Raw genomic sequence first — 57,671 nt, 5'->3', positions numbered from 1 at the left:
AAGAATACACAGATTGGAAAGGCGACGCCGAAGAAAGAAGCCCAGGCAGCACTGGCATCCTCATCTGCTACACCGAAGACATTGCCCAAGTTTGAAGCGATGTCTACGACAGCCGCGCAATTGCGGGCGAAGCAGGACGGTTTGACGGTTACGGTAGCTGGGACAGGCACGAAAATCGTCAAACAGTACCCGGAAGCCTATGATCAGGTTATTCCGGGTGAACAGATCATCCTTGTAACGGACAGGGTCAAAGGAACAAAAATGCCTGACTTCAAAGGAAAATCATTGCGGGACGTCATGGAGTTCAGCTCCTTGATCAATCTCGAAATGAAATCGACTGGAACTGGCTTCGTCACGCAACAAAGTATTCCTCCGGGAACGGTGCTCCAGGGTACAGAGCTGCTTCAGGTGACGCTACAATCCGTATCGGAACCACCTGTGCCGGCACCACCACCACCAGGTCAGGAGGGCGGTATAGTGCCTGCTACAACGAACGCAAACAATGTGACGCCGAATACTACCACAAATCCAACAGGTGGAAATAATCCGGCTCCGCCATCTTCCGGTCAGCAAACTGGGCAAGGTGGAGCAGCACAGCCGCCAGCATCTGGACAGGCACCTCCTGCTGACAAACCAACGGATCAAACAACGTAAACACCAACAACTCCATAGTTCTAACTAGTCCCCCCTGCGAATAAGGTTAAGAAGAGACAACCTATTTGAGGGGGGACTCGCTTTGCGGGTATCCAATGCTACTGTACGCCGTCGGATTTTTATCATCTTGATTGTAGGAGTGGTTCTGTATTCGGCGCTTGTCACCCGATTGGGTTATGTTCAATTGATAGAAGGCCCGAAACTCTCGCAAATGTCAGATGAACTGCTCAAACGGGAAATTAAATTTCAACCCAATCGCGGTCGCATTCTAGACAGAAGCGGCAATGAGCTCGTGACGAATATGACCGTCCCGACACTGGTATCGGTAGGGGCGCAGATCAAGGACCCTAGAGAAACAGCGAGACAGCTCGCCATCATTTTGGAGCAAAAAGAAGAAGATGTATTTCGTGCCATTACGAAAAAAGAAATGAGCAACAACCAGATTCCAGGCGGAAGAAAACTGTCTCTTGAAAAGGCGAGAAAAATACAAGAACTGAACTTGCCAGGTATATACTTAGCAGGGGATACGAAGCGTTTTTACCCGAACGGAAGTATGGCTGCCCATATTCTTGGCTTCACAGGCATTGATAATCAAGGGTTGACAGGGCTAGAAAAAATTTACGATCCCTTTTTGATGGGTACCGATGGCCATATCTCGTTTCCGTCCGATGCCAAAGGACGTGTACTGCCAGGTGGAACTGAAGACTACGTCGCACCCGTAAATGGCATGGACATGTATTTAACACTCGATAGCACCATCCAATCGTTTATCGAACGCGAGCTGGATCAGGCGGTGGTTGCTTATCAGCCTGATGATGTTCTGGCTATCGCCATGAATCCGAAGACAGGGGAAATATTGGGGATGGGCAGCCGGCCGACTTTTCAACCGGATGAGTATAGGGACTATCCTTCAGAGGTGTACAATCGAAATCTCCCAATTTGGAAAACATACGAGCCTGGTTCCACTTTCAAGATTGTGACCCTGGCAGCCGCTTTAAATGAAGGTGTCATCAATCTGAACGAGGGCTTTTACGATCCAGGATTCATCAACGTGGCAGGTAAGCGATTGCGATGCTGGAAGCGGCAGGGGCATGGACAGGAAACGATGTTGGAAGTGGTTGAGAATTCTTGTAACCCTGGCTTTGTTACGATGGGCCAGCGACTGCAAAAAGAACGACTTTTTGACTACATCAAAAAATTTGGCTTTGGACAAAAGACAGGGATCGATTTGATTGGCGAAGAAAACGGGCTGCTATTCAACTTGAAAAAAGTGGGACCCGTAGAGCTGGGGACGACTTCTTTCGGTCAAGGGGTATCGGTAACGCCGATTCAACAAATGGCTGCAGTCTCAGCCACTATCAATGGTGGCAAGCTCATGAAGCCGTTTGTCGCCAAAGAATGGCGGGATAGTGTGACACACGATGTCGTGGCGAGAACCTTGCCGACAGAAGTTCGACAGGTGATTACCGAAGAGACTTCAGCCAAAGTTCGGCATGCGCTGGAAAGTGTGGTCGCTCAAGGAACAGGTAATAAGGCATATATTGAAGGGTATCGGGTAGGAGGAAAGACGGGAACAGCGCAAAAGGTAAAAAATGGTCGTTACGTCGATGGGGAATACATCGTGTCATTTATCGGCTTTGCGCCAGCTGATGATCCGCAGATCGTTGTTTACTTCGCTGTAGACAATCCGAAAGCACTGGCGTTTGGTGGATTAATCGCTGCCCCGAGTGTAAAAAGTATTATGGAATCTTCCCTTCAACATTTGAATGTACCCAAACGAAAAGATGGCATCCCCAAGGAAATTAACAAAGCTCTTGGAGAAAGGGCGCCAATCGAAGTGCCAAACATGGTCGGACAATCCATGAGAGAAGTAGTGACAACGTATGATACTCTGCCGCTAGTCGTTTCAGGTAAAGGTCAGTACGTCATCCAGCAGTCCCCTGCACCTGGAGTAAAAATTGATGAGGGCGGAAAAATTCGCATATACCTTGGTGACAAATTGACCAATTAGCTATAAAATGAGATTTCGAAGGCGGAGGGGAGTAGGCTTGTCTACGTTCGCTCTGCCTTTGTTCGTCAAGACTGCGCCTAAAAGAACGGCGTAGCCAAGTACAAATGTTCAAATTTCTGTCTATACTAGTTGGAGAATGGGGTGCCTGTTTCATGTTTCTACGGGATCTGCTCATGCCTTTGTTACCAGTAACGGTTTCGGGGGATGACAGCATGGAGATTACGGGTTTGACAGCAGACTCGCGCCAGGTAAAGCCCGGCTACTTGTTTGTTTGTCTGACTGGATATACCGTGGATGGACATACGTTTGCGGCCCAGGCGGTGAAGAATGGTGCCGTCGCCGTGTTATCCGAACAAGATCTGGACGTGCCAGCGACTATTGTCAAAGTACCGGATACCCGGCGGGCAATGGCTATGCTGGCTGATCGTATTTTCGGATCTCCCACAAAAGAAGTAAAAGTCATTGGCGTAACGGGAACAAATGGCAAGACGACCACTACGCATCTGATCGACAAAATTTTGTGCGATCAAAGCAAGCAAACAGGCTTAATCGGCACGATCCATATGAAAATTGGAGACGTAACGGAGGAAGTCAAAAATACGACTCCGGATGCCATAGATTTGCAAAGAAGCTTTCGTCGCATGTGCGATGTGAACACAGACTATGCGATTATTGAGGTTTCCTCCCATGCACTGGAGCTGGGAAGAGTGCGCGGTTGCGAAATCCATACAGCGGTTTTCACCAACTTGACGCAGGATCACCTCGACTATCATAAAACGATGGAAAACTATCGCTACGCCAAATCGTTGTTGTTTTCCCAGCTGGGCAACAGCTACGACACAGACCGGTTAAAAACGGCTGTACTGAATGCGGATGATGAGGCGTCCGAATTATACGCCACCGTTACACCTGTGCGAGTCATTACATACGGCATTGATCAGCCAGCAGATGTAAGGGCAAAACAAATCGAAATCACGAGCAAAGGAACTTCCTTTACAGTCGAAAGCTTCGCTGGCAGTGCGCGTCTGAACTTGAAGCTGATGGGAAAGTTCAATGTGTATAACGCTTTGGCAGCTATTGCGGTTACACTCGCTGAAGGTATTTCACTAGAAGAAATCAAAGCGAGCCTGGAAGAGGTAGCAGGCGTAAATGGGCGATTTGAAGCAGTGGATGCTGGTCAGCAGTTTGCAGTACTCGTCGACTACTCCCACACCCCAGACAGTTTGGAAAATGCATTGATGACCGTCAAGGAATTTGCCCGTGGCAACGTATTTTGCATAGTTGGCTGCGGAGGCGACAGGGATAAAACGAAACGCCCAATCATGGCGCAAATTGCAACGAAGTATGCTGATCTGACCGTCTTAACATCAGATAATCCGCGCTCGGAGGAGCCACAGGCGATTCTTGATGACATGCTGGCTGGCTTGTCGGAAGTGGCACCCGAACGTTATGCGGCACTGGCTGACCGACGCGAAGCCATTGCGCATGCAGTTTCGCTTGCAAAGCCGGACGATGTGATCTTGATCGCCGGAAAAGGACACGAAACGTATCAAATGATAAAAGACCAGGTGCTGCCCTTCGATGACCGTAAAGTTGCGCGCGAAGCGATTGCCCGGTACAACCAAGAATAGACAGATGCAACAAACTGCATCGAAAGAAAGGAGGCTCGGGCATGTTCGTTGACAACGTCCTAATCGTCACGATCGTCGCTGCGTTTCTCATCGCCGTACTCATTGGCCCATTGTTTATTCCCTTCCTTCGCCGCCTGAAATTTGGGCAGGCAATTCGTGAGGAAGGACCGCAATCCCATTTTAAGAAGGCTGGAACTCCCACGATGGGAGGCTCCATCATTCTTTTGGCACTCATATTTACCGTGTTGAAGTTTGCCAATGCAAAAATGGAAATTTACTTCCTGTTACTGGTGACTCTTGGATACGGTTTAATCGGCTTTTTGGATGATTTCATCAAAATCAAGAAAAAACGTAACCTCGGGTTAACCGCCAAACAAAAGTTTGCTGGTCAGATTGTCTTGGCAATCGGCGCTTACATTTTACTGCTCATGATGGGGCATGACACGTCCATCCATCTGCCAGGTACACCGTGGAAGCTTGAGCTTGGCTATTTTTACTTCCCATTCCTGTTGTTCCTCTTGGTAGGTACAACAAATGCCGTTAACATCACAGATGGATTGGATGGACTATTGGCAGGGACGGGTGCAATCGCTTTTGGTGCTTATGCGATCATCGCATGGTTTGGTCAAGATTATGACACCGCTATTTTTAGTGCGGCTGTTGTAGGTGCGGTACTTGGCTTCCTCGTCTTTAATGCACATCCGGCACGCGTCTTCATGGGCGATACGGGTTCACTCGGACTCGGTGGAGCGCTGGCGGGAATTGCGATCATGACCAAGACGGAATTGCTTTTGGCTATTATCGGTGGGGTATTTGTTGTCGAGACGATTTCTGTCATTATGCAGGTAGTCTCCTTTAAGACACGTGGAAAGCGTATTTTCCGCATGAGTCCTCTGCATCATCATTTTGAATTAACGGGCTGGTCAGAGTGGCGCGTGGTTGTCACGTTCTGGCTCGTCGGTATGTTCTTTGCTGGATTGGGTGTATACCTTGAGGTGGTGACAATCAGATGATGCGTTTTCATGATAAGCATGTCGTCGTTATTGGTATGGCAAAGAGCGGTGTCGCAGTGGCAAAACTGCTACACCGCTTTGGTGCTCATGTCGTCGTAAATGATAAAAAGCCACGTGAAGAAGCAGTGGGTATAGAAGAGCTGGAATCGTTGGGGATTCCAGTCATTTGCGGCTATCACCCAGATGATCTGATTCATGAAGGGGTATCCCTTGTGGTCAAAAATCCGGGGATTCCGTACGAAGCAGCACCCGTCAAGCAGGCGCAGGAACTTGGCATTCCTGTTGTGACGGAGGTGGAGCTGGCCTCCCAGATTGCCAAGGCACCGATTATCGGCATTACAGGCTCCAATGGCAAGACCACGACCACTACGCTCGTCGGACTGATTTTCAAAGAAGCGGGTCTGGATGCGAAGGTAGGAGGCAACATTGGTACCGTGTTGTGCGGTCTGGCGGAGGAAGCAGGTCCCGACGAATGGCTAGTTGCCGAATTGAGCAGCTTCCAACTGATGGGGACGAGGGAATTCCGCCCGCATATCGGTGTTTTGCTCAATCTGTATCCTGCTCATCTGGATTACCATCACACAATGGAAGAGTATTTGGCAGCCAAACTGAAAATGTTTGCCAACCAAACGCCAGATGACGCAGCTATTTTGCCATATGACCAACCTGAGATTGTAGAAAAATGCAAAGACCTTCCTGCATCCATCTACTATTTTAGCAAGAGTCAAGAGGTGCCAAAGGGAGCTTTTGTCAAGGATGGTTTGATTCTTTTTGCAGATGGGAATGGGAATACAGAGCCAATCGTTGAGACGGCGGACATTACCGTTCCACATCTGGACAACGCACTGGCTACGATTCTTGTTGCAAAGCTCGCAGGCGCGGACAAGCAATCGATCATACAAGTTCTTACTACCTTCCCAGGGGTAGAGCACCGGATGGAGTTCGTAGATTCGATTCGTGGTGTCAAATACTTCAATGATTCAAAAGCGACCAACCCGGAAGCGGCATCGCGCGCTTTGCAAGCATGCAAGGAGCCGATCGTCTGGATTTGCGGCGGGCTGGATCGTGGTGTTGATTTTCGGGAACTGCTGCCTGTGATCCAAGGTCGGGTAAAAGCAGTAATCGCTCTCGGGCAGACGGCTCCGATTTTATTGGAACGCGCTCAGGAAGCAGGGATTAATGAGCGTATCCATGTCGATACTGTGGAAAAAGCCGTTCTTGCTGCTTCCCAGTTGGCCGAATCAGGTGATGTGGTCTTACTGAGCCCTGCTTGTGCGAGTTGGGACATGTTTCCTTCGTTTGAGACAAGGGGGAGCATGTTTAAGGACGGCGTGCATAGACTTAAAACAAGCCTAGCATAACGTCCCACTGCACAATCAAGAATACGACAAAAGCGGGACGGCATGAGAAAGGATGACCTGGCACAATGAGCAAGGTACGCTCTGCCCCCGACTTCGTAATTATTTTTGCAACACTTTTTTTATTGGGAATTGGCATCGTGATGGTGTACAGCGCCAGTGCGATCGTAGCGCAAAAGCCGCCATTTTCCGATCCGTATTTTTTCGCCAAGCGGCAACTTATCTTCGCTCTGTTAGGGATTACATCCATGTACATTACGATGAATATCGACTACTGGGTGTGGAAGCAATGGGCCAAGCCAGGGTATCTGGTGAGCATCGGTCTGTTGATTCTCGTTCTGATCATCGGGATCGAAGTAAATGGTTCGAAAAGCTGGCTGGGTTTTGGAGCCTTTGGAATTCAACCAGGTGAATTTGCGAAGCTTGGCGTCGTTGCATTCCTGGCGAAGTGGCTCTCCGATAATCAGAAGCAAATTGTCTTGTTCCGAAAAGGTCTTATGCCTGCCTTGGGAATCCCGGTTCTGTGTTTTGGCTTGATCATGCTGCAACCGGATTTGGGTACAGGGACGGTTTTGATGGGAACAGCAGTCGTCATGATTTTTGCGTCAGGTGCGCGGATCAGTCATTTCGTCGGATTGGGAATGATTGGAGTTGTCGGCTTCATTGGCTTGGTTTTGTCAGCTCCTTATCGAATCAAAAGGATTACGTCCTTCCTCGATCCGTGGTCTGACCCGCTCAATACCGGCTATCAAATCATCCAATCCCTTTACGCAATAGGTCCCGGCGGCTTGTTGGGTCTTGGTCTTGGGCAAAGCAGACAAAAGCATTTGTACCTGCCTGAGCCTTACAATGATTTTATTTTCTCGATTGTCGCAGAGGAGCTGGGCTTTATCGGAGGCACGCTCATACTCCTGCTTTTCCTCCTCTTGTTGTGGAGGGGAATGCGGACGGCGATTACGGCTCCAGATTTGTTCGGAAGCCTCCTTGCGCTAGGGATCATCGGCATGATTGCCATCCAGGTGGTCATCAATGTCGGTGTTGTGACAGGGATGTTTCCCGTGACAGGAATTACGTTGCCGTTCTTAAGCTACGGAGGTTCATCATTGACACTGATGCTCACCGGTGTAGGTGTCTTGTTGAACATCTCCCGTTTTTCTCGATAATAGAAACCTCAACGGGGAGTAGGGAATAAGCAAGGAAATCAGCCTATTGCTACTCCTTCTCAAAAAAGGGTGTGAACGTATGCGTGTCGTCTTAACAGGCGGTGGCACAGGTGGTCATATTTATCCGGCGCTTGCGGTGGCGAGGGAAGTTTCCCGCCAAAATCCGCAGGCTGCCTTTTTGTATATTGGCAGTAAAAAAGGCTTGGAAGCAGGATTGGTTCCGAGATCAAACATTCCATTCCAAGCGGTGGAAATTAGCGGATTGAAACGCAAGCTGTCGTTGGACAACCTGAAGACCTTGTGGAAATTCGTCCGGGCAGTTGGCGATGCCAAGAAAATGCTGCGTGAATTCAAGCCGGATGTCGTAATTGGGACGGGTGGCTATGTATGTGGTCCAGTCGTATATGCAGCTTCGCGATTGGGGATTCCGACCCTCATCCATGAGCAAAACGTAGTGCCAGGCTTGACCAACAAGTTTCTTTCTCGTTCAGCTACTCGGGTGGCCGTTTCGTTCAAAGAATCGCTTGCCCATTTTCCCTCGTCCAAAACGGTACTGACCGGAAATCCGCGTGCAACAGAAGTCATGCATGGTAATGCAGAGGCGGGTCGTAGCTTTTTGGGCGTGGACAAGAACAATAAAATCGTGCTGATCTTTGGCGGCAGCAGGGGAGCACGCGCTATAAATGAGGCGGTGCTTTCGGTTGTTACGCAGTTGGGCAAATATGCCGATACTCATTTTGTATATGTGACGGGCGACGTTCATTTTGAAACGATCTCGGCACAGCTTCGTGAACTAGGAACACTTCCAAGTAACATTTCTGTGCTTCCTTTCGTCCATAATATGCCGGATGTTTTGGCGGCGACGCATGTATTGGTTGGGCGTGCAGGGGCATCTACCTTGGCAGAAATAACGGCACTAGGTGTGCCTTCGATTTTGATTCCGTCCCCCTACGTCACGAACAACCATCAAGAGAAAAATGCAAGGGGATTGGAACGCGCAGGGGCAGCTCATGTCATCGTAGAGCGGGAGCTTACCGGAGAGAGCTTGCTACTTTCCTTGGAAAATATCCTTGCTAATCCAGCGAAATGGGAAGAGATGAAAAACAGTTCTCTTTCCTTGGGGATGCCGCAAGCTGCGACGGAGATTGTCCGCCAATTAGATGCGATTACACGAAAAAAATGATCAGATGGGCGATTGTCACGCCGATCTGGGCGAACGCATAGTATGGAGCAAACACGTGAGAAGACTAGGTCCGACCTAGCAAACGTATCAGGAGGTTCACAAATGAAAAAGATCGCAGATGAACTCATGCAAGCAGGAATCGAAAAAGTGTGGACCGATGAACCCCTTGCTAATCATACAACGTGGCGGATCGGGGGCCCTGCTGATTTGTTAATCCAACCCAAGGATAAAGCATCCTTGCAAAAAGCCTTGCAGATCATCCATCGTCATGAAATTCCTTGGAGCGTAATCGGGCGCGGTTCAAACCTTCTGGTGAGGGACAGAGGGATACGTGGAGCCGTGCTTAAAGTGGCCGAGGGCTTAAGCCACTGCGAGTTCAGGGGCGAAGAGGTGTGTGTGGGTGCCGGATATTCCATGATCCGCTTGGCGGTGGAGACAGGCAAGATGGGATTAACAGGTATGGAGTTTGCAGGAGGGATTCCTGGTACGGTAGGCGGCGCCGTCTATATGAATGCGGGGGCACACGGATCTGATCTTTCACGTATTCTTATTGATGCCGAGATCCTTTTCGAAAACGGCGAAAGTAAAGTGTTGAGTAACGAGGAACTGAGCTTTAGCTATCGGACTTCTCTTTTGCAGAAGCAAAAAGGGATCGTGCTAGAGGCCCGTTTTCAATTGAGAACGGGAGACAGCAAAGAGATTTCCGCTACGCTTGCTGCGAACAAGGAACGACGCCGCGCTACACAGCCACTGCAAATGCCGAGTTGTGGCAGCGTGTTCCGTAATCCGCCGAATGACCACGCAGGCCGACTAATTGAGGCAGCAGGGCTGAAGGGCTATCGAATCGGAGGAGCTCAGGTTTCAGAAAAACACTCCAACTTCATCGTGAACTGCGGAGGAGCAACGGCTGCCGACGTCCTCACCTTGATTAATCACATCCGGAGCACCATTCTTGAGAAAAATGGGATTGATTTGCATTCGGAAGTCCTGGTGGTGGGCGAGGGGTAACACGGAGGTGAAAGTTTGGAGACTTTTGCGATCGAAGGCGGAAGACCTCTGTCCGGTTCGCTTCGGATCCAAGGTGCTAAGAACGCTGCTCTTCCCATTCTTGCCGCTGCTGTTCTCGCGGAAGGGCAATTCTATATCTATGACGTCCCCCATCTAAAAGATATTAAGGTCATGCTCGAAATCTTGACATTGCTTGGGGCGAATACGAAGCATGAGGACGGATGTGTCGATCTGGATACAACGTCTGTCTGTGTCCCGCAGGTGCCGGATGATTTAATGAGCCAAATGCGATCTTCGATTTTTTTGGCGGGGCCACTCCTGGCACGTCTGGGTGAGGTCACGATTTCTAGGCCAGGTGGATGTGACATTGGTGAGCGCAGGATTGATTTGCACTTGGCTGGATTGACTGCGCTTGGAGCCAAGATCGAAGAATCGGAAGGCTACATTACATTTCGGGCCAAACAATTGCGTGGGTCCAATATCTTTCTTTCCTTCCCCAGTGTGGGCGCGACGGAAAATATCATGATGGCGGCTGTGCTGGCAAAAGGCACGACTCGAATTTGTAATGCGGCGCGAGAACCGGAAATCATCGACCTCCAGAATTTCCTGAATGCCATGGGCGCGAGGATCAGAGGGGCAGGCACCGATACGATTGAAATCAGTGGTGTACCTCGCTTGCGTTCCGTCAGTTACCGGATCATACCGGACAGGATTGTAACAGGAACCTATCTGCTGGCTGTCGGTATTTCACAGGGACATATCGAGTTGACGAATACACTGCCTGAGCAATTGACGGCATTGATTGAGGTCGCTCGTAGCTGCGGTGTTGAAATCAAGACCCGCCATGATATAATGGAAATCAAAAGCACCTCCCGCCCACGTGCCTACGACCGGATCATCACCTCGCCATATCCTGGGTTTCCAACCGACTTGCAGGCGCAGCTGATGGTGTTTCTGTCACAGGCTAGGGGAACAAGCGTCATCAAAGAGACCATTTTTGAAGGAAGATTCAAACATGTGAATGAATTGGCGCGAATGGGCGCCTCTATATACGTAGATCTTGGCTCCGCTATCATTCGGGGTGTCAACAAATTGACCGCTACTAATGTAGAAGCTACAGATCTTCGAGCAGGTGCTGCATTAGTACTCGCAGGGCTTGCTGCAGAAGGTATGACCACGGTGAACCAGACCCATCATATCGATCGCGGATACGATCGGCTGGAAGAGCAATTGCGTCAATTAGGAGCCGATATATCGCGAGTATCGATCTAACCGAGGGAGAGTGGGCGGCATAATGTTATGCCGCTTTCCCTGTTTTGTTTAATGACATTTATTCGAAAGACATCCATAATTTTACTTTGCTCTGGGCAATGAGCCTAAAAAACATGAGGAAGGGTACGGCCATGGCGGTATTTGAGGAACGTATTCCGCAAGTCAAGCAACAACGCCCCAGAAGAAGGGGCAACCGCAAGCTGGTCTTTCTATTGGTGTTGTTTTTTCTTACCATTCTCATCATCGTTTTTATCCGTTCCCCTTACAGTAAGGTGCAAGAGATTCGAGTGATTGGTAATGATATTTATACGACGGAGCAAATCATTGCACAATCTGGCTTGAAAAAGGACATGCAGTTTTTAAACGTATGGGAGAACAGTGTACGAAATAACTTGAAACCATTAGAGGCCATAACTGATGTGACGCTGAGCCGCTCTTTCCCTGGATTGATTACGCTACATATAACCGAACAAAAACGCGTTGCTTTTTGGAGTGGGCAGGATGGAAGCCGCTATGCCTTACTAGACAATGGCTATGTGCTTAAACAGGTTAATTTCGCAAAGCGCGTAGTGGACAGGCCATTGATAAGCTCTTGGGCTTCACCTGAGCTCCTTCCCCACCTCGCCAAGTCGCTATCGAAATTATCACCAGATGTACTCGCGGAAATTTCGGATATTACACTGACGCCAACGGTTTACGACAAGCAACGCGTAACACTGTACATGCGAGACGGGAATGAAGTAAGAAGCGTCATCTACAAGCTGGACAAGATGATGAACTGGTACCCCACGATCGTGAAAGAATTGCCACCAGATACAAAAGGGGTGCTCTCTTTGTTTGAGCAGCCGTGGTTTATTCCGTACGGGGCTCAAGGGGCTATTCCGATACAGGAAGGGCAAGAGCAACCACAGCAGTAAATGAAAAAGGGGAAAGCAGACAATGAGTCGTCGTCGCAAATTTCATTTGTATTTAACCATCGTGACGTTTTCTACCGGCTTTCTAGTGGCCACTTCCTTCGAAACGAACAAGATTACGCGCAAAGAGCGAATGCATGATCAGTTGTTCCAGCAGGAAACCCAATTGAATGACCGAATTCTGGCGGAGAAAGAGCAAAATCGGCATCTGGAAAATCAACTGCTCGATTTGCAGCGTCAGGTGGGAAAAGTGGAAGAGGCGATGGCGGAGCGCAAGTCGGAGGCTGCTGAAACACTCAGTCAACTGGGTGCAGCGCGGATGCTGGCTGGGGTAGTCGCTGTAGAAGGGCCGGGTATCGTCATAACGATGCAGGATAGCCAGAATGCAGCGAACAGCGCAGACATCGCGAACTACATCGTGCATGAGCAGGATGTGCGCCTAGTCGTCAATGAACTGCGTGCAGCAGGTGCAGAGGCGATCAGCATTAACGGACAGCGGGTGGTGAGCAATTCCGAGATCCGTTGCATTGGACCCACGATCATCGTAAACGGCATCAAATCAGCAGCTCCGTTCGTAGTAACAGCGATCGGAAATCCCGACACACTAGACAGTGCTTTGAATTTACCGGGAGGTGTTTTGCACTCCTTGCAAGATTTTGTCCAAATAAGCGTAGCCAAAAAAGAGCGGGTAGAGCTGCCTGCCTTTGTTGGTGACGCGAAAACGAAACACTCCTAAATAAAAGGATGCGTTTACCTATGTTACAAAAAAGCCGTAAAATCACATTTATTCTTGCCATTATTAGTGCTATCATAGGTGTGATGTTGACTGTGCAATTACGAAGCAGTCTTCATCCTATTCATAAAGAGTCTCGCAGCATCGCGGAACTTCGGACCACGTTGCAAAAAGAACTGGAGAAACACAAAAACCTGCTTGCAGACATTTCAAAGTACAATCAGCTGTACTACCAATACGAAACCTCACTCAGTGAAGATGAAAGCATCTCCGTTATGAAAGAGGAGTTGGCACGGACTCGTCGGATGGCTGGTATGGTAGGGATGGAGGGAGAAGGCATCGTCATTGATGTTGTCGACGCCCATCCGGCCGAAGAACCAGTTGTGGATGAACATATGCCTGTGCCTGTTGTAGGCGACTATACGATTGACGATGAAGATTTGCGCTGGTTGGTAAATATCCTGTTTGCAAACGGAGCACAAGCTGTTTCCATTAATGGACATCGACTGATTTCTACCACGGCGATCCGCAATGTGGGAGACGTCATCCAAATCGATACCAGGACGATCAGGGCTCCGTATGAGATAAAAGCATTGGGGGAACCTGAAGTATTGTTATCCGCATTGAAGCTGGAGGGTGTAGAGGAGAACTTTCAGCTGGCGAATAAGAAGGTGCTGGCCGAAAAACGGGACAAGCTGATGATTTCAGCGAATAACGAAACACGTGTCATTCAATTTATGAAACCTGTGAAAGAAAAAGGAGATTCGTAACCATGTGGCTCCCGCTTATCGGACTGATTGTCGGTCTTGTCGTCGGCTTCCTGCTGGATTGGCGTGTGCCCCAGGAGTATAGCAGCTATCTATCAATAGCCCTCTTGGCTGGATTGGATACGATCTTTGGGGGGATTCGTTCGTTTTTAGAACGTACTTTTAACGTTCGTATTTTCATGTCTGGATTCTTTTTCAACACACTTTTTGCAGCAGGCTTGGCCTTCATCGGAGGGTTCTTGGGGATTGATCTATATTTGGCTGCGATCGTGGCTTTCGGGGTCCGCTTGTTCAATAATCTCGCTGTCATTAGGAGAATTGTTCTATCCAAATGGATCAATCAGCAAGAATAACGCGAAGGAAAATGGGAAGAAGGTCATTTTTTTATAAAAAATCAATAAGAAAAAAAGGGAATGGTTGTCCTGTGTGGAATAATTTATGCAGGTGTTCTCACTTTAGCAAGAAAAAAGACGTAGCAAGGGAGGTGTCACAGGTTTGGTAAGCAATGAACTCATCGTCAGCCTAGACATTGGAACATCCAAAGTACGCGTCATGATCGGCGAGATCAACAACGGTTCCATCAACATCATCGGCGTCGGACAATCACATTCAGAAGGCATCAAGAAGGGCGTGATTGTAGACATCGACCAAACCGTGCATGCCATCCGAGAAGCAGTTGATCATGCGGAGCGCATGGTTGGCGTTTCAATCGAAGAAGTGTATGTAGGGATCACTGGAAACCATATCGATCTGCATGAAACCCAAGGGGTTGTCGCTGTATCCAGCGAAGACCGTGAGATACGAGAAGAAGATATTCAACGCGTAATTCAGGCAGCGAAGGTCGTGGCTATTCCTCCAGACCGTGAAATCATCGAGGTAGTCCCGAAGGAGTACATCGTTGATGGACAAGGGAGCATCAAGGACCCGCGTGGGATGATTGGTGTCCGACTAGAAATGGAAGGGACCATTGTGACCGGGTTAAAAACGGTCGTACATAACATCGTTCGCTGTGCTCAACGAACCAATTTGCGTGTAGCTGGAATTTTCTTGCAACCGCTTGCGGCTAGCACTGTTGCTCTATCCAAAGATGACAAAAACATGGGTGTCGTTCTTGTCGACATCGGTGCGGGTTCTACCACGATCGGTGTATTCGAGCAGGGAAAACTGGCAGCGACCACCGTGATCGGCATCGGTGGCGACCACATTACGAGCGATATTTCACTGGGACTGCGTACGCATACAGATGTTGCAGATCGTGTGAAAACCAAACACGGCTGTGCTCTTATTGACGAAGCATCCGAAGATGTGAAATTCAAGGTGAATCGGATTGGCAGCGAAGTCGAAAAACAATTTACGCAAGTGGATTTGGCCAATATTGTCGAGCCGCGCGCTGCTGAAATATTCCAATTAGTCGAGGATGCTGTATACAAATTGGGCTATCGCGACGAAATTGCTGGTGGCTATGTTCTTACGGGTGGTACCGTAGCCATGCCGGGCATGTTGGAATTGGCAAAAGAAGAATTGGACGCACCTGTTCGAATCGCGATTCCTGATTACATCGGAGTGCGAGACCCTGCTTACACCACCGGGGTAGGTTTGATTCAATATGCCTTGCAGTTGATGGAGCGCCGCAGCATTCGCGTCACCCCCTCATTCAAGGGTACTCAGAAGCAAACCGTCTCGTCTTCTAAGCCAAAAGAAGGCGGCGGTTTGATGGAAAAAGTAAAAAACTGGTTTAGCGAATTTATTTAAATGGAGTTCGCTTTGCCGAGGTTAACTACAATGACGAAGTTGGGGATCGATTCGTTCCATTGTGTTTAGTTGACAGGCTTCTGTAGCCACGAAGTTTTCTTATGTTGAATTGGGGAGGACTAGCAATATGCTGGAATTTGATATGGACTTGGAATCCTTTGCACGAATTAAAGTTATTGGTTGTGGGGGCGGAGGTAGCAACGCAGTAAACCGCATGATCGCAGGTGGAGTAAAGGGTGTGGAATTCATCACCTTGAACACCGACGCGCAAGCACTCCAGCTCTCTAGTGCAGATATCAAGCTGCAAATTGGGGAAAAGCTCACACGTGGTCTTGGAGCAGGTGCGAATCCTGAGATCGGGAAAAAAGCGGCTGAAGAAAGCCGTGATTTGATTGAAAACGCTCTGCGTGGAGCTGACATGGTATTCGTAACTGCCGGTATGGGTGGAGGTACGGGTACAGGTGCAGCACCAGTTGTTGCAGAGATCGCCAAAGAAATGGGTGCTCTTACAGTTGGTGTAGTAACCCGTCCGTTCTCTTTTGAGGGTCGCAGACGTTCCCAGCACGGTGAAATCGGTATCGCTGCTCTGAAAGAAAAAGTAGACACACTGATCGTGATTCCTAACGACCGTCTTTTGGAAATCGTTGATAAGAATACGCCAATGCTCGAAGCGTTCCGCGAGGTTGACAACGTACTGCGACAAGGGGTTCAAGGTATTTCCGACCTGATTGCGGTACCTGGACTGATCAACTTGGACTTCGCTGACGTGAAGACGATTATGACTGAGCGCGGTTCTGCTCTCATGGGAATCGGTGTAAGTAGCGGTGAAAATCGTGCTGCTGAAGCAGCTCGTCGTGCTATCTCCAGCCCACTGCTTGAGACTGCGATTGATGGTGCACGCGGTGTTCTCATGAACATCACAGGCGGTACCAACCTGAGCTTGTACGAGGTTAACGAAGCAGCAGATATCGTATCTTCTGCATCGGACCCAGATGTTAACATGATTTTCGGTGCGGTTATTAACGAGGATTTGAAAAATGAATTGGTCGTGACCGTGATTGCCACAGGTTTCGAGCATAGTCAACGCGCGGCGGAAGCTCCTCGCCGTCAGCAACAGCCGATCAACACGCCTGGCAATCGTCCGACACCAGTTTCCAATACGAATAACAGCCGTGCGAAGGAAGAAGAGGAAGACAAGTCCTTCTTCTCCATGGGAAACCTGGATAATCTGGATATTCCAGCATTCCTGCGCAATCGCCGTCGCAACAAAAACTAAAGCGATAAACGACTGTCAAAAGCCTTGTTCCCGTCAGTGGGGACAAGGCTTTTTTTTCGTTGGTTGGATGAAAAATGTTAGACAAAAAAACCAAAAAAACACCGTCAAGAATTGACAGACTTTACATACACATTGATATATACTGCTTTTACTGATAGAAGTCGTCCTACTATTTACCATTTTTGCTAGGACACATGCTTACTGCCAAGTCGGTCAAAAGATGAGGGGGAAAGCAAGTGGTTGTGTATCTTGATATCATTCTACTCCTGAATGTGGCTATTGATACCTTGTTACTCTGGTTTACTGCTTATTTTCGCAAAGAGCGCATGGTGTGGTGGAGAATGATACTTGCTTCCCTGTTTGGCTCCGCGTATCTGGTCTTTTTCTTTTTTCCTGTGTTTTCTCCGATGTATCAGTGGTGGGTCAAGCTGCTCTTTTCCGTCATCATGCTGTGGATTGCTTTTGGGAACAGGAGGTTGTTGTCTTTTGTGCAAAACTTGATCATTTTTTACTTTGTCGCATTTGTATTTGGAGGGGGAGTGCTTGGGCTACAGTATTTTTTGGCGCCGCGAAATGAAATTGTGAATGGACTGGTTGTCACGCATAATGATGGGTTTGGCGTTGGTTTCAAGCCTACCCTGGGGATTGTCCTGATCGGTTTTATCCTGATCTTTTTCCTTGGGAAAAAGAGCTACCGCGCGATCCAGGAACCGCGAAGAATCGAAACCTTTCTCGTCGATGTCGTCATTACGTTGGCAGGGGAAAAAGTCATTTGCCGTGGACTTGTGGATACAGGAAATCAGCTCCACGAGCCGATTACACGAATACCCGTCATGATTATCGAAAATCGCATGTTCGCACATTTGCTTCCGCCGTCGCTTCTCCGACAAGCCGATGAAAACGGTGGAGTGTGGGAGAAGCTGGACGGATCTTGGGACCATTTGCCGCTGGAATGGCAGTCCCGGGTACGCTTGATTCCGTATCGCAGCGTTTCAAGAGGAATGGATTTTTTACTCGCAATCAAACCAGACCATGTCATGGTCGTACAAGACGGGATTCGTTTTGAAACGGAACGGGTGCTAATCGGGCTTAACCCGATCCCCTTGGCCGCTGATGGCAAGTATCAGGCCATCGTGCACCCAGCCATGATGGAAACCTATACTGAAGAATCAACCTTTATTCTCAAACAGGAGGGCTAATCATGTATGTAAAACTTCGCCTACAACTCCAATTGACCTGGTACCGAATCTTGCTATGGCTTGGTGTACGCGCCGAAGAAGTCTATTATATTGGCGGGAGTGAAGCATTGCCTCCACCGTTGACCAGAGAAGAAGAGGAGCTCTTGCTCGGACGTCTGCCGTCTGGTGATCCGGCTGTCCGCGGTATGTTGATTGAACGCAATCTTCGTCTGGTTGTATACATCGCCCGCAAGTTTGAGAATACGGGAATTAACATTGAGGACTTGGTCAGTATTGGCACCATCGGCTTGATCAAGGCAGTGAACACCTTTGATCCAGACAAGAACATCAAACTAGCTACGTATGCTTCTCGTTGTATCGAAAACGAAATCCTCATGTATCTTCGACGCAACAATAAAATTCGTTCAGAGGTATCTTTTGATGAACCGCTCAATATTGACTGGGATGGCAATGAGTTGTTGCTGTCAGATGTTTTAGGTACGGAGAATGACACGATCTATAAAAACATTGAAGACCAAGTAGATCGGAAGCTTCTGAAAAAGGCACTGGATAAGCTGTCTGACCGTGAGCGAATTATCATGGAGCTGCGCTTCGGCTTAGCCGGAGAAGAGGAAAAGACACAAAAGGATGTAGCAGATTTGTTGGGAATCTCACAGTCGTATATTTCGCGTTTGGAAAAGCGAATTATAAAACGGTTGCGAAAAGAATTCAACAAGATGGTCTAACGCATATTTTCCCAGCTTGGGGGGATACTGTTCCTAAACCGAAACAGATGGTGGTTTTTGCCACCTTCTTGGTCGGCTACGCGTCAGTTACGCGGCCTTTCAAGACAACCGGGTTAGGGACTTTTTTCTTGCTTCGAGGAGGGAAAGACGTGACGCGCAATAAGGTAGAGATATGCGGGGTAGATACCTCCAAGCTTCCGGTGTTGACAAACAAAGAGATGCGGGAATTGTTTGAGCGCCTGCAAAGTGGGGAGCTGGCTGCCCGCGAGAAGCTGGTCAACGGCAACTTGCGACTGGTGCTAAGCGTAATCCAACGGTTCAACAATCGTGGAGAGTTCGTGGATGACTTGTTTCAAGTGGGCTGCATTGGGTTGATGAAGGCGATCGACAACTTTGATCTCGGGCAAAACGTGAAGTTTTCCACGTATGCTGTACCGATGATTATCGGAGAAATTCGACGCTATTTACGGGACAACAATCCGATTCGCGTTTCCCGCTCTTTGCGAGACATCGCGTACAAGGCCTTGCAGGTGCGTGACAATCTGACCAACAAACATTCGCGAGAGCCTACCATTATCGAGATTTCTCAGGAATTGAACGTAGCCAAAGAAGATGTCGTGTTTGCACTCGATGCGATCCAGGATCCGGTTTCATTGTTTGAACCGATTTATCAGGATGGCGGCGATCCGATTTACGTGATGGATCAGATTAGTGACGAGAAGAACAAAGATGTCACGTGGGTAGAGGAAATTGCGCTTCGTGAGGGAATGCAGCGACTAGGTGACCGAGAAAAAATGATATTATCCATGCGCTTTTACGAAGGAAAAACGCAAATGGAGGTAGCAGAGGAAATCGGTATATCACAGGCGCAGGTCTCTCGATTAGAAAAAGCGGCCATTGCCCATATGCAAAAGCACGTGCAATCGTAATGAGAAACCACATAGGCAACCCGGCGGTCTTGTACCGTTCGGGTTTTTTGTATGATCGGAAAGTAAGTTTTCTAATCGCCTTACTTTTTGGCAAACAAGCGGACATATTCCTCTTTGGACTCATATACTGAAAGTAACGGAGAAAAGTAGGTGAGGGAGAATGGTAAAAATCTCTGACTTCCAGACCAAAGAAGTGGTAAATATTCTTGATGGGAAACGTCTTGGGCAAATTTCAGATTTGGAGATCGATCTACGTCACGGTCGTGTAGAGGCCATCGTCGTACCAGGACCAGGCAAGTTTCTCGGCTTCTTTTCTGCCGGGAACGATTATGTCATTCCTTGGCGCAATATTGTGAAGATCGGGAAAGATGTGGTGCTTGTTCGGATGGAAGAAGCACTTAAAGTTGAAGTGAAAACTTCCGGTGCAGAAGAATACTAACAGGTAAAGGGAGAAAGGCATGGATAGCCTTTCTTTTCTTTTCGGCTATGGTATGATTAGCCATATGAGGAAGGTGACAACATGAGAGACCCATTTGTCAGGGTAGAGGATAAGTCAATCTTATCGTTAACAGAGTGGGAGCAACAATTTCCTGGATTAGTGGCGGGGTTTACCATTCGCTCAGGCGGGGAAAGTGAACAACCGTACGGGTCTTTTAATATGGGGCTGCATGTGGGCGATGAATCTGCAAACGTAGTAGCCAATAGACGCAAGCTGGCAGAACAAGTCGGGATGTCTTTTACGGCGTGGACATGCGCCGATCAAGTTCACGGTAATCGGGTATGCCAAGTCACGGCTGGTGGTGCCGGAAAAGAAAGTCTGGAGGACGTGATATCTGCAACGGATGGTTTGTTTACCCTTGAAAAAGGAGTATTACTGACCTCGTTTTATGCTGATTGTGTTCCCCTCTATTTTCTCGATCCCGAGTCAGGAGCAATCGGACTTGCGCACGCAGGCTGGAAGGGGACAGTGGGGCGTATTGCCGAGGAAATGATGAAGGCCATGACGAAGCACTATCAGACAAAGCCAGAGGACATACGTGTCGCGATTGGCCCATCGATTGGTGGCTGCTGCTATGAAGTCGACGAGCGAATCATGACGCAGGTACGCGATTGTGTAGGCCATTGGGATAAAGCAGTCATCTCCTCCACAGGGGATCGGGATATGCTGGACCTTCGTCAGCTAAACACAGAGATATTACTCGAAGCAGGAATTTCTTCAGGGAATATTTTATCCACGGATTGGTGTACAAGCTGCAGAACAGACTTGTTTTTCTCTCATCGCAAGGAAGCAGGGATACAAGGGACTACCGGACGCATGGCTTCGTACATTGGCTGGAAGGAAAACGTCTAGAAGAAAGGGAAGGGTTCGTTATGACCAAGGAACAAGAACTGTTAAGAGAACGACTGCAATCCATCGAAGCAAGAATTCAGGCTGCTTGCGATCGGGCGAACCGCAAACGAGAGGAAGTAAAAATTATTGCAGTTACCAAGTATGTCGATGCAGATGCCATTGGGGACTTGCTCTCTGTAGGCGTAGAGAATATCGGTGAAAACCGCGTGCAGGATGCTCTGCCCAAGCACCAGCTACACGGCGAAAAAGGGATCTGGCATTTTATCGGGCACCTCCAAACGAATAAGGCAAAAGAAGTCGTAGGACGATTCCCGTACATTCATTCACTGGATCGACTTTCTTTGGCACAGGAGCTGGATCGACGCGGAGAAGCGTTGGATCATGTCGTAAAATGCTTTTTGCAGATCAATATATCAGGAGAAGAGACAAAATTTGGGCTTAGTCCCAATGACGTATTGGCTTTTTTGCGCGAAACCAGTAATATGAAACATATAAGTATCGTTGGATTAATGACGATGGCGCCTGTTGTCGAAAATCAAGAGGAAGCCAGACAGGTGTTCCGTGGCCTCTATGAGTGGAAGCAACGGATTAACGAAATGGCATTCCCGCACGCACAGGTGGAAGAGCTGTCTATGGGCATGTCTAGTGATTTTGAAGTGGCCATTGAAGAGGGAGCTACATATATTCGTTTGGGATCGGTATTGGTCAAGCCGGAGTAATGGAAAAACAGACCAGACCACTGAGTAAGAGAGGAGGAAGAGTATGGGTGTCATGAATAAATTGATGGGGTTTCTGGGGTTAGAAAACGAGGAATACATCGAAGAGACAACAACGGTTGAAGAAGAAAGAGACGAGCAAGAATCCTCGCACAAGCGCCAGCCGACCAATCGAGCAAATAACGTGGTACCGTTTCAAGCACGGGAAAAGGAGGGAATCCGTTTGATTCTCTGTGAACCCCGTCATTACAGTGACGCACAGGATATTGCTGACAACCTGCGTCATCGTAGACCAGTTGTAGTCAACCTCCATCGTGTGGAAAAAGACCAAGCGAAAAGAATTATCGACTTTTTGAGCGGGACGGTCTACGCGTTGAACGGCGATATTCAAAAGGTCGGGGACACAATCTTCGTGTGCACGCCTGACCATGTAGATATTCAGGGTACGATCTCCAGTGTGTTGGAAGAGTAGCCAACTAAGACAAATGTAGAAGGGTGAGCCAATGAAGGTTGTTTTTGACATTTTAGACTTTGTCTTTATGGTTTATCAATTCATGATTATTGCTTACATCTTGATGTCATGGGTTCCTCAAATGAGAGATACGGGTATCGGACAGTTATTGGAAAGACTGGTTGAGCCATACTTGGCACCGTTTCGCCGATTTATCCCACCGCTCGGCTTTATCGATATCTCCCCTATTGTCGCATTGATTGCATTGCGTTTTGCCTATGCTGGACTGGATGCCATCCTGAGGCAAATCCTGTAGGGCGAGTGAGACGATGAGCATATTTGAACATTTTTCAAAAGAAGAACGTCCCTTTGTTGAACGGGCGCTGGAAATGCTGACGCAAGTAGAGCGGAAGCAGGCCATGCGCCTTACTGATTTTGTAGACCCTAGGCAGTTCATGATTTTTCAGAGTCTATCCTCACAAGTAAGAGATGTGAAGGTTTCTCCTTATGGAGGCTACGAGGGTGCCGAGCGTGTTCGGATCATCATTCATCCAGATTACCTCCCTGTCGACCCCGAGGATTATCGCCTTACCTTATTGGCCATCAAGGCTGATCAGCGCTTTCATGTGCTGGAGCATCGAGATGTGATGGGGGCGATGCTCGGTGCTGGGATGAAGCGGGAGAAATTCGGAGATATGCTGACAGATTCAGCTGGCAGCTATGCGATTGTAGCAGAGGAAGTCGCTGATTTTGTTTGTGCGCAGGTGACGCAAATTCATCGGACATCTGTTCAGTTTGAGCGGGTAGAATGGGAGGCGTTTACCCCGCCTGCACCCAAGTTTGTAGAGAAAACGATCACTGTGCCATCACCGCGAATGGACGCGATCATCGGAGAAGTACATAATATGTCCCGCGCAAAAGCACTGGTGCCAATTCGAGCGGGAAAAGTAAAAATCAACTGGAAAGTAATCGAAGACCCATCTTATCAACTTCAGATGGGGGATATGGTTTCTCTCGCAGGTTTTGGGCGGTTCAAAATTCTTGAGGTAGCAGGTCCAACACGCAGCGGAAGACTTCGCATGATTGTCGGACTGGTTACATAAGATGGACAAAGGCGCAAAAAATTGTAAAATACGGCAGGAAACACTGCTAATCCTGTCGAAATGATTAAAGACGAATTATCGGGAAAAGTGGGGGGTTCATGTGCCATTAACGCCGTTGGATATACACAATAAGGAATTCAGCACAGGCTTTCGTGGGTATAACATTGACGAAGTGAACGAATTTCTCGATCAGGTGATCAAAGATTTTGAGCTCTTGATAAAAGAGAAAAAAGAACAGGAAGAGCGCGTAGCTATTTTGAATGAGCGCGTAGATTACTATAAGAGCTTGGAAGAAAATTTGAGCAAGTCGATTCTGGTGGCGCAGGAGACAGCAGAGGACGTAAAGTCGAATGCCCGCAAGGAAGCGCAGCTCATCTTAAAAGAAGCCGAGAAAAATGCAGACCGAATCGTCAATGAAGCGCTGGCGAAGTCCCGCAAAATTGCAATCGAAATCGAAGAACTGAAGAAACGCGCTTCTGTTTACCGCATGCGCTTCCGGACGCTTTTGGAGGCACAGCTGGAAATGTTGGAGAATGGCGATTGGGATAATATTGAACAGCCACATGCAGATTCGGCTGTCACCGTTGAATAAATCATTGACGTTCGACCAATGATGGTACTATAATGAAAAACAACTTTTTCGAAATAGGCACTTATACAAATCATAGACGATGAACGGGAAGAGTATGTGAGCCAGCACTGCTTAGAGAGTCGGGAAAAGGTGAAAACCCGGCCAGTTGCTTTCGCAGAAAATCACCCGGGAGTTCAATATCCGAAAGCCCAGAAAAACCTCGATGGTTAAACAGGTGAGTAAGTGAGCGCGTCATTCCCGTTACGAATGAGTGAAGTGGAACGAATCCGATGCAGGTTTTTTTGCCGTACGGGTTTGTTCAATCAGGGTGGTACCACGGGAGCTTTCTCTCGTCCCTTTTATGGGATGAGTGAAGGCTTTTATTTATTTAAGGAGTGAATCAGGCCATGGATTACAGCAAAACCTTAGCGCTACCAAAAACAGATTTCCCTATGCGCGGAAATTTGCCAAGCCGCGAGCCACAGATGCAAGCGGTATGGGAAGAGCAAAATATTTATCAACAAGTGCTTGATCGTACGAAAGACCGCCCGTCTTTTGTCTTGCATGATGGGCCTCCGTATGCGAATGGAGATATCCATATCGGTCACGCACTGAATAAAATCCTCAAGGACTTTATCGTTCGCTACAAATCCATGGCAGGCTTTTATGCGCCGTACATCCCAGGCTGGGATACACATGGTTTGCCGATTGAGCAAGCGATTATCAATGCACAAGGGCTGGATCGTCGCAGCATTGAAGTGAACGATTTCCGCCAGCGCTGTGAAGAGTATGCTTGGTCCTATATTGACAAGCAACGCGACCAATTCAAGCGTCTGGGTGTTCGCGGCGATTGGGAAAACCCTTATGTGACACTACTACCTGAGTATGAAGCCAACCAAATTCGCGTATTCGGCGAAATGGCGAAAAAGGGCTATATTTACAAAGGTCTGCGCTGCGTGTACTGGTCTCCATCTTCTGAGACGGCGCTGGCTGACGCAGAAATCGAATACAAAGACAAGCGCTCTCCTTCTATTTACGTCAGCTTCCAGGTAGCAGATGGAAAAGGCAAGCTGGACACAGAAACAGGCGTAGTCATCTGGACAACGACTCCGTGGACATTACCAGCCAACCTCGCAATCAGTCTGCACCCTGAGCTTGAATACAACGTAGTGAAGGTAGACGGCCGGAAATTCCTGGTAGCAAACGGTCTGATTGAAGCCGCGAGCAAAGAAATTGGCTGGGAAGGCGTAGAGATTCTAGCGTCCTTTAAAGGTCAAGATCTGGAAGGCGTAGAGACGAAGCATCCGTTCTACGATCGCAAGTCTCCACTCATCCTGGGTGAGCATGTAACCCTTGATGCAGGTACCGGTTGCGTTCATACTGCTCCTGGACACGGGGAAGATGACTTTAACATCGGTCAAAAATACAATTTGGGTGTACTTTGCCCAGTCGATCACGAAGGTAAAATGACCAGCGAGGCACCAGGCTTTGAAGGTCTGTTCTATGAAGATGCAAACAAAGTGATAACAGAAAAGCTGAAAGAAAACGAAGCACTCCTGAAGCTCAATTTCTTCACGCACTCCTACCCACATGACTGGCGTACGAAAAAACCGGTAATCTATCGCGCGACAGAGCAATGGTTCGCATCTATCGACGGATTCCGTGAGCAAATGCTCGAAGCGATTAAAAATGTAAAATGGATTCCGCATTGGGGAGAAACTCGCCTGGCAAACATGATTGCGGATCGTGGCGACTGGTGCATTTCCCGTCAGCGTGTATGGGGTGTACCGATTCCAATCTTCTTTTGCAAATCTTGTAATGAAGCGATCATTAATGACACGACGATCAACCATGTCGCTGATCTGTTCCGCAAAGAAGGATCGAAAGTATGGTTCTCCCGTGAAGCGAATGAGCTGGTTCCAGAAGGGCTTTCTTGCACCAAATGCGATTGCAAGGATTTCCGCAAAGAAACGGACATTATGGACGTTTGGTTCGACTCCGGTTCCAGCCACCAGGCTGTTTTGCGCGAAAGAGGCATTGCTTGGCCGGCTGATATGTATCTGGAAGGCTCTGACCAGTATCGTGGCTGGTTCAACTCTTCTCTCTCGACGGGTGTTGCCGTGTATGGCACAGCTCCTTACAAATCCGTCTTGAGTCACGGCTTTGCATTGGATGGAGAAGGACGCAAAATGTCCAAATCCCTTGGCAATGTTATCGTGCCACAACAAGTAATTGACAAGATGGGCGCAGATATCTTGCGTCTGTGGGTAGCTTCTGTTGATTACCAAGCAGATGTGCGCATTTCCGATGCGATTTTGAACCAAATCGCTGAAGTGTACCGCAAAATCCGCAATACGTTCCGCTTCCTGTTGGGTAACCTGGATGGATTTAATCCAGCAACAGACCGCGTAGCGTACGAAGAGCTGGGTGAGCTGGACCGTTATGTTCTGGCGAAAGCAGCAAAAGTCGCGAAGCGTACACGCAAAGCGTACGATGAATATCAGTTCCATACCGTTTTCCATGCCGTTCACAACTTCTGCGTCATTGATTTGTCCGCATTCTATCTGGACATTTGCAAGGATCGTCTATATGTAGAAGCGCCAGATAGTTTGAAACGACGTGCTGCACAAACGGTGATGTACGATTGCTTGCTCAGTCTGGTGAAGCTGGTTGCTCCACTGTTGCCGCATACAGCCGATGAGGTGTGGGCGTTCATTCCTGGTGTGGAAGCGAAGAGTGTACAGCTGACGGATATGCCAGAAGGCGACGAGCAACATCAGAGCTTTGCAGCAGAAGCAGAGAGCAAATGGGATGCGTTCCTGGCGATCCGAGACGAGGTTCTCAAAGCCATGGAAGAAGCGCGCCGCAACAAGGTGTTCGGTAACTCTGTTGATGCGAAGCTGGCTCTGTACCCACAAACGGAAGAAGTTGCGAAAACATTGGCAGCAATGGACGATCTGGCTGACCTGTTCATCGTGGCTCATGTGGATGTACACAGCGGGTCTGCTCCAGCAGAAGCGGTACAACTCGAAGGAATTGCTGCTGTGGTCTCTGCCGCAGACGGTGGAAAATGCGAGCGTTGCCGCGTAGTGAAACCTGATGTTGGCACTCGCGAGTCGCACGCGTCGCTCTGCGTACGTTGCGCAGATATCGTAGAACAACACTACGCAGATGTAGCAGAATAAGAATCTGTCGATCAACCTGTCATTCCTATTGGGGATGGCAGGTTTTTTGCTGTGAAAAACATCTCGATGTTTTTCATAAAGGTGGATATGAGCGCATGCGGACCAACAAAACGGTCATGGCCGTTTTGTTGGTCATATTTCCTGCGGGACCAAGACATACTACCTGTTGAGGAAACCAAACAAAGGTGGTGTACAGCGTGGACCAAAAGATGGTGGCCAGCTTCCGGGAAAAGCTGCTGGAACAGAAAAAAGAACTGGAAGACCGCGTACAGGACCATTATGGCATGAGAGAACCGATGACAACCTCTTTGCAAGAGTTTGCCATGTACGATAACCATCCGGCAGATATCGGCAGTGAAATGTTTGAGCGGGAAAAAGATCTGGCCCTAGACAGCCTCGATCGTGAGACATTAAAAGAGATTGATCAGGCGCTTCTGCGCATGGAGGAGGGTACCTACGGCCTGTGTACGGTCTGTGGAGAGCAAATACCCGTGGAGCGATTGGAAGCTCTGCCTCAGGCACAAACGTGCAAGGAGCATGCACCAGCGCCGTCAGTCAACGAGTCGCGTCCGATTGAAGAACAGTTTTTGCAGCCACCGTTTGGACGTACGTCTTTGGATGAAAAAGAAGGACAGAACGGATTTGACGGTGAGGATGCTTGGCAAATTGTCGAGTCATGGGGGACATCCAGTACTCCTTTCTCGTACCAGGAACCCGACAAAACGGATTACGACGAAATGTATATCGAGAGCAATGAGCCGGATGGCTTTGTCGAAGCAGTGGAGGAAATCGGTTATACCGATATTGAAGGCTATCATGGACCGGACAGTGTTCATTTTATGAGAAGCGGGACGTATGAGGAGTACATGAGAAAAGGAGAAGGGCAAGGAAACTTCCTCTCCTATGACGATTATGAGGGAGAGCAGGCAGAACGAGAGGGAATGGATGATTACTCATGACCAGGTAGCCGTCTCTGACCTGCAAATTGAGCGCGTAGAAACGTATCCACTGCTTCATCGTCTATCGCAAGCTTACGGCGATGCGAATGGGTATAAGCGTTATCGAACCAGCTATCTCATTCGGATTATCACACGGGCTGGAATAGATGGCTGGGGAGAAATTATCGATTGGCTACCGACTCTCCATAAGGGCTTTTGTGAGCGCATTATCCCATACTTGCTGGGTAAGCAGGTGGACAACAGAGTAGCCATAGTCGATGTCATCGGAAAGTGGCATCAGCGCTCGGCTTCAGGTGTCAGTATGGCACTTACGGAAATTTTGGCAAAAGCGGCGGGGCTATCTGTGTGTCAATTATGGGGTGGTCAGATTCATGCTGGCATCCCGGTATATGCCTCCCTCCAATCCTACCGTGAAACAGAGGACTGGATGCAACAGTCATGGAACCAAGTCAGCCAGCAAGTCGACGACGGATTCAAGATGGTTAAAGTGAAGATTGGCGGTCGGTCTGTTCAAGAGGATCAGACGCACATCGAAAAACTGATGAATATGCTCCCCGAAGAAGTTCAAGTAGCGGTAGATGCCAATCAGAGCTACGACTGTGCGACTGCAAGGAAGTGGGAGGGGCTTTTTTCCCGTTATGGTAATTGGCTTTGGCTGGAGGAGCCGATGCCCATGGATCGTACAAACGAGTATGTCAAGCTTCGTTCGTCAGTATCCATCCCGCTTGCCGGTGGAGAAAACTTGATCCGCTGCGCACAGTTTTTACCCTTGTATGAGGGGGGCGCCATCGATATTGCACAGCCTGACCTGATGCATACGGGGGGCATTGACGATTATCGAACACATCTGCAAATGGCCCGTCAGTTTGGTTATCGCGTGTCTCCGCATTCCTTTGATGGCTCGCTGGCACGATTGTATACGTTATTTGCACAAGCTTGCTTGTTGGCATGGACCAAGATGGATAGCAATCCGATTGAGCCTGTCGAATGGGATGTCATGGAGAATCCCTTTACACAATTGTTTCCGCTTCGACCAATAAACGGCGAAGTGACTCTTCCTGCTGGCGTCGGAATTGGCGTCGAGCCTGACTGGGAGATTATTAACGCGATGCGCTGGGACGGTAGCGCTTATGCGTAAGACAAGGAGTTTCGTATGGCACAAAATGCGAAAAACCTGATTGGGCTTGTCGGGGTTCCATTAGTTATGGTGTTGGGCAACTCGATGCTGATCCCTGTACTGCCTACAATGAAAACGGAAATGAAGCTCACCGCCCTACAGACGAGCTTGTTGATCACCGCTTTTTCGATTGCAGCAGGTATTGTGATCCCTTTTGCCGGCTATTTGTCAGATCGATTTGGGAGAAAAATTGTCATTATCTTCTCCCTTGCCCTGTACGGTCTGGGTGGTTTGGTCGCAGGGCTTGCCGCGCTGTGGCTGGATCAACCCTATATGGCAATAATGGGAGGGCGTGTTTTGCAGGGAATCGGAGCCGCCGGGACAGCCCCCATCGCGATGGCATTGGTAGGGGATCTGTTCGATGGCGCTTCGGAGAGTAGGGCATTGGGGCTCTTGGAGACATCCAACGGGTTGGGAAAAGTATTAAGTCCGATTATTGGCTCCTTGCTTGCTCTCCTATCTTGGTACATGGTCTTTTTAGCTTTTCCGATTATTTGCGGAGTCGTTCTCCTGATGTTTTTATTTCTGACCAAGGAAAAGAAACAGGATAAGAAGTCGCTCCCCGTCAAGCAGTACATGCATTCGATCGCACAAGTGTTTAAGCAGCATGGAAAATGGCTTGTCCCCGCGTTTTTTATTGGGAGCATCTGCCTGTTCACATTGTTTGGTGTACTCTTTTACCTGTCTGATTTATTGGAAGAAAAATACAAGATCGATGGTGTCATCAAAGGCTTTTTTTTGGCGATTCCCTTGCTCGTAATGAGTATTGCGGCATTTGTGACTGGAATCATCATCAAGAAGAAGCTGAAGTTGATGCGGCGGTTTGTGATTATTGGCATGTTCTTGCTGGCTACGTCTTATATATTGGCCAGCTTTGTCAAAGGGGCTTATGTCCTGATTGGCATTTTGGTCATCGGCAGCTTGGGGACGGGGATGATTTTACCTTGCTTGAACTCGATGATCGTTGGGGCCGTACAAAAAACAGAGCGGGGCATGATTACTTCTTTATATAGCGGTGTCCGTTTTATCGGTGTTGCGATTGGCCCACCTATTTTTACCTGGTTGCTCGGGATTTCGCGAACGGTCATGTTTATGTCCATCGCAGGTTTGTCGCTTGTTTTCGCTGTAGTTGCGCTCTTCTTCTTGAAGCCGAAGCAGGTCGAGCAGCAAGGACAGGGGGCAAAAGACAGCGAGACGCAATCGTGGCGGCAAATATCAGAGGTATTGGGAATTGAACCTGAAACGGTACATGAGGTACAACGTGAGAGAGCTATCGAAAAGTATGGTTTTGATCCTAATGAGCTCGTCAAGCGTGTGCTGTCGGGAAAAAAGGAAAAGGAAAAACAATAAACAGGCTGTCTCTGTCGAGCATTCTCACCGATTTCAATTTCGGGGAGCGACAGGGACGTGCCTGTTTATGTGGTTAGAACTCAGCGAAGGGATGACGTAAAGCTCGTTCGAGTGCGAGCGGGTACACATCGTCTTGCAGAATGCGGCTAAACTCCTGATTGCCTTTTACATCTCGCGGGATATCCGCAAACACAATGGTTGCAAGCACGTCTGAGCCGCTTGGCTGGTTTGTATAGTGCGCTACCTTTGCGATATAGATGTCTTTTCGCATCGAGTCGTCGATGGTGTACTGTCCGATACGCTCTATCCCTTCCAATATGGCGCCGGTTTCTTCATAGACCTCACGAACTGCTGCCGCCAGGCTGTTTTCACCCGCTTCTACTTTTCCCCCTGGTAGCTCCACACCGCGTGTACGATGGCGAGTAAATAACAGCTTCCCTTGATGAAAAGCGAAGATTAGCACGTGACCTGCTTGGTGGTTACGATACTCTTCGGGGGAAAAGGTTAGCTTGACAGGTAAGCCGAAATCGTCGAAAAAAGCGTACATGCAAAGCGCTCCTTCTCTCTACAGGCTCATGGATCGGTTGTTTTGAATTTGCAAGGAAATATGCTTGACCGCCTTCATCGCTTGACCAACTGCCAGAGACAAACTAGCATAAGCGGCTCCGTTGCTCACGTCTCCGACTGCGTATATCCATGGTGAGTGGGCTCGTTGATACGAATCCGTTTGCAAATAGTCATCGCCAAACGTGTCCAAGCCTTCGAGACCAGCTGTATTTCCATGAACACCAATTCGTGGCAGAATCCAATCGACTACGATCGTCTGTGGATTGCCTGCGCGCGTGGAGGTGAGTGTCAGAATAGTCCGAGCCTCTTCCTCCTGATAGTCACTTACTTGTGTTTCCCACAGGACATGGACGTTGGGCAGGTCTGTGATTTTCTTTTGCCATTCGGGACGAGCACGCCACCGACTGCTCCGAACCAACAGATAAACTTGTCGGGCATGAAAGCTCAAATTTGCTGCACTCTCTAATGCACGATCTCCTCCGCCAATAACAGCGATATCTTGCCCTGCGATTGTGTGCGCCTGGGCGGTTGTAGAAAACCAAGGCGTCAGGACGCTCGAACAATCAGAAAGGGCTGTTATTTCATTCCAGCTAACTCCTGTGGCGATGAGTAAAAAGTCGACACGATAGACGGATTTCGAAGTGATCACCTGTTTCGTTTCCCGATCAATGGAAAGAATGGCTTCGTTCAATCGTATGTGTTGCTGCTGGATGAAAGGATGTGCGCTCAGTTCCTTTATAATGGCAGCTCCCTGGTCATATACAAGGGGCGGAAAGTCGGTAATCTCGTTGTAAATGTGATGCAGTTGTCCGCCGAGTCGATCCGTTTTTTCGATAAGAAGACAAGAAAGCCCTAATCGTTGGCACCATATTGCTGCGGACAACCCTGCGATGCCGCCACCTGCGATCAGCACCTGTATGTGTTCCACTCTCAAGTCCCTCCGATTCCCTCATTCATCTATCTGATTTTCCTCAGTTTTAGACTACCTGTTTCGATTCGCAAGTGCAAGAACTCTCATGGAAAACAGATCGCGATGAATCGGCAGGATTCTACATTTTGACGGCATATTGTGGTAAAATGGGACATGGTTTTCCAGAATATATCGAAAAATCAATCGCCCCAAGCACTGTGGACCCTGTGATTCTAAAAAGGAGTGAACCAAACGTGCAAGCCAAGAATGACAAGCCTCAGGCTCCTGCAAAACAGCCGCGCAAACGGATCAAGCGTGGTAAGCGAAGCAAGCGGATGTATCTGCTCTTGGCGGGTTGCTTATTCCTCTGTTTGTTAGCTATAGGAGCAGGCTACGCCCTCAACAAATTAAACCAAACACTGGACGTAGTTACGGAAGACCCGTACAAGCTACCGGATCAACCTGTTGTAGAAAAGCCGTATGAACAAAAGAAATCAATCGGCTTCGTCATCGTCGGGGTGGATACGCGCAAAAACATCGGCATGTTGAACACGGATGTCCTGGTAGTAGCAGTCGCCAATCCGGTTACGCAAAAGCTGAGCATGGTATCGTTGCCCCGTGATACACGCGTTCAAATCCCAGGATATCCAGGCTATCACAAGGTCAATGAAGTATTTGCATTAGGGGAAAATATCAGGAAAGATGCGGAAATAAAAGGGAAGCCTGTTACAGAGAATGGAATGACGATGCTCAAAAAAACATTGAATCACATGCTGGGGATCTCTGTTGAGCATTACGTGCAGCTTGACTTTGAGGGCTTTACAGCGGTCATTGACAAGCTGGGTGGCATTACGGTTGATGTAGATCGCGATCTCGTATACGAATTGCCGAAGCAGGGTGTATACCGCAATTTGAAAAAAGGGAAACAAGTATTAAACGGAGAGCAGGCTCTTGGCTTCGTTCGTCATCGCATCGACAGACGCGGAGACGCTTACAACTCGAGCGACTTCGATCGCAATCGCAGACAGCAGCAGGTGATTCGTGCCGTGGCAGAAAAGAGCATGTCCATGGATGGATTAACGAGTTTGACAGCAGTGCTCGATACCGTTGGTCAGCATATCAAAACCGATCTCTCGAATAACCAAATCAAAGGATTGGCACTCGATTTTGCCAGCTTTTCGTCAAGCAACATGGTTACTTTGGATAATGGGGCGATCTGGAGCTCTCCGTATTCTTTCTGGCCGAGGGAGAACATGCAAGCCGTACGAACTGCCTTGCAAAAAGAAGTGGGCGTAACAGAATCGAGTGGTCAGCTCAGCGATGCCGCTGTAGCGGAAGTAGCCAAGGTCGAAATGAGAACGGAGAAGAGATCGCCAGCTCCGAACCCCAAGCCCACGACAGGACCAAAAGAGCAGCCAAAAACAAAAAAACCAGCAACACCACCATCCAATCCTGCTACAGAACCAACACAGGAGCCTGTAACGCCGCCGACTGTACCAGATGGCAATGGCGAACCAAATTCTGAGCCGACGGATAGTAACATGCCACCACCAGATATTTTGGCCCCGCCTGCACCAGTGACAGATAGCGCTGACATCGGGCAAACTGGATGATCTTGAGCACACCCCCCAGGCAAACGTACATATTCTATCGTACAAAGACAGTCTTGCCTGTGCTGGGAAGGGAGTGCGGAAGTTATGAAAAACTTGCAAGAGACCATGAAGCAATTGCAAAAAGCATCCGAAAGCTTGTCCAAGCTCGGCTTTGACCCAGATCATCCGTGGAAAGCATTGAGCCAGATGGGGCAGTTGCTGGATACGAGCTTTTGGGAAAATATCGCGACGCTCAATAAGCAAACAGCACAAAAGACGGCCACAGCAGCAGCGCCAAATGTACCTCCTGTGAAAAAAGGGAAAAAAAAGCCGAAGGAAAGACCGATGCGTTTCGATCAGGTAGACGACTCGCATTTTTCTCCGGCCACGGATATCTTCCAATCAGAGCAGATGGTCATTGTTTCCTGTGAACTGCCGGGCTTCGAGCGTGATAGCCTGGAGATTATCCTCTCCGGCCAACGTTGGTTGGAGATCAAGGGGAGCATCAAACAAAGTGATCACCAGGGGCTTCGTTCACAAGGGGAGAGAAGCTACGGCCCCTTTTCTCGCAAGCTGGCTCTACCGGTTCCCGTCAGTTCAAAAGGGATGAGGGCCCAGTATCAGGATGGCTTGTTAGAAATCTATTTGATGCGTGATGGAGCTGCGAACGAACGAAAAACAACGTTTAAAGCGAGTTTGTAAAAGGAGGGGGCCTTGTGCCTCCTTTTTTGTATCTTTTTTCGACCAAATAAAAACAGTGTCAATGAAAAAGACATTAACACTGCAGGGATTAGATGTTCCCAAACATCGGTTGATCGACGACATTGGGGTCCAATGTATTGGTTGCGTTGACACCATTGAGCGTATTGACGACGTTGCCTGTGTTGCCGCCTCCTGAACCGGAGAATGTCTTGGCGGCTGTTTTGGGCGATATGTTGAGTGTATCTCCAAAGTTAACTGTACCCGAATTACTATTGATATTGACAGCACCAATGACAGAAGGCACAGCCTACCCCCTCCCTCTAGTGTTTGGCTCATCTTGGAAAAGGTGACGAATGTTAACGACTCGCGTTTCGAGTGTAATGGACTCATTAGAACCAAGATGGACGATGGACGCTCCTGCTACGAAAGGGACTTCCACTTTTCGGATGAAAATGTACGGACAGTCGTGGAACGTATCGATGCAAATCGGATCAACGAGACTGGGAGGAGTTAAGGGAACGGAAAAAACAGAGTAATCCTCGAACATAAATTCATTTTCATAGAAAATGGCCTGTTCACGTTGGACGGCTAAAATGTTCGCGACAGCATCAATCTGCCGGGAATCACCTATTTGCAGAACAGATGAGGTATCGACGGAGAGGACATCCAGCTTGTGGACATGACTAGTCCTTCGGTACATGGAGACAACCCTCCTTAGGAAGCAGGCAGAGCAGTATCAATCGGAATCGAGGCCCCGACAATCATTTTTTCGGGTGGGGTTTCATAAATCGCTCTGAGGTCTACTGTCTGTGTGTCTCCAATAAACAAAGAAGCGGCAGAACTGAGCGCACTGACGGAGACCTTCCTTACACAAATGGCTTCGTTTATCACTTGATACCTCATCATGGTTCGTTCACCTCACGAGGCAAATTTTTCACGAATGTTTCGCACGTCTTGTCGATATCCCGTTTGACCTTTTTGGCTGTTTGTTGTACGAAAACATCGAGCTGCTCTGGTTCTAGTTCATCAGTAGGGAGCTCGCTCAGGTAATACTTAATCCGCTGATCGATCTGCTTTTTAATGTCATCCAAGATAAAGGCACGATAATTGTTATCGAGTGGATAGTTGCACTCTGTTTCGATTCTTTCAAGAACGAGGTAGGCATCCGTCTCTAAATATTGATAAATTTCCTTCTGAACACGCTCAAAAAGGGGGGCATTGCTTTGGGGCGGATTAGGGACATCCATCGATTGATTGATGGAAAAATCTCCGATTCCAGTATCATTTCCTTTTGGGTTTAAGCCGATATTGAGAGTCCCTTCCAGTCGCTCAACCTTTAAGAGATCGAATTTGTACTCGTTCTTGATGACGGAAGGAATCTGTTTTTCCTTGAGATCATTTACATCTTGCTGCAGCTGTTCAAGCATTTGCTTCATCTTCTCGATTTTATTGTTTTGCAATTGTATATAGTCATGTAACTGTTGAAAATACTGCATCATTTCGGGATCCATGTACATGACGACCATCCTTCTTCATCTAGCATACATCGAATTAGGCAAACCGTGAAAGCCTACCAGAGCGTATGGGCGAGGGCTGAACCAAGGGAATGAGGGGCACGAATTCTTCCGAAGCGGTTGTGGGCAGTGGCCCCACTTGTGGAGCTGGCTCTGTGAATCCGCCAGTGTTGTACAGCTTGGATACGGGCTTAATAATCCCGGCGCTTCCTATTTGACATACCGAAGAGTTGCTTATGCCTTCGATCTTGAGCGAATTGATTGCGATGTGTTGCGTAACAAAAAAATTCATGCGAAATCGCGTCCCTTTGCCCTGTAATCGTTCGTTTCTTCTACAAAAAGCGGGATATCATTATCGGATTGTTCATTGACGTAGACGACGCTACGTGGAATTTTAAAGGACAGATTGGTACCAGAATTGAATGAACCTCCACCTGCGAAGGTTTTGGCATAAGTGGTAGGTGCGATTTTACGGACGTCTCCGACATTGAAAACGCCGCCCACGTTGTTCACATTGATGACTCCAACGAATGCTGGCATGTTCGGCACATCCTTTTGGGAGAGGTCCTCTCTGTATTGTATGTCGTAGGCCATTGGGTGTTCATACCTGTTTTTGCGACCGAAGCAGTGTGAGCCGCATAAGATGGATGGATAGGCGCAAGTTTTAGGAAAAGGAGAAAAAGTTCCATGAATATGAAGGTGACGAATAAAAAAATAGACGTCGGTGATTTCAGCTTTGGTGGAGTGTCTCAGTCGTCGATTGTGCTGATTGGGGACACCGATGTCCTGTCCTGCTACTCTATTTTTGATACGCCGCCACATTCTGTGATTTACTCACCCCAGGTTCCTCTCCAGCCGTTAGATCTTGGTTTGCGAAGAGGGTAGTGATGTTTATTACGTGTTCGCGTATTTGCTCTGATAGTGGCTGAGAGCTAGCAATGGCCAAATCCAGCGATAGCTGTGATAAGCAAAGTAAGTGCCGCCAGGACGTCCCCCGCCAGTAGGATAGCGAGTCGTCCAGTCATTTGTTTGATTGTGAGTGAGCAAATAGTGAACCCCTCGTTGAAGCTCTGCGGTCGGCCTTGATGACACGGCTATCAGTGCATCGATTGCCCATGCCGTTTGCGAGGGAGTGCTTGCACCGAGGGGGACGTACGTTTTTTTCTGGTCGCTTTGGCAAGATTCTCCCCAGCCACCGTCGGAATTTTGATTGGCAACCAGCCATGCAACCGCTTTTTGGATGACGGGATCGGTAGCGGAAAAGCCAACCGCCATCAGCCCGGTAATTGCAGCCCATGTGCCGTACAGATAAGCAATTCCCCAACGTCCATACCAGGAGCCGTCTGACTCTTGATGTTTGAGAAGCCAGCGGACTCCTTTTTCTACATGGGGGTCAGTTAATGTTCGCCCAGCATAATTTCCGAGAAGCTCTAATGTCCTCCCTGTCAAATCGGCAGAGGACGGATCTGTACTGACGTTATCGGCTCCTTCGATCGGCAGGTGGCGAATGAAATCAGCGTCTGTGTTTCGTTCAAAAGCAGGCCAGCCGCCATCGTCGTTTTGCATGGATAATAGCCAATCGAGACCGCGCTTCCAAGCGGCTGCTGTTGTTACGTCCGTACGGGCGAGCAGGCGCAGAGAACGCAGAGCAGCCGTCGTATCATCAATGTCAGGGTTCATGGTGTTGTAGTCAGAAAAGCCCCAACCGCCAGGCTTTCCTGTTGGATTACGGATTTTCCAGTCACCGTACTTATGCTGCTGCTTTTGGAGAAGGTAACGATTTGCTTTTTGAATCGCGGGATGTGTAGCAGAAAGCCCGCTTTTTTGCAGAGAAGAAGCCAAGAGCGCGGTGTCCCAGACGGCTGAGGTAGCCAGCTGCAAGTGTGCGCCGTTTTCGTAATCGTAGACACTATTCGTAAGTCCTTGCATCGCTTTTTGGATGAGCGGGTCTTTCGGAGAATAACCGCGAGCGAGCACCGCAAAAATCATGAAAAAGGTAGAGGTCGAATAATTGTACAGAGTACCGTCCGGCTCGATTCGCGCCAGGATGTATTGTTCCAGGCGCCGTAGGGCAAGCTTTTGCAACTGTCCGGGTAAAAAGGGGAGACGCTGCAAGGAATCGTGGATGGTGGCGAGGAACGATTGCCCCTCCTTGAGGAAATTTTCTAGGAATCGATGCGAATAAAGACCGCGAGTGATCGGTGTATCTGCGTATAGATCGGACAAGTCTGGTGCATCGTCAGGCTTTTTTACATATTTGCGATCAGCCACAATCATCATGGGGGCAAGATGGACACGTGCGTACCCAACAAAATCGTAAAAGCTGACAGGGAAGCTCGGGTGCAATAGAGCAATCTCGACGGGAACCAGAAAATGCGAGGGCCACTGATATTGGCCTGTCAAAGCTGTAGCAAATTTAGTCAGCATGTTCGCTTGTGTCAGCCCGCCCTTTTCCAAAATAAACGAGCGAGCCAGTGTCATTCTCGGTTCGTCCTTTTTGTACTTGCCTGATAATAGCAGCGCGTAATACGAATCAATCGTGGTAGACAGATTGCCTTCGTACTCGTCGGGATACAGCTTCCACGCCCCATTATTGTGTTGGAGAGACGTGATGTGAGCAGTGAGCTTTTCCATCAAACGCTCATCATGAATGCCAAGTGTGCGCAATAGGATGATCATGTGAGAATCTGTCATCGGTGAGCTTTCCAAACAAAAGCGCCAAGTGCCATCCTCCTGTTGGCGCTGCAACAAAAAGGCTTGAATGCGGCTGATTTCTTGCTGGATTTCGCGCAACTCATTCACCTCCCGATAAAATACGGCGCATAAGAAAGAGAGGGGGAAGAGCATCGATGGGTTTGCCGTGGTACCAATACGCATCTCGTTTGCCGCTTGCCATGCATCTCAAAAAGGCTCGCACGGCAACATCAGCACCACTGAAGGACCAAGATCGGAGGACGGTAGAGCAGATTAGGCAGGAGACGCTCACCCACAACCGTGACAACATAGACAGAACGCGCGCCTATTTATCGTTTTATCAAAAGCATCCACGCATTCATTGGGCGTTATTGGCACATCTGGTATCGCGTAATGCAGGATGGAATATGACCGATTTGCAGGGAGAATTATTGCCTCGCTTGCTTCGTACAAAAGAACAGCACGATTATTTCTCCTTTTTGGAGCGGGGAAACTGGCTGATTTTTCACGATGCGTACCCTCAATTGTTACTGTATGAGGAAAGTGTCAGACGACAGACCAACCTTTTTTATTTACTGCCTCATCTGGGCGTCTCCACGTTCATGCAGGCGATCTGGAATCATTTCTGGAAAACGGACGACAAACAGCTGCTCGCCATTGGATTGATTATCAATGAACAAAACTATTTGGAAGATCAGATCATGAAAGACTCGGCCTATCAAAATTCAGTTGTTCGCACAATCCCGTTTGCCCTGCAGGAGCTTTTGAAGCTGAATCTGATCTTGTTTCCTCATAAAGGGGCGGACTCTTTACAGCTAGCGGGCGAGCGAGTTTTTCATTTTGCCTCATTACCAGAGCGAATCAGCTTGGGAAAAAGGCTATACAGTCTGTTGTTCGGGGGTACGAATAGGCAGGAGGCATCGTACGCTTGGGCATTGCAACAGCCACACACAGGTTCGCGAAAAGATTACTGGCCCCATCTTTTTCACGATGTGAATGATACAGCTCCTGGCAAGTCTTATCAGGTAAAACTAATGAACTGTCAGCTGCGGTCAGGGGCGAATCGGCTGTTTTCCCCAACGTTACGTCAAGTGTGGAAGCCTATCCACCATGAGCCGCCAAAGGAGTTGGATTGGTACAAAAACAAGAGCGACGTATGGCGCGTGCTGAATCAAGCGGAGGAGGCAGCAAATGCTGCTGAGATGAGTGAGGCATATTGTCAGGCGTTGTCAAAAATCGAATGGGCCGTCGCAGCCAGAACGAGAATACTGGGCTAACTTGTAGTAAAATAGAGAGGAGTACAGAACGTTAGACCGATCCTCGACAGGTTGGCGGTCTTTATTTATTTGATGAAAATGATCATGGCAGAAGATGATAGGTACCTTTGCTTAGAGAGTTTTTATAAGGAGCGATTATCATTTGAAGATATTAATTATTGCGGAGAAACCTGACATGGGACGAAATATTGCCGCCGCAATAGATCCTAAAGCTAAAAATCACCGCACCTATTTAGAAGGTGAAAAATACATCATTACGTGGGCAATTGGGCACTTAATTGAACTAGCGGAGCCTGATGCGTACGACCAAAAATATAAAAAGTGGAACATAAATGATCTTCCTATCATTCCCGATCCATTTAAGCTAGTGCCCAATCGGAAAACAATTGATCAGCTAAAAATGATCGGGCAGTTGGCCAAACGAAGCAATCTGCTGATTAATGCATGCGATGCCGGGCGGGAAGGTCAACATATCTTTTCGCTCATTCAGCGACATCTAAAATTGAGTCACCCTGTTAAAAGACTTTGGATCTCGGATTTGACCCCTGAAACGATCAGGAAAGGATTTGCGGAGATGAAGGATGCCGCAGCCTATGAAAACTTAACGAGGGCAGCGAAGGCTCGTAGTGAAGCAGATTGGCTAATCGGGATGAATGGCTCACGTGCATTTACGACCAAACATAACGTGCTTCTTTCTGTCGGACGAGTACAGACACCTGTCCTTGCTCTCATTTATGATCGACAGAAACAAATTGAGGCTTTCTCCTCGGTTACGTTTTTTCAAGTGGAAGGGCATTTTTCGCAGGGTGAGAGGACGTACAAGGGGATTTGGCAAGGTGATCGCTTAACCGATCCATCAAAAGCAGAAATGTTGGCTCGTAAAGTGAAAGGAAAGCAAGGGCGGATAGCATCCTACGAAGTAAAGGATACCAAGGAGTATCCATTCAAGTTGTACGACCTGACATTGCTGCAACGTGAGGCCAATGGCAAGTACGGTTTTTCCGCCAAGAAAACCTTGGACTTAGCACAGGCACTCTATGAAAAGCATAAGGTGATTTCTTATCCAAGGACGAATTCCAACTATGTGACAGAGCAAAATATTCCCGAAATGCACAATACCTTGTCTGCTTTGCAAGGCACTGGATATGACGACTTGGTAAAGGGTGCGAACCGTAGTTTGGTTCATAAAGGCAACAAGTTTATATGTAATCCAGCAAAAGTAGATGATCACCATGCTATCCTGCCGACAAATCGCAAGGCTTCCGGGCTTACGCCAGATGAGCAAAAGCTATACGATTTGATCGTTCGCCGCTTTTTGTCACAGTTCTATCCACCAGCTGAATATAAGATGCATATGGTCATAACCGAAGTGGAAAAAGAAATGTTCAAAACGTCGGTGAAAGAACGGAAAAGTCTCGGTTGGAAGATTATTTATGCCGATCAGCAGAAGGATAAGCCCAAGAATGTGAAAGGTGCGGCTAAAGAAGAGGATAAAGAAGAGATTGAGGTTAACGAGCCTTTCATCATTCTACCTGATGCCAGCGTAGTATGCTCGGATGCTATAGCAAAGGAGAAAGAAACACAGCCGCCCAAGCATTTTACGGAAGGAACGCTTCTAAAGGCCATGGAAAGCGCAGGCAAGCAAATCGAGGATGAGGAACTGCGTGATGCGATGAAAGAATCTGGCCTGGGAACTCCAGCAACTCGTGCCGCTACGATCGAACGACTGAAAAAAGTCGGTTACGTTGAAATGCAGGGGAAAAAAATTCAACTTACGCTAAAAGGCCGTTCCGCTATCGAATTGATTAGGGGAGCAGGTGTCGAACTATTAACCTCTCCTGAAATGACGGGACATTGGGAGCGCCGCTTGAATGAGATCTCCCGAGGGTCCGCCTCTGACATGCAGTTTATGGAGAATGTGAAGAAATTCGCTACGATGATCGTAGAAAAGGTTCGCGTACAATCTCGTGCTGAGAAGACCTTGTTTGAGAGTGAGAGTACCACTCAGAAAGGATCTTCGAAAACAAGAGGACGAGCTGGCGAGCGAAGTACAGGCAGATCAGGTGGCAGGAATGCCACAACAAAGACTTCAACTCGAACGGTAGCAAAAACCGCTAGTTCAACATCGAGTATCATCACCAAATGTCCACGACCGGGTTGCGGAGGCTCCATTTTCATGGGACGCAAAGGTTACGGTTGTTCGAATTATAACGCGGGCTGTAAATTCGTCATATGGAAAGAGAATTATGGACGTATGCTGACGGATACACAGATTAAAGCACTCATTGAAAAAGGCAAAACGGGTAAAATGAAGCTTGAACGTCAGGATGGGACACAATTTCAGGCAAAACTTCTATTGAAAAGCGTTGAATCGGGCGAACTTACTTTCGAGCAGTAATGTTACGTGCACTACGAAAAGCAAAGTTGAACCAATAAAATAATAAATTGTTGAAACTTACTTGCGTAATGATCGTAAATACAGGTATGACGGGGGCGGCAATATAGGCCGAACTACCTGGTACGTACTGAAGGAGGAATAATCGATGTCCATTTTTAAAAGACTTCGTGATTTGACCATGTCCAATTTGTACGCTTTGATTGAGAAAGCTGAAGATCCAATCAAAATGACAGACCAGTATTTGCGTGATATGCAGGAAGACTTGAATGAAGCAGAGAAGGCGGTTGCCGCCCAAATTGCCTTGGAAAAGAAATTCAAAGTACTGTATGAAGAGCAGGAAGCCTTGGTGAAAAAGCGTGATGAGCAAGCACACATCGCAGCACAAGCTCAGAACATTGATCTGGCTCGTCGAGCTCTGGAAGAAAAGAAAGCCGCCGAGCAAAAAATGAACGAATACAAGGACAGCTACGAGAAAAACAAGCTGGCAGCCGATGGATTGCGAGAGAAGCTGGCTGAAATGAAAAAACAGATCACCGAGCTGAAAAACAAGCGCGAAACATTAGTGGCCCGCGTCAATGCAGCCAAAGCACAAAAGACGATCAATCAGGCGATGGGTAGCTTCGACTCGAACTCGGCTATGTCTGGCTTGAAACGGATGGAAGAAAAAGCACTGCAAATGGAAGCAGAAGCAGAAGCCAGCGGCGAGATTTACAAAAAACAGAGCTCCTTAGACGAAGAAATTGCGAAGCTGAACAAGAATCAAGCCGTCGACGACGAACTGGCTGCGCTGATGAAAAAATACGAGGGGTAAACCGCTTTAGGCGGTTTCCCTTTTTTTACACCTCATCGATGTGGAGTGATTGACTTTGACGTGGACAGAAATACTGGGGATGCTGGTTTGGACAGGAGCCGGCGGCATTTTGCTTTTTGTTTTGATGTGGATTGATTCGTTGTTTACGAAATACAAAGACATCATGGAAATCAAAAACGGAAACATGGCAGTCACGACGCGTTTTGTCATGAAGCTGTTTGCGCAAGGATACATCTTATCGCAATCCATCATTACCTCCAATTTATTGTGGACAGCTTTGCTCGTGTCTGTGGTCTCCTTTATCATCTTGTTCCTTTTGGAGCGAATCGTGGAATGGCTGTTAAAGCAAGTAGCCGGACTGGACTTGGAAAAAGGAACGCAGGAAGGGAAAGTGGCACATGCCATGATGGCAGGTTCATTCCATCTCGTGGGTGCCTTGATCTTGGCTGCATGTCTGTAAGACGTGATAGGGAAGGGAGTACAGCATGAGTTTGATGAAGCGAATCCAAAACATTTTTGCCAAGCATGAGCCTCCTGCACCGGAGAAGAGCATCTTGACGGTGGGACCGGGTGATGTGGTCGATGTATCGCTCGTTACCTATCAAGTAATAGGGAAGGCGACGAATGCGAGTCGCAAAGCCACGATGCTTACGTTACAGGATGGAACGACTATTCGTTACCTGTATATCGAGGAACGGGAGAAGATCGTCTATCATCTGTATAGCGTGATTGATGGACGACTGGATTCAATAGATGAAGTACCGACCACAATCGAAATGGACGATTTGACCTACCATTTGGAGGAGCAATATAATGGCGCCGTTCAGGTTGTGGGGAAAGCTCCTTTTCATACATCAGGGGAGCAGTACATCTGGCAATTCCAATCTGATCAGCGCCAGTTGTTGCGAATCGAGTGGCAGGATGGCCGTTTCATGCTCTATGAGGGAGAGAACGTTCTGCCAGCGGATGTGCAGGTATTGCGCGGCACATAGAGAGGAGGGACAAGTACATGCCAAATCCATGGATGAAATCAATCAAGCTCCTGCTGATTCCGGCGTTGTTCCTCCTTACGCTAGCGGGTTGTGGCACCCCTGCGGTTGGCGAGACCTATCCGCTTGAATCCGTCTCTACCAAGGACAATGGACAGTCGTCACGCATCTATCGTGCGCAAGACAAGACCGTACCGGAAGTAGCCTTGGAGTTGGCGGAGCAGAATACGCCAGATGAAATCTCCAAAGAAGATCCACAGCATATGTTCCTCATTTATCCGGACGAGGTATACCATTTGCAGCAAGACGCTGCCAAGCCGACGGATACGTTGATCGAGGTCGACAGCAAAGAGTACATCCGACAAAACTACGATTCTTCGTTTTTGCAAGGATACATTGTAGCGAGTGTACTGGACGATTTGTTCGACGGGCTTAAGAAAAGTACAAAGGGCAGCTATCGTGGCTACTCCAGCAAGGACATATACAAGCCTTCCGGGACGTATCGCGTGCCTACAACTGAGGACAAAAAAGTAGCGCCGCCGATCACCAAAGAGGGTACGGGAAGTATTTTCAAGCGGAGTAATAGCAAGAACGCGGATGGTAAGGTAGGTTCAGACGGCAGTCTTTTCAAGAAGCAAGGAGAGTCGTCTTCTAGCGGTAGTTCGGGCAAAATTATTCGTTCTTCCAGCAGTGAATCTTCGAAGTCGAGTGGTTCTGTCTCATCAAAACGCTCGAGCTTTTCCCCACCGAAAAGTAAATCGCCCCCACGAACGAAGGTAGGGGGCTCTGGGCGAATTACTAAGCGCCGATAACGGTCAGTAAAACTATCATATAAAGAACGAACACCCCCAAACGATTCTTGTAACTCGTTTGGGGGTGTTTTTGTTCTGCGGATTAGCGCTTCTTGGTCTCTACCGTGTAAACAACGTCTTCATTTTGGTATTTATACACATACAAGTAGTAACGGCCTGGCTTTACTTGATAATGGGCACTTTGCAGATTTCCCTCTATCTCTTGTGGGTATGCTACAGGCTGATCCGGATTTCCTTCATGGAATAGCATCCAAGTCAAACCTTGTCCCTGCTCGGGGTTCAGTGAAATACGTATTTCTTCTGGTTTCTCTACTTGTAAGGCAAAAATATCTTGCCAGTCGTTTGCTTTCATGTCGCCGGATACAGTCGTGCCAATCGGCAATGGACCATTTGCTTGCTGGATAGAATCATTGCTCTCCATTTCTTGATAGATTTGCTCTGACGGGCTACCTTCACCCGTCACCAATAATGTAAACGGTTGGTCTTCTTGCCCTGTACCATACGTATAAGCAGTCACATAGTATGTCCCTGGTTTCGCATCAAATGATCCGATCAGCTTGTTGCCTTCACGCTTGTTCGGATAGGCAATGTAGTTCTCTCTATCGGACTCGTGGAAAACAAGCCAAGCGACCCCATCTCCTCGTTTCGTTTCCATCTCTACTTGAAGTTGTTGGGCTGATTTCACATCGAGACGGAACTCCTGACTCGGTTTTTGAAGATTGACGGTACCTGTAATCTGCTTACCCAATGAAATAGACGTTTCGTCAGGGGTAGGCGTTGGATTCTCTGTCTCAGGTCCATCTTCATGAGCCATCTTCCCGTGGAACACGACATCATAGGCAAAACGTCCATCCTTTGTCGTACGATAATTGGTGAAGTAGCTCGTTACTGTGTCATAGCCATTCCAAGAAAGACCCGATAGCTCCTTGAGGAATCCATCTGTGAGGCGGTTCATTTCTTGCCAATCCTGATATTCCCCTTGGGAAGCTCCACCTGTATAGACCCCACGCAATGTGAAGCTTCGGAAATCCCCAGAGTCTTTTTCATCTGTTTTCACATCCGTCAGCGAGGCAACCTGTGCGATTTGACGATAAATCTCTTCTTTGCTCGTGACGTCCACAGTCTGTAAGTAATCATCTGAAACAAGAGGAACATCCAACTCTTCATACTGGTCGATCAATTCTTCTAAGGTATCTTGATAGCCACGTTCAAGAGCTCGATCACGGCTGAATTTTTCGATCAAGTCATCATAAGCAGATACATCATTGGAACGGATCGTATCATTGATTTCATCCAAACGAGCAAAATCATTCTTGAACATATGGTACTGTAGCGCGAATGAGTAGTCGTAGAATGCCATGGTTCCGTATTTGGCACGCATCATATCGGCCGCGGTGTAATCGAGATAAGTCGCTGTATTTCGAAGGTTGCCTACAATTGATTGGCGAGGCTTGATTCCTTCTGTTCGGGTAGCACCCGCGTAAAACTCAGCTCCGCCTTCCTCATACCAAGGCAAGCGGCTGTTCTCATAAATCTCTCCCTGTCCCCACATGCCCGGCACTTCATATCTTCCTTGCAAATAGTGTACGAATTCATGACGGAACAGCTCTTCCAGACTGTAAATGCTTTGTTCTTTTGTCCGATCATAGGTAAAGAAAGTACCAGTACCCTCAATGTAGATACCACCATTGTCGGTATCGTATCCGTACAAGAAGCGATTCATTTTATATTCATCAGGCGTATTGTAGATGACGATGGTCAGTACATCATCAGGATTACCTCTCTCTAGCTCCTTGTCATTGCCGATGACACGATGAAATTGTGCTTTCACTTCTTTGGATGCCCAGTACAACCGCTCAACCTGTTCTTCTGTCAGTTTATCTCCCGTTTTGAACACAACCGCTCCGTCATCAAAAGTAAATTGCTGCGGAAGGTAATGCTTTTTACCTTCTTTCTTCATTTCATCGAGGTCGATTTTCTTCCCGTTGGCGTCCTCGCCATATGCTTCCTCGATTTGTTGCGCGGCAGTGAAGTATGGCTCGCTCCACTTTTTATAAGTTTTCATCGCTTTCGTCAATATATCATTGGCTTTATTGGGATCACTGTAGTAGTTTCCTAATTTCCCTGTGTAATACAGGGCATTGTTCGTCAACCATACTCGATCGGCAGAAGTGTCACCATTTTCTGCCATGTCAAAAATGGGGTCAAGGAATGCGTCGATACTCCCTTTCAGTTCGTCTTTTTCTGAATCATCTATTCCCCAAAGTAGAACATAGCCAACACCTTGAAGGACGCTGTAAAAGGCATCGCTTGCCTCACGATCATCTGACCATTTATCCCTATCATTGTTAAAATCATCCATTATTTTTGACAGAAGGCCAATTGTCTCAGAATCAACAGTCGTGTTGCTAATCAATTTACCTGTAGAACTAATAATTTCATTCTGAGTCTTTGTACCTAAGCCGAAATTTTGATTGGCAGTAATTGCTTGAAGAGCTGGAATAATCTTTTGCTTATACTTTGGCTCCATCAAATACTTTAAGCCGTCATTGTAGTACCCCAAGTAATACCCCGAACGCAATACCTCTACAAATGTATGTATGCCTTGCTCGTCATCCTTGGTGAAGCTCTTGCCACTCTCTGCCAATGCATCGATGATCGCCTGAACCCGATCTCGATCTTCATAAAATTCCTGCGTGTCATCGTTATACGTAAACAATTCAGGGATTTGTGTCCAACTGATTTCCTTCAACAATTCAACCAGCTCTGAATGATCCAATGTATTCAGATGCGAGATGCTGTACTTCTCCTGTTTCGCTGCTTGGCGTAACTCTTTTTTCGACATGTTTTCCTGAACGGGTGTATGCCCTATCTGCGAATCATTGCTCTCTTGGGATGGGCTTGGCGGCGTACTTTTGGCTTGAGCTGCTAGTGGCAAGCCTGTCGCTACCGCTGAGATTGCTATTGATCCTGCTGTTACCACGCTAATCCATGATCGATTCATTATTTCGTTGGCTCCTTTTTCATTCTTTTTGGAAGTGGAATTGAATATTTTATAGTATCGGTATCCAACAAGAAAATCCTTACAAATAAAACAAAAGATGTTGGAATATAGATCTTTCTTCCTATTTGTCAAAAAGAAAAGAATGTCTAGAGAAGTGGCTTTGTAAGAATGGAAGGAGAGCGACTTTTGTTTGCCTTTGACGAAAACCTAATTGGTGATCGACAAAAGAAGAAGGGATATGCATCCAGCATTCGACAGTCTTTGTTAGTAGCATTGGCTATGATTGACATTGGGAAAGCACAGATAGGCGAAGTTGGCGGAGGAGAGTGCTAGAAGATGCTGGAAAAAATTCTCGAACTGCGTTCACAATCCATGTCCATTGCACAAATTGCCAAAGAGTGCGGTTTGACGATCGGTCAAGTAAAGTATCGCCTGCAGAAAGACCGTGCGAAACCAGTGACACCACCTCCCGCTAGAACGGAACTGGACTGGCAATTGCCTGTGTTTTACGGCAGAGACATTGTCAAAGTCATGGTACAAAGTCCGACTACGTTATTAGTCTATTGGGAAATCACTTGGCCGCGCATGAGAATGATCGCATCGTACCTGCAAGCCGATTATCGTCATATCCAAAAGGGCTTGCGTCTGTATGATGTAACGGAACGCTACTTTGATGGAAAAAATGCGCATTTCGTCCGAGATGTGCTCGTACATGAAGAGGCTCACTCCTGGTACGTGAAAGATATAGACCCAGGACGTACATACATCGTTGATTTTGGTTTATATGAACAGAATCGGTTTTGTCCGATATTGCGCTCGGAAGCGGTAGTTACCCCACGCAATTCAAAAGCTGATTGGGGGGAACCGTTAGTTGAGCCCGTCCATAATCCAGCTACCCCTTCCTGGTTTGAGAACTTTTCCTCCTACTCGTTGTATGCCAAAACATAAAATAAGTGAGGTGTCATTTGTGCACAAAGGTTATCTCTCCCTCGTGTTGCATGCCCATCTGCCTTATGTCCGACACGGGGATCGGGACGATCGCCTGGAAGAGCGCTGGGTGTATGAAGCCATGCTAGAATGCTATCTTCCCTTGCTCATGGTTTTCGACAAGCTTCTCTCGGACGGCATCGCTTTTCGCATGACCCTTGCTATTTCCCCGACATTGCTTTCCATGCTAGACGATGAGCTGATCGTGGCACGCTTTCGCACACATCTAGCGAAGACCGTTGAATTGGCTGGGAAGGAAGTCAAACGAACCGCAGATCACCCCCAGGAACACCGTATCGCCAAAATGTACGTGGAGCGTTTTCGAACCATCATTGCCTATTGCCGCAAGTGGGATTTTCAACTGATCAAGGCCTTTAGGCATATGGCAGACAGCGGATGCCTCGAACTCATCACTTGCGCAGCAACACACTCCTTTTTGCCCTATGTGGAAACAGAAGAGGCGATTCGGGCACAGCTTCAGGTGGGGATTGATACCCATGAGCGGATTCTCGGAAGTCGTCCGAAAGGAATTTGGCTTCCAGAGTGCGGGTATACACCTGGACTGGATCGTTTGCTGAAAGAGGCAGGGCTACGTTACTTCTTTGTAGACAGTCACACGATAGAGCATGCGACGCCTGTACCGCGCAGAGGGGTGTTGGCTCCTTTGTTCACGCCGCATGATGTAGCTGCCTTTGCCCGAGATGAAGTGGCTTCCCGCCAGGTATGGAGCGCAAACGATGGTTATCCAGGGGACTATGACTACCGTGAATACTACCGGGATATCGGATTTGACAGGGAGATTAGCTACATCGAACCGTACATCCATCCTGACGGCATTCGCGTGCATACCGGTTTAAAATACTATCGCATCACCGGAAAAGAAGGGGATAAAGACTGGTATGAGCCAAGCTGGGCGCGCGAAAAAGCAGCGTCACATGCGGGACACTTCCTGTATCACCGGGAGCGCCAAGTGGAGGAAGCCAGTCACTGGATGGATTACAAGCCGTTAGTCGTCGCCACTTATGATGCGGAGCTGTTTGGGCATTGGTGGTTCGAAGGTCCGCAGTTTTTGGATGATCTCATGCGAAAAACGGTTTTTGATTCAAAAGAAGTAAAATTAATCACACCCTCTGAATATTTGGAGGAGTATCCAGAGCAGGATCGCGGTCACTTGTCTATGTCTACGTGGGGAAGAAATGGCTACGGAGAAGTCTGGTTGAACGAGAATAATGGCTGGATATACAGGCATCTTCATCAAGCAGAGCGGGAACTGATCGGAGCGATTACGACCTTTTATGAAAAAAAAGGAGATCAGCTTGCCTTACGATGCCTCAAGCAGGCCGCCCGCGAATTGATGCTGGCCCAAAGCAGTGATTGGGCGTTTATTTTAGACGGTCAAACAGTCGTAGAGTATGCGGTGCGGCGCGTTCATGACCATTTGGTTCGTTTGCAGTCTCTCTTGACTATGTATCGAGAACATCAACTGGATGAAGAGGCGATTGCGCAAGCAGAAGCTGACTTTCCGATTTTTCCTCACTTGGATATCACGTACTATTTGCCTAAACAAACGCATAGAGTGAACGTATCGCGTCAATTGGTAGCGGCTGCGCAAGATCAGTCTCTTGCAAAAACAGTTTTGATGCTTGCATGGGAATTTCCCCCGCACGTGGTGGGGGGGCTTGGTCGAGCTGTCTATGATCTCGCTAGGCATCTTGTCCAGCAAGGAATAGTGGTGCATGTGCTGACACGTGCGTCAGATTCATGCTCCATAGATGAGACGATGGAAGGGATTCACGTACATCACTTGCCTACGTACATCCCCCAAGAACAAGCTGACTTTCTTTCATGGGTGTTTCAGCTGAATTTGGCGATGGTCGATGCTGCCTCCCAGCTCTGGTCAATCGGGGTGCGGCCAGATGTCATCCACGCTCACGATTGGCTAGTCAGCTGGGCAGCGATCGAACTGAAACAGAGGCACTCTCTTCCGCTCGTCAGCACGATTCATGCTTTGGAACATGGTCGTCACCAAGGCATTCATACACCGTTGCAGCGAAGGATTCATGAGTGTGAACGTTCGCTAACACAAAGCTCTGACTCAATTATCGTTTGCAGCAAGTATATGGAGTCGGAAGTCATGCGCCTGTTCGGAACACCACCATCCCAATTGCATGTCATTCACAATGGTGTCGATCTCATTCCCCTACCAGATGTAAATCGTGAGCAGCTTCGGCAGGAATTGGTGATAGGTGATGGTCCTGTTCTCTTTTTTGTAGGGCGCTTGGTTCAGGAAAAAGGTGTTCACCTGTTGATGGAAGCCATGGCAAGGCTGCGCGATGAGTTTCCCCATGCGAAGTTGCTGGTAGCCGGAAGAGGACCGATGCAAGACGAGTGGATACAGTTGGTCCATCAGATGGGGCTTTCTGAGCAAGTCCGCTTCGTGGGCTTCGTAGACGATGTAAGGAGAAATGAGCTGTTCGCATTGGCTGATGTGGCGGTATTCCCGAGCTTGTATGAGCCTTTTGGAATTGTTGCGCTGGAAGCTATGGCTCTGGGTACGCCTGTTCTGGTTGCGGATACGGGAGGGCTGAGAGAGATCGTTCGCCATGGCGAAAACGGCGCTATGATGTATACAGGCGACCCCGAATCGCTGACGAATCAACTCCGCTGGCTACTGCGCGACCCTGATCAGCGGCATCAGCTGGCCCAGACGGCAAAGCAAGACGTCAAACAGTTTTATAACTGGACCATTCTGGCTAGTCAAACCATCGAGATATACCGTTCACTTGGCGTACCCGCGGAAATCGGCATGACAACATAGATTGCAACGATGAAGGAGGAAGGACAGAAGATGAAGGCAGTAATCATGGCTGGGGGAAAAGGTACACGACTACGTCCGTTAACATGCCACACGCCAAAACCAATGGTGCCACTCTTAAACCGGCCTTGCATGGAGTACACGATTGATCTATTGAAAAAGCATGGGATTACAGAGATAGCAGTGACACTCCAGTACCTGCCTGATGTCATCCGCGATACGTTTGGTGATGGATCTCGCTACGGTGTTTCGCTCGTCTATTTTGAAGAAACAATTCCTTTGGGCACGGCAGGCAGCGTAAAAAACTGCGCGGATTTTCTCGATGAGCGCTTTGTTGTGATCAGTGGGGATACGTTGACAGCCATCGATTTGTCGGCAGCCATACGCTTTCATGAGCAAAAACATGCACTGGCTACGTTGATTTTGACTCGCGTAGAGACACCGCTGGAATTCGGAGTTGTCATGACAGATGAGGGCGGACGCATTACCCGCTTTTTAGAAAAGCCGAGCTGGGCGGAGGTTTTCAGCGATACGGTGAATACCGGAATATACGTTTGCGAGCCTGAGGTCTTGTCATATATAGAAGAAGAGCGAGAAGTGGATTTCAGCAAGGAAATTTTCCCGGCCTTTTTACAAGCTGCAAAGTCTTTATACGGCTATGAGGCAAGCGGTTATTGGTCTGATATTGGCTCTTTGGAGGTTTATCAGCAAGCCCAGTTTGACTTGCTGGACGGACGCGTCGGTCTCGAAATAAAAGCACAGGAAATCGCGCCACGCATTTTCTTGGAAAATGATGTTCGCATCGATTCATCGGTCCGTTTAGAGGGCCCTGTCTATATTGGTGAAAATGTACACTTGCAGGCTGGAGTCGCCGTTGGTACTTATTCCATTCTGGGAAAAAATACCGTGATTTCTTCCGGTACAAAGCTGTCCAGGGCGATTATTTGGGAAAATAGCGTCATTGGGAAAAAAACAGAGATCACAGGAACGACCCTTTGCCGCAATGCCCGAATTGAAGATTGTGTACAACTCGGGGAAGGGGCGGTTATCGGAGACCATTGCCACATTGGGGCGAAGTCGGTGGTAAAGGCAGGGGTCAAAATTTGGCCGGATAAGGAAGTCGGGGAAAACGCGACGGTCACCACCTCGCTTATCTACGGTGCCAAGCAAACGAAAAATCTGTTTGGGACGCATGGAATCAAGGGCATTGGCAACGTCGACATCACGCCCGAATTCGTCACGAGACTCGCTGCTGCCTACGCGTACTTACTCCAAGCAGGGAATAAAATCGCGCTCTCGGCATGCTCGCACCCATTTGCTCAACTATTAAAGCATAGCATCATGACGAGTTTGTGCTCTTCCGGAATTGATACGGTCGATCTCGGGATTGGCAATTCACCCTTGATCCGATACGGCGTACGCTCTCTGGCTTGCAAAGGCGGCATTCATGTTTATATGGCAGAGCCAGTGGATGATAAGGAGATTGTCATCCAATTCATCGATCATGCGGGCTTGCCGATTTCCCGTGATATGGAGCGCAAAATTGAGAATGCTTACTGGCAAGAGACTTATGTTCGCAACCTGCATCGGTTGGGAACACTGCAAGTCGAGCATCAAGTACAGGAAGCTTATCTTCACGCTTTGATCGAACAGTTGAATGTATCGTCCATCCAGCGTCAGCGCTTCCACCTGCTGATCGATAGTGAACAGCGTTTTTTCCCGACGTTTCTTGCGCCACTTTTGCATACACTGGGAGTCACTGTACATTACGGCTCCATCCAAGACGGTATTCGTAATAAGGGAGCAGATATAGGGGTTCGTCTCGATAAAAATGGCGAGCAATTTGCCTTGTTTACCGAGCATGGAGAGAAGCTCACGAATGAGCAGATCACGGCTTTGCAGCTGCTGGCTTGTAGTGGTCAACACCGACGCATCGGCCTTCCTGTAAGTGCACCGATAGAATTGGAGCATATGGCCCAGCTGTTGCAAATGGAGGTTGTACGCACCAAGGTCTCTCCGCGCTCCATGATGGAGGTATCTAGCGAACAGCGCTTTCATCCAATGTTTGATGCCGTATACAGCCTCATGCGAATTCTTTCCTATCTCGCTTCTGAGGAAAAACCGCTCAGCGTTCTCCTGGAGCTGTTGCCCGCGTGCCATATGGAGAAAAAGACTGTCTTTTGCCCATGGGCAGCAAAAGGGAAGGTTATGCGCAGAGTGATGGAAGAAAACAAAGGTAAGCTGCTGGAGCTCGTCGATGGAATCAAGGTATACGATTCGAATGGCTGGGTGCTGATATTACCCGATTCAGAGGATTCGCACGTAAAAGTGATTTCGCAAGGGGCGACGGCAGAGACCGCAGCTACGCTTGCTTCTTCCTACGCGAGGCGAATTGCCGAATATCAGTTTCACGAAAAGAGAGAGATCGACAGCCTATAACGAAAAGGACGTGAAGGCATGCCGAGACCACTCGTCGTCGGGAACGGAAAGCTGCTGATTAATTTTGATGACAAGCTGCACATGCGAGATCTCTACTTTCCGTATGTCGGTCAGCTGAATCATGTCGGGGGACACTTTAGCAAGCTGGGGATTTGGGTGCAGGGTCGTTTTTCCTGGCTGGATGAAGACGGCTGGACGCGAAGGCTCGGATACGGACAGGAGTCTTTGGTGACAGATGTTCATGCGCATCATGAACATCTGGGCATCTCCCTGCAAATCGCGGATGGGGTACATCAGCGTGACCCGATTTATTTGAAAAAGGTGGGCGTTCGGAATCTTGCGAGCGAGGTGCGGGAGGTCAGGCTGTTTTTTAATCACGACTTCAGCTTGAATGAGACGGAGGTAGGAGATACTGCTGTTTTTGATCCCCTCCTGCGCACCATTTATCACTACAAGCGCAATGTGTACATCATGGCAAATGGAAAAACGGATACGGGTGGGATCGATCAATATAGCGTGGGAATCAAGCGGTTCAACTATGCAGAGGGGACCTGGAGGGACGCGGAGGATGGTCTTTTGTCTGGCAATCCGATAGCACAAGGCTCCGTAGATAGTACGATCTCCTTTTCCCTTATGCTGCAACCGCAAGAAGAGAAGACGCTCTTTTACTGGATGTGCATTGGTGAATCGTATGAGGATGTCAAAATATTGAACCAGTATGTACTCGAAAGTGATCCGGAACGTTTGCTCAATCGGGTAGCGGTGTATTGGCAGCGTTGGGTGAATAAGGAAGAGCGGGACTTTGCTGATCTTCCAGCAGAGGTTGTTAATCTGTACAAGACCAGCTTGCTTCTCGTGCGCACGCAAATCGACCAGAACGGGGCTATTCTTGCTGCGAATGACTCGGATATTCTCCAATTCAATCGCGACCATTACAGCTACATGTGGCCAAGAGATGGGGCATTGATTGCGAGCGCGATGGCGAAAGCGGGCTACACGGGAGTGGTCGCACCATTTTTTCGATTTTGCGCGGACGCATTGAACAAGGAAGGGTATTTGCTGCACAAGTACAATCCAGATGGGTCTGTCGGCTCCAGTTGGCATCCGTATATCGTTGACGGAGAAATTCAGCTGCCGATTCAGGAGGATGAGACGGCGCTAGTGCTGTACGCGCTCTGGGAGCAATACAAGAGCGGCAAGCAAATTGAGGACTGCCAAGCGCTCTATCCCACGCTGGTTCGTCCGGCGGCCCGCTTTTTGCTGGAGTATGTCCATTCAGAGCTGCAACTCCCAAAACCAAGCTACGACTTATGGGAAGAGCGACGGGGAATTTTTACGTTTACCAGCGCTACGGTTTTCGCAGGCTTGATGGCTGCGGCTCGTTTCGCCCAGCTGTTCGGGGATGATCGACGCTACAAACGCTACGCGGAAGGGGCAGAGAGCATTCGCGGGGCAATGGAAACGCATCTGTACGACCCTGAAATCGGGCGTTTTCTGCGTGGGATTTATGTAAAAGCAGATGGGAGTGTCGAAAAAGATTTCACGGTGGAGAGCAGCTTGTTCGCCTTATTTGCGCTTGATGTGTTTTCTGTAGACGATCCGAGAGTCGAGCGAACGATGGAAGCTGTCAAAAAGAGTTTGCGGGTAGACACTGCGATCGGTGGAATAGCTCGCTACCAAGGGGATTACTATTTCAAAAAATCGCATGACACGGCGAAGGTACCGGGCAATCCGTGGATCATTTGCACCTTATGGGTGGCTGATTGGGAAATTGCCAAGGCGAAATCGATCGATGAACTCCAGGAGCCAAAGAACAGACTGGCCTGGGTCGTACGCCATGCCTTACAAAGCGGCGTGCTATCCGAACAGCTCGATCCGTATACAGGTGCACCAGTATCAGTTGCACCGCTGACGTGGTCGCATGCTACTTATGTTGCCACTGTTTTGCGTTATTTGGAGAAGGTGAATGAGTTGCGGTAACGAGGGGAGAGATGAGGAGATGACAACGATCCGGTTCGGTACGGACGGTTGGCGTGACATAATGGCAGATGGCTTTACTGTCGAGAATGTCCGCATTGTCGCACAAGCCATCGCCAGCTATACCAAGGAAATCGGACAACAGGAGCAGCCAATTTTGGTCGGGCACGACACGCGCTTTTTGGGGAGACGTTTTGCGGAGGAGGTTGCTTGTGTCCTGACCGCCAATGACATTCGAACCTATTTGGTGAACGAAGCAGCGCCAACGCCTGCCGTAGCCTTTGGCGTGAAGCATTTTGCAGCGAGTGGCGCAATCATGATCACGGCAAGTCACAATCCGCCCGAATATAACGGCATCAAATACATTCCGGAGTACGCAGGACCTGCAACGCCTGCGATCACGCAAAGATTGGAAGAGTGGATCACCCAAACCTGCCAGGAGAAAGCAGTGCGGACGATCTCCCTCGCGGAAGCAAAGACCCGCAAGCTTCTGCAAGTCATTGTGCTGCGGCCTCATTACGAGGCGCATCTTAGACGGATGATAAACATGGACGTTTTGCAAAAGTCTTCCTTGTCCGTTGTTGTCGATGCCATGCATGGTGCTGGCATGGGCTACGTGAGCGGTTTTTTGTCAGAGGCCGGGGTGAAAAACGTCGGAATCCGAGAAGTCCCAGATGCGGCTTTTGGAGGGGATTTGCCTGAGCCAAACGATAAACATTTGCATTTGCTAAAAAAAGAAGTGGTAGAGCGCCAAGCATCTCTTGGTCTTGCCAATGACGGGGATGCGGATCGCTTCGGAGTCGTCGACCGCTTTGGACAGTACATTACTCCAAATGAAGCACTTGTCCTCCTGACCTATCATTTGCGAAAAAATCGAGGCTTGACCGGACGAATTGTCAGGACAGTAGCGACCACGCATCTACTGGATCGGATGGCAAAGCATTACGGTCTTGAGCTGGTGGAGACGCCAGTCGGCTTCAAGTACGTCGGGGAGGAAATGCGCAAAGGCGATGTGCTCATTGGCGGAGAGGAAAGTGGCGGGGCCAGTATTCTCGGTCACATCCCGGAGAAAGACGGCGTACTCATCAATTTGTTGCTCGCCGAGATGTGCGCGTATGAAAACAAAGGAATCGATCAAATATTGCGAGACGTATACGAGCAGTTTGGCGAGCTGTTCCATACGAGGCTTGACATGAATCTGCCGGAAAAAGATCAATGGATCCAGCAAATAATCGCCAAGCCACCTGCACTCATTGGTCCTTATCAGGTATTAGAGACTCAACGAGTGGATGGGGTCAAGCTGTTGCTCGAGGAAGGACATTGGGTCTTGATTCGCCCGTCTGGCACAGAACCGCTGGTACGCATCTATTGTGAAGCAACGAATGCGACTGCCTTGCAGAAGCTGCAAGATGCGATTCGCGAATGGTTTTTGGAGATTAATGTGTAAAAAGGATGAGAGGAGAGCCTGCATGGAATTGTGAGGTTCTTCTTTTTTTGTAGGCTCCTGTTATGTAGCTGCGGTGAAGAGAAGAATATTTCCAGTCTAGGCTCCAGGCTCCGTCCCACGGGAAGCCTGGACTGCCCGCTCCGAAGTGATTAGCGGGGAAACGCAAAAGTGGTAGCCGCTTCGATGTAGGGGCACGTTGCGTTTCTTTTACCCGCTAATCCCTTCTCCGCTCGGTAGGACTCCACAAGTCGCTACGTCTGGAAATATTCTTCTCTGACGTAACTG

54 protein-coding genes and 1 other annotated feature (1 of these 55 running past the window's edge) are annotated in these 57,671 nt (G+C 48.4%); of the genes, 44 read left to right on the top strand and 10 right to left on the bottom strand.

The genetic code is table 11. The features are described 5' to 3' along the window. The 29 genes from C7R93_RS17665 to C7R93_RS17525 all read left to right on the top strand — a co-directional run. Positions 1-654 carry the 3' end of a penicillin-binding protein gene (locus C7R93_RS17665; RefSeq protein ID WP_106840212.1) on the top strand. It extends 1,800 nt beyond the left edge of the window, so the window shows 654 of its 2,454 coding nt (coding positions 1,801-2,454); the start codon falls outside the window, past its left edge; it ends in the stop codon at positions 652-654. Between the two features lie 82 nt (positions 655-736). Next, positions 737-2,665: a stage V sporulation protein D gene (locus tag C7R93_RS17660; protein WP_106840050.1), complete on the top strand. Its 1,929-nt coding sequence runs from the start codon at positions 737-739 to the stop codon at positions 2,663-2,665. Positions 2,666-2,817: 152 nt separating this feature from the next. After that, a complete protein-coding gene (locus C7R93_RS17655) occupies positions 2,818-4,296 on the top strand; it encodes a UDP-N-acetylmuramoyl-L-alanyl-D-glutamate--2,6-diaminopimelate ligase (protein ID WP_106840049.1) in 1,479 nt (492 codons plus the stop codon). A 41-nt stretch (positions 4,297-4,337) separates the two neighbouring features. Further along, positions 4,338-5,309 carry a phospho-N-acetylmuramoyl-pentapeptide-transferase gene (gene mraY / locus C7R93_RS17650; protein ID WP_106840048.1) on the top strand — a complete coding sequence of 324 codons (972 nt, stop codon included), beginning with the start codon at positions 4,338-4,340 and terminating at the stop codon, positions 5,307-5,309. After that, the gene (gene murD / locus C7R93_RS17645) at positions 5,306-6,670 is read left to right on the top strand and encodes a UDP-N-acetylmuramoyl-L-alanine--D-glutamate ligase (protein ID WP_106840047.1); all 1,365 of its coding nucleotides are present in this window, start codon (positions 5,306-5,308) and stop codon (positions 6,668-6,670) included. The genes mraY and murD overlap by 4 nt, the downstream gene beginning before the upstream one ends. 65 nt (positions 6,671-6,735) lie before the next feature. After that, positions 6,736-7,830 (top strand): stage V sporulation protein E, encoded by a 1,095-nt coding sequence (spoVE, locus tag C7R93_RS17640; protein WP_106840046.1) that lies wholly within the window; start codon positions 6,736-6,738, stop codon positions 7,828-7,830. A gap of 79 nt (positions 7,831-7,909) precedes the next feature. Next, positions 7,910-9,013, top strand: a complete 1,104-nt coding sequence (gene murG, locus C7R93_RS17635) for an undecaprenyldiphospho-muramoylpentapeptide beta-N-acetylglucosaminyltransferase (protein WP_106840045.1) — start codon at positions 7,910-7,912, stop codon at positions 9,011-9,013. Between the two features lie 102 nt (positions 9,014-9,115). After that, positions 9,116-10,021: a UDP-N-acetylmuramate dehydrogenase gene (murB, locus tag C7R93_RS17630; protein WP_106840044.1), complete on the top strand. Its 906-nt coding sequence runs from the start codon at positions 9,116-9,118 to the stop codon at positions 10,019-10,021. 15 nt (positions 10,022-10,036) lie between these two features. Next, on the top strand, positions 10,037-11,293 hold the full coding sequence (gene murA, locus C7R93_RS17625) for a UDP-N-acetylglucosamine 1-carboxyvinyltransferase (protein ID WP_106840043.1): 1,257 nt from the start codon (positions 10,037-10,039) through the stop codon (positions 11,291-11,293). Positions 11,294-11,424: 131 nt separating this feature from the next. Further along, positions 11,425-12,210 (top strand): cell division protein FtsQ/DivIB, encoded by a 786-nt coding sequence (locus C7R93_RS17620; RefSeq protein WP_106840042.1) that lies wholly within the window; start codon positions 11,425-11,427, stop codon positions 12,208-12,210. Between the two features lie 22 nt (positions 12,211-12,232). After that, positions 12,233-12,943, top strand: coding sequence for a DUF881 domain-containing protein (locus tag C7R93_RS17615; RefSeq protein ID WP_106840041.1), 711 nt, complete (start codon positions 12,233-12,235; stop codon positions 12,941-12,943). Between the two features lie 20 nt (positions 12,944-12,963). Beyond that, complete coding sequence (locus C7R93_RS17610; protein WP_106840040.1) at positions 12,964-13,710, top strand: DUF881 domain-containing protein; 747 nt, start codon at positions 12,964-12,966, stop codon at positions 13,708-13,710. A 2-nt stretch (positions 13,711-13,712) separates the two neighbouring features. Then, positions 13,713-14,060, top strand: coding sequence for a small basic family protein (locus tag C7R93_RS17605; RefSeq protein WP_007717721.1), 348 nt, complete (start codon positions 13,713-13,715; stop codon positions 14,058-14,060). A gap of 142 nt (positions 14,061-14,202) precedes the next feature. Beyond that, positions 14,203-15,459, top strand: a complete 1,257-nt coding sequence (ftsA, locus tag C7R93_RS17600) for a cell division protein FtsA (protein WP_106840039.1) — start codon at positions 14,203-14,205, stop codon at positions 15,457-15,459. A 127-nt stretch (positions 15,460-15,586) separates the two neighbouring features. Then, positions 15,587-16,735, top strand: coding sequence for a cell division protein FtsZ (ftsZ, locus tag C7R93_RS17595; RefSeq protein ID WP_015892088.1), 1,149 nt, complete (start codon positions 15,587-15,589; stop codon positions 16,733-16,735). Positions 16,736-16,971: 236 nt separating this feature from the next. Continuing rightward, the gene (spoIIGA, locus tag C7R93_RS17590; RefSeq protein WP_106840038.1) at positions 16,972-17,934 is read left to right on the top strand and encodes a sigma-E processing peptidase SpoIIGA; all 963 of its coding nucleotides are present in this window, start codon (positions 16,972-16,974) and stop codon (positions 17,932-17,934) included. Positions 17,935-17,936: 2 nt separating this feature from the next. Beyond that, positions 17,937-18,659 carry an RNA polymerase sporulation sigma factor SigE gene (sigE, locus tag C7R93_RS17585; protein WP_007717727.1) on the top strand — a complete coding sequence of 241 codons (723 nt, stop codon included), beginning with the start codon at positions 17,937-17,939 and terminating at the stop codon, positions 18,657-18,659. A gap of 149 nt (positions 18,660-18,808) precedes the next feature. Then, positions 18,809-19,588 carry an RNA polymerase sporulation sigma factor SigG gene (gene sigG / locus C7R93_RS17580; protein WP_007717728.1) on the top strand — a complete coding sequence of 260 codons (780 nt, stop codon included), beginning with the start codon at positions 18,809-18,811 and terminating at the stop codon, positions 19,586-19,588. Positions 19,589-19,748: 160 nt separating this feature from the next. Further along, on the top strand, positions 19,749-20,027 hold the full coding sequence (locus C7R93_RS17575) for a YlmC/YmxH family sporulation protein (RefSeq protein ID WP_106840037.1): 279 nt from the start codon (positions 19,749-19,751) through the stop codon (positions 20,025-20,027). 81 nt (positions 20,028-20,108) lie between these two features. Next, positions 20,109-20,939 carry a peptidoglycan editing factor PgeF gene (pgeF, locus tag C7R93_RS17570; protein WP_106840036.1) on the top strand — a complete coding sequence of 277 codons (831 nt, stop codon included), beginning with the start codon at positions 20,109-20,111 and terminating at the stop codon, positions 20,937-20,939. Between the two features lie 20 nt (positions 20,940-20,959). Continuing rightward, a complete protein-coding gene (locus C7R93_RS17565; protein WP_106840035.1) occupies positions 20,960-21,658 on the top strand; it encodes a YggS family pyridoxal phosphate-dependent enzyme in 699 nt (232 codons plus the stop codon). A 43-nt stretch (positions 21,659-21,701) separates the two neighbouring features. Next, positions 21,702-22,127: a cell division protein SepF gene (locus C7R93_RS17560; protein ID WP_106840034.1), complete on the top strand. Its 426-nt coding sequence runs from the start codon at positions 21,702-21,704 to the stop codon at positions 22,125-22,127. 31 nt (positions 22,128-22,158) lie between these two features. Then, positions 22,159-22,422, top strand: coding sequence for a YggT family protein (locus tag C7R93_RS17555; protein ID WP_106840033.1), 264 nt, complete (start codon positions 22,159-22,161; stop codon positions 22,420-22,422). A 13-nt stretch (positions 22,423-22,435) separates the two neighbouring features. Beyond that, the gene (locus C7R93_RS17550; RefSeq protein WP_106840032.1) at positions 22,436-23,209 is read left to right on the top strand and encodes a YlmH family RNA-binding protein; all 774 of its coding nucleotides are present in this window, start codon (positions 22,436-22,438) and stop codon (positions 23,207-23,209) included. Between the two features lie 100 nt (positions 23,210-23,309). After that, a complete protein-coding gene (locus tag C7R93_RS17545; RefSeq protein ID WP_106840031.1) occupies positions 23,310-23,801 on the top strand; it encodes a DivIVA domain-containing protein in 492 nt (163 codons plus the stop codon). Between the two features lie 70 nt (positions 23,802-23,871). After that, positions 23,872-24,141 (top strand) — a binding site (T-box leader). A gap of 46 nt (positions 24,142-24,187) precedes the next feature. Further along, the gene (ileS, locus tag C7R93_RS17540; RefSeq protein ID WP_106840030.1) at positions 24,188-26,965 is read left to right on the top strand and encodes an isoleucine--tRNA ligase; all 2,778 of its coding nucleotides are present in this window, start codon (positions 24,188-24,190) and stop codon (positions 26,963-26,965) included. Positions 26,966-27,150: 185 nt separating this feature from the next. Then, a complete protein-coding gene (locus tag C7R93_RS17535) occupies positions 27,151-27,924 on the top strand; it encodes a TraR/DksA C4-type zinc finger protein (protein WP_106840029.1) in 774 nt (257 codons plus the stop codon). Beyond that, on the top strand, positions 27,911-29,062 hold the full coding sequence (locus C7R93_RS17530) for a mandelate racemase/muconate lactonizing enzyme family protein (RefSeq protein WP_106840028.1): 1,152 nt from the start codon (positions 27,911-27,913) through the stop codon (positions 29,060-29,062). The genes C7R93_RS17535 and C7R93_RS17530 overlap by 14 nt, the downstream gene beginning before the upstream one ends. Before the next feature lie 15 nt (positions 29,063-29,077). After that, positions 29,078-30,451, top strand: coding sequence for an MFS transporter (locus C7R93_RS17525; protein ID WP_106840027.1), 1,374 nt, complete (start codon positions 29,078-29,080; stop codon positions 30,449-30,451). A 73-nt stretch (positions 30,452-30,524) separates the two neighbouring features. On the opposite strand, the gene C7R93_RS17520 is transcribed toward C7R93_RS17525, so the two are convergent. Both C7R93_RS17520 and C7R93_RS17515 read right to left on the bottom strand, forming a co-directional pair. Further along, on the bottom strand, positions 30,525-30,998 hold the full coding sequence (locus C7R93_RS17520) for an NUDIX domain-containing protein (RefSeq protein WP_106840026.1): 474 nt from the start codon (positions 30,996-30,998) through the stop codon (positions 30,525-30,527). Positions 30,999-31,016: 18 nt separating this feature from the next. Then, complete coding sequence (locus C7R93_RS17515) at positions 31,017-31,946, bottom strand: NAD(P)/FAD-dependent oxidoreductase (RefSeq protein ID WP_106840025.1); 930 nt, start codon at positions 31,944-31,946, stop codon at positions 31,017-31,019. Positions 31,947-32,182: 236 nt separating this feature from the next. On the opposite strand from C7R93_RS17515, the gene C7R93_RS17510 reads away from it, so the two are divergent. Continuing rightward, complete coding sequence (locus tag C7R93_RS17510; RefSeq protein WP_106840024.1) at positions 32,183-33,541, top strand: LCP family protein; 1,359 nt, start codon at positions 32,183-32,185, stop codon at positions 33,539-33,541. Positions 33,542-33,625: 84 nt separating this feature from the next. Next, positions 33,626-34,222, top strand: coding sequence for an Hsp20/alpha crystallin family protein (locus C7R93_RS17505; protein ID WP_106840023.1), 597 nt, complete (start codon positions 33,626-33,628; stop codon positions 34,220-34,222). A gap of 88 nt (positions 34,223-34,310) precedes the next feature. Here the strand turns inward: C7R93_RS17505 and C7R93_RS17500 are convergent, their stop codons facing one another. From C7R93_RS17500 to C7R93_RS17475, 6 genes are read right to left on the bottom strand one after another with little or no spacing between them, the layout of a single operon-like run. Next, entirely contained in the window at positions 34,311-34,526 is a 216-nt protein-coding gene (locus C7R93_RS17500; protein WP_017249535.1) for a spore germination protein, read from the bottom strand. Between the two features lie 3 nt (positions 34,527-34,529). Continuing rightward, entirely contained in the window at positions 34,530-34,922 is a 393-nt protein-coding gene (locus tag C7R93_RS17495) for a spore germination protein GerPE (RefSeq protein WP_106840022.1), read from the bottom strand. Between the two features lie 14 nt (positions 34,923-34,936). Next, positions 34,937-35,128, bottom strand: a complete 192-nt coding sequence (locus C7R93_RS17490; protein ID WP_106840021.1) for a spore gernimation protein — start codon at positions 35,126-35,128, stop codon at positions 34,937-34,939. Further along, positions 35,125-35,739 (bottom strand): spore germination protein GerPC, encoded by a 615-nt coding sequence (gene gerPC / locus C7R93_RS17485; RefSeq protein WP_106840020.1) that lies wholly within the window; start codon positions 35,737-35,739, stop codon positions 35,125-35,127. The genes C7R93_RS17490 and gerPC overlap by 4 nt, the downstream gene beginning before the upstream one ends. Before the next feature lie 34 nt (positions 35,740-35,773). Beyond that, a complete protein-coding gene (locus tag C7R93_RS17480) occupies positions 35,774-36,028 on the bottom strand; it encodes a spore germination protein GerPB (protein ID WP_106840019.1) in 255 nt (84 codons plus the stop codon). Then, positions 36,025-36,276 (bottom strand): spore germination protein, encoded by a 252-nt coding sequence (locus C7R93_RS17475; protein ID WP_106840018.1) that lies wholly within the window; start codon positions 36,274-36,276, stop codon positions 36,025-36,027. The genes C7R93_RS17480 and C7R93_RS17475 overlap by 4 nt, the downstream gene beginning before the upstream one ends. Before the next feature lie 147 nt (positions 36,277-36,423). Between C7R93_RS17475 and C7R93_RS17470 the strand changes: the two genes are divergently transcribed. Continuing rightward, positions 36,424-36,621: a hypothetical protein gene (locus tag C7R93_RS17470; protein ID WP_106840017.1), complete on the top strand. Its 198-nt coding sequence runs from the start codon at positions 36,424-36,426 to the stop codon at positions 36,619-36,621. Between the two features lie 9 nt (positions 36,622-36,630). Here the strand turns inward: C7R93_RS17470 and shc are convergent, their stop codons facing one another. Continuing rightward, entirely contained in the window at positions 36,631-38,613 is a 1,983-nt protein-coding gene (shc, locus tag C7R93_RS17465) for a squalene--hopene cyclase (protein WP_106840016.1), read from the bottom strand. On the opposite strand from shc, the gene C7R93_RS17460 reads away from it, so the two are divergent. From C7R93_RS17460 to C7R93_RS17435, 6 genes are all read left to right on the top strand, one after another. Next, positions 38,586-39,707 (top strand): DUF2515 domain-containing protein, encoded by a 1,122-nt coding sequence (locus C7R93_RS17460; protein WP_106840211.1) that lies wholly within the window; start codon positions 38,586-38,588, stop codon positions 39,705-39,707. The two genes, shc and C7R93_RS17460, sit on opposite strands and share 28 nt — an antisense overlap. A gap of 142 nt (positions 39,708-39,849) precedes the next feature. Further along, positions 39,850-42,105, top strand: coding sequence for a type IA DNA topoisomerase (locus tag C7R93_RS17455; protein ID WP_106840015.1), 2,256 nt, complete (start codon positions 39,850-39,852; stop codon positions 42,103-42,105). Between the two features lie 145 nt (positions 42,106-42,250). After that, the gene (locus tag C7R93_RS17450) at positions 42,251-42,916 is read left to right on the top strand and encodes a PspA/IM30 family protein (RefSeq protein WP_106840014.1); all 666 of its coding nucleotides are present in this window, start codon (positions 42,251-42,253) and stop codon (positions 42,914-42,916) included. A gap of 55 nt (positions 42,917-42,971) precedes the next feature. Further along, positions 42,972-43,376, top strand: coding sequence for a DUF350 domain-containing protein (locus C7R93_RS17445; RefSeq protein WP_106840013.1), 405 nt, complete (start codon positions 42,972-42,974; stop codon positions 43,374-43,376). Positions 43,377-43,401: 25 nt separating this feature from the next. Next, positions 43,402-43,908: a DUF4178 domain-containing protein gene (locus C7R93_RS17440; RefSeq protein ID WP_106840012.1), complete on the top strand. Its 507-nt coding sequence runs from the start codon at positions 43,402-43,404 to the stop codon at positions 43,906-43,908. Positions 43,909-43,925: 17 nt separating this feature from the next. Beyond that, the gene (locus C7R93_RS17435) at positions 43,926-44,717 is read left to right on the top strand and encodes a DUF4247 domain-containing protein (RefSeq protein WP_106840011.1); all 792 of its coding nucleotides are present in this window, start codon (positions 43,926-43,928) and stop codon (positions 44,715-44,717) included. A gap of 82 nt (positions 44,718-44,799) precedes the next feature. Here the strand turns inward: C7R93_RS17435 and C7R93_RS17430 are convergent, their stop codons facing one another. Then, positions 44,800-47,721, bottom strand: coding sequence for a collagenase (locus C7R93_RS17430; RefSeq protein WP_106840010.1), 2,922 nt, complete (start codon positions 47,719-47,721; stop codon positions 44,800-44,802). Between the two features lie 168 nt (positions 47,722-47,889). Here C7R93_RS17430 and C7R93_RS30340 point away from each other — a divergent pair, with 168 nt between their 5' ends. Genes C7R93_RS30340 through C7R93_RS17405 form a run of 6 tightly spaced genes read left to right on the top strand, consistent with a single transcriptional unit; the run spans position 47,890 to position 57,386 of the window. Next, positions 47,890-48,054, top strand: coding sequence for a hypothetical protein (locus tag C7R93_RS30340; protein ID WP_167402477.1), 165 nt, complete (start codon positions 47,890-47,892; stop codon positions 48,052-48,054). A gap of 3 nt (positions 48,055-48,057) precedes the next feature. Then, positions 48,058-48,669, top strand: coding sequence for a DUF4912 domain-containing protein (locus tag C7R93_RS17425; protein ID WP_106840009.1), 612 nt, complete (start codon positions 48,058-48,060; stop codon positions 48,667-48,669). A gap of 19 nt (positions 48,670-48,688) precedes the next feature. Continuing rightward, positions 48,689-51,526: a 1,4-alpha-glucan branching protein domain-containing protein gene (locus C7R93_RS17420; protein WP_106840008.1), complete on the top strand. Its 2,838-nt coding sequence runs from the start codon at positions 48,689-48,691 to the stop codon at positions 51,524-51,526. 30 nt (positions 51,527-51,556) lie between these two features. Beyond that, entirely contained in the window at positions 51,557-53,962 is a 2,406-nt protein-coding gene (locus tag C7R93_RS17415) for a sugar phosphate nucleotidyltransferase (protein WP_106840007.1), read from the top strand. Between the two features lie 18 nt (positions 53,963-53,980). Next, on the top strand, positions 53,981-55,942 hold the full coding sequence (locus C7R93_RS17410) for a glycoside hydrolase family 15 protein (protein ID WP_106840006.1): 1,962 nt from the start codon (positions 53,981-53,983) through the stop codon (positions 55,940-55,942). Positions 55,943-55,961: 19 nt separating this feature from the next. Continuing rightward, on the top strand, positions 55,962-57,386 hold the full coding sequence (locus tag C7R93_RS17405; protein ID WP_106840005.1) for a phosphoglucomutase/phosphomannomutase family protein: 1,425 nt from the start codon (positions 55,962-55,964) through the stop codon (positions 57,384-57,386). Positions 57,387-57,671: the final 285 nt, after the last annotated feature.

This window comes from Brevibacillus fortis (genome assembly GCF_003013395.1).
Classification (GTDB): domain Bacteria; phylum Bacillota; class Bacilli; order Brevibacillales; family Brevibacillaceae; genus Brevibacillus; species Brevibacillus fortis.
Note: the sequence above shows the minus strand (reverse complement) of the source record. Positions and strands in the feature narration are given on the sequence as shown.

Coding starts and splice junctions, on each gene's coding strand:
- C7R93_RS17490 (WP_106840021.1), bottom strand. CDS start 35,128: ATGATGAGGTATCAAGTGATAAACGAAGCCATTTGTGTAAGGAAGGTC.
- C7R93_RS17410 (WP_106840006.1), top strand. CDS start 53,981: ATGCCGAGACCACTCGTCGTCGGGAACGGAAAGCTGCTGATTAATTTT.
- murB (WP_106840044.1), top strand. CDS start 9,116: ATGAAAAAGATCGCAGATGAACTCATGCAAGCAGGAATCGAAAAAGTG.
- C7R93_RS17520 (WP_106840026.1), bottom strand. CDS start 30,998: ATGTACGCTTTTTTCGACGATTTCGGCTTACCTGTCAAGCTAACCTTT.
- spoVE (WP_106840046.1), top strand. CDS start 6,736: ATGAGCAAGGTACGCTCTGCCCCCGACTTCGTAATTATTTTTGCAACA.
- C7R93_RS17415 (WP_106840007.1), top strand. CDS start 51,557: ATGAAGGCAGTAATCATGGCTGGGGGAAAAGGTACACGACTACGTCCG.
- C7R93_RS17505 (WP_106840023.1), top strand. CDS start 33,626: ATGAAAAACTTGCAAGAGACCATGAAGCAATTGCAAAAAGCATCCGAA.
- C7R93_RS17480 (WP_106840019.1), bottom strand. CDS start 36,028: ATGAATTTTTTTGTTACGCAACACATCGCAATCAATTCGCTCAAGATC.
- C7R93_RS17610 (WP_106840040.1), top strand. CDS start 12,964: ATGTTACAAAAAAGCCGTAAAATCACATTTATTCTTGCCATTATTAGT.
- C7R93_RS17475 (WP_106840018.1), bottom strand. CDS start 36,276: ATGCCAGCATTCGTTGGAGTCATCAATGTGAACAACGTGGGCGGCGTT.
- ftsZ (WP_015892088.1), top strand. CDS start 15,587: ATGCTGGAATTTGATATGGACTTGGAATCCTTTGCACGAATTAAAGTT.
- C7R93_RS30340 (WP_167402477.1), top strand. CDS start 47,890: ATGGAAGGAGAGCGACTTTTGTTTGCCTTTGACGAAAACCTAATTGGT.
- C7R93_RS17460 (WP_106840211.1), top strand. CDS start 38,586: ATGGGTTTGCCGTGGTACCAATACGCATCTCGTTTGCCGCTTGCCATG.
- C7R93_RS17655 (WP_106840049.1), top strand. CDS start 2,818: ATGTTTCTACGGGATCTGCTCATGCCTTTGTTACCAGTAACGGTTTCG.
- C7R93_RS17565 (WP_106840035.1), top strand. CDS start 20,960: ATGACCAAGGAACAAGAACTGTTAAGAGAACGACTGCAATCCATCGAA.
- C7R93_RS17525 (WP_106840027.1), top strand. CDS start 29,078: ATGGCACAAAATGCGAAAAACCTGATTGGGCTTGTCGGGGTTCCATTA.
- C7R93_RS17405 (WP_106840005.1), top strand. CDS start 55,962: ATGACAACGATCCGGTTCGGTACGGACGGTTGGCGTGACATAATGGCA.
- pgeF (WP_106840036.1), top strand. CDS start 20,109: ATGAGAGACCCATTTGTCAGGGTAGAGGATAAGTCAATCTTATCGTTA.
- C7R93_RS17530 (WP_106840028.1), top strand. CDS start 27,911: ATGATTACTCATGACCAGGTAGCCGTCTCTGACCTGCAAATTGAGCGC.
- C7R93_RS17440 (WP_106840012.1), top strand. CDS start 43,402: ATGAGTTTGATGAAGCGAATCCAAAACATTTTTGCCAAGCATGAGCCT.
- C7R93_RS17470 (WP_106840017.1), top strand. CDS start 36,424: ATGAATATGAAGGTGACGAATAAAAAAATAGACGTCGGTGATTTCAGC.
- C7R93_RS17495 (WP_106840022.1), bottom strand. CDS start 34,922: ATGTACCGAAGGACTAGTCATGTCCACAAGCTGGATGTCCTCTCCGTC.
- C7R93_RS17425 (WP_106840009.1), top strand. CDS start 48,058: ATGCTGGAAAAAATTCTCGAACTGCGTTCACAATCCATGTCCATTGCA.
- mraY (WP_106840048.1), top strand. CDS start 4,338: ATGTTCGTTGACAACGTCCTAATCGTCACGATCGTCGCTGCGTTTCTC.
- C7R93_RS17615 (WP_106840041.1), top strand. CDS start 12,233: ATGAGTCGTCGTCGCAAATTTCATTTGTATTTAACCATCGTGACGTTT.
- ileS (WP_106840030.1), top strand. CDS start 24,188: ATGGATTACAGCAAAACCTTAGCGCTACCAAAAACAGATTTCCCTATG.
- C7R93_RS17550 (WP_106840032.1), top strand. CDS start 22,436: ATGAGCATATTTGAACATTTTTCAAAAGAAGAACGTCCCTTTGTTGAA.
- shc (WP_106840016.1), bottom strand. CDS start 38,613: ATGCGTATTGGTACCACGGCAAACCCATCGATGCTCTTCCCCCTCTCT.
- C7R93_RS17435 (WP_106840011.1), top strand. CDS start 43,926: ATGCCAAATCCATGGATGAAATCAATCAAGCTCCTGCTGATTCCGGCG.
- C7R93_RS17575 (WP_106840037.1), top strand. CDS start 19,749: ATGGTAAAAATCTCTGACTTCCAGACCAAAGAAGTGGTAAATATTCTT.
- murD (WP_106840047.1), top strand. CDS start 5,306: ATGATGCGTTTTCATGATAAGCATGTCGTCGTTATTGGTATGGCAAAG.
- sigE (WP_007717727.1), top strand. CDS start 17,937: ATGTATGTAAAACTTCGCCTACAACTCCAATTGACCTGGTACCGAATC.
- C7R93_RS17430 (WP_106840010.1), bottom strand. CDS start 47,721: ATGAATCGATCATGGATTAGCGTGGTAACAGCAGGATCAATAGCAATC.
- murG (WP_106840045.1), top strand. CDS start 7,910: ATGCGTGTCGTCTTAACAGGCGGTGGCACAGGTGGTCATATTTATCCG.
- C7R93_RS17450 (WP_106840014.1), top strand. CDS start 42,251: ATGTCCATTTTTAAAAGACTTCGTGATTTGACCATGTCCAATTTGTAC.
- C7R93_RS17620 (WP_106840042.1), top strand. CDS start 11,425: ATGGCGGTATTTGAGGAACGTATTCCGCAAGTCAAGCAACAACGCCCC.
- C7R93_RS17560 (WP_106840034.1), top strand. CDS start 21,702: ATGGGTGTCATGAATAAATTGATGGGGTTTCTGGGGTTAGAAAACGAG.
- C7R93_RS17605 (WP_007717721.1), top strand. CDS start 13,713: ATGTGGCTCCCGCTTATCGGACTGATTGTCGGTCTTGTCGTCGGCTTC.
- C7R93_RS17555 (WP_106840033.1), top strand. CDS start 22,159: ATGAAGGTTGTTTTTGACATTTTAGACTTTGTCTTTATGGTTTATCAA.
- gerPC (WP_106840020.1), bottom strand. CDS start 35,739: ATGTACATGGATCCCGAAATGATGCAGTATTTTCAACAGTTACATGAC.